We start from the raw sequence: 57671 nt of genomic DNA on the forward strand, positions 1-57671 counted from the left end.
TATTCCAGGAGGAACAAATGGAATAGAGCCAGGGGCAAGTATAATATCTTTAGCAGTAAAGTATTCTTCTCCCTTATCTGTCTTGACCATAACTTTTTGTTGACCTGCCATTTGCCCCCAGCCTTTAATCAAATCTATACCTAGACGTTTCAGACTGTTAGTCATGTCACCTCTAATTTTGTCAACAATGTTACTAGCATGAGAAGCTATAACTTGTCGGTCGTAAGCTACATTATCTAATTGAATACCCAGAGTTTTTAAGTGGTGAGTATCCCGTAACTCTCGAACTTTACCAGATGCTGCCAAAAGCGCCTTGGATGGTATACAACCTCGGTTAACACAAGTCCCACCCATTTCCGCTGCTTCTACAATAGCTGTTTTTAGGCCACAACTTGTGGCGTGTAATGCCGCACCATGTCCACCAACACCTGCACCAATAATTATTAAGTCGTAATCAAATTCTTGAGTCATCTGTTGTTTTTAAAACCTGTTTGTATGTTTGCAAAAACTATAATATTAGAAATTATAGGAATGTAGCTAAATATTTTATTTGGGATTTGTTTGAACTTAATTTGCTCTAGATCCCAGATTAACTTAATTCTTGACCAAAATAAACTGCAATAATTAAGTTGAAAGCACAAGGAGCGAGAAAATTAAGTACATAATCCATATTGGGAAACTATTCATTCGTGTCTGTATGAGCTAGCCTTGCATACAGACATTACTTCACTTAGTCTTTTTTTTTTTGCTGCGACAAACAAAACTTTTATAGCAGGGAACAGGCAACAGTTGGAAAAACATTTTCTAGTCTAAGATTGGTTATTAGTCTACGTCCTAACCAATTCTTTCTTAGCTATATGTTTATGATATAATGAGCCTAAAAAAACAAATCTCATTATTTCAGATAAAATACTGAAATCTATAAGTATTCAGTTTATATTACTATTTAGATAATGATTTCATTTGATTAAAAAGAGTTTATATAAACTTACTTTAGATACATTTTGAATGATAAATGGCTAAAAATAGCTTAAAATATTCATTGATTGTAGAGCAAATTTAAAAGCTCAACAAAGATAGTCAAAATTAATAATCTGATCGCTCTATAAAAAAAATCAAAAGCCCCAAATCATCAAAATATTAGCTATTAATTAATAATATAGAGCAGATTTAACTTTTGCTCCGGAAAGATATCTAGAAATAAAATATCTAGTGCAGGATGGCGGAAATAACTGACAAGTTACAAAATCCTAAAAGCCTTACTAAGCAATACTTTTGACTCTTAACTTTTGACTTTTAACTTCCGCGTAGCGGCACTAGACTCCTGCTGTTTGTATGCCTTTTTTTATATAAAAATAAGTTGAACTGTTAACAAGAAGATAACAAGGACAGAAATTAATATGGATAAAAAAGATATTCGTAGTCAGGCTGCAAAAACATTTGTTGATAGCTTTGAGAAACAATTGGATAACTCTCTTCAGGAACCCAACTATGAAAAGTCTAATTCCGATCTTCAAGATAGTGAAAAGTCCAATCAAAAATTTGGTTTATCAGAGTTAGAGGAAGCGATCGCTGACATAGACCAATATATGGAAACAAATCATCAAAGCCAACCATTATCGGAAGCGGATTCAGAATAATATAATAACCTATCCCACTATTTTTCACAGGCTAATTTGTTCAATTAAAATGTGTCTGAAAAGTTTAATCTTTAGTTTTTAACTATCAAAATATTTAGGGTTTTTAGCAAAAATCTTATTACTGGAATAGGTTCATAATTTACTAATTTGATTGAGATTGACGTTGACGTTGAACTTCATACAAAATTACTGCTGTACAGACAGCAACATTCAAAGATTCCACTTCGTTACCCAAAGGAATCTTGACAGAATAATCAGCCAACTCAAGTAAATCTTGTGAAATACCAGAACCCTCATTTCCTAAGATTATTAGTGTCGGTTTTCGTAAGTCAATCTGCCAATAGTTTATAGTAGAATTTGGTACTGTTGCTACAATTTGCAAACCTTGATTTTGTAACTTTAATACCTCGGCCTTTAAATTTTCAGAAATTGCCATAGGTAACTTAAACCATACCCCTGCTGAAGCTCTAACTACTTTAGGATGATATAAGTCCACACTATCTGCACTTAACCACAAACCATCTACATCTGTTGCCGTAGCTGTCCTGATGATAGTACCAAAATTACCAGGGTCTTGCAATTTGTCCAAAGCAATTCCCAAACTAGCAATTTTGACAGAATTTTTTGACTTTTGTGGTGCTATAGCTATTATTCCATCAGGATTAACTGTAGTAGTAAGAGACTTCAAAACCCTTTCACTTACTAATTCTATCCTTTGAGCTTTTTGAGATAATAATTCCCACAAAAATTGATGTCTTTCTTGCCATTCAGGCGTACAACATACAGTTAAAAGAGGATAACTTTTGTGGCAAGCTTCTTCTAGGATATGAGTTCCTTCTAATAAAAATAACTGCCTCTCCTTTCTTCCTTTGGATTGATGAAGCTTACGGATTTCCTTTACTAAAGGATTTTTTAAACTGGTCAGCACTACTTATATTTTTATCTAGTATTTATTACTGATTTTATTTGAGGAGTGAAACACGAGCAGGATATTGTGATTTTCCTACCCATTAGATTTTGATCGCTAATCAAGAAATACTCCATATACCTAATGCAGGATGGTAGGAATAACTAACCAGTTACAAAATTCTAAAAGCCTTACCAATCAATACTTTTGAATTTTGAATTTTGAATTTTGAATTTTAACTTCCGCGTAGCAGCACTAGATAATGCGGAACCCGGGACTTGAACCCGGAAGTCCTTGCGAACACTAGAACCTGAATCTAGCGCGTCTACCAATTCCGCCAGTTCCGCTAAATCACAATTTTTTATTATTGCCGATCTACTTCAATTTGTCAATCACTTTAAATTAAGTTTTTTTACTACCATATTTTTTATAACTAAAACTAATAAATATTAAAAATTACAAAGATAATTTTTAATCTTTTCAATTGTTACAAAAATTAATTAAATGCTGATTATTGAGAATATTCTCATTTATTTTTACCTATTTACGTTGTTTGGTTGATTTGGTATAATATAAACATTAATCTATAATCTTGCAGAGCATTTTAACTTCACACAAATTAGGGGTTTATAAGTCTTATTCCACCGTGAACTTTAACTGTATAGATGGTTATTTCACCAGCAGTAAATAGCTTTTTTAGTTTATGAAGCTTAACACTTTTTCCTGCTGTATTTGACTAAAGAAATTTTTGATGATAAGCAAAATCAAATTCTATCATAAATGTTGAAAGAGGACTCCCGTTATAACCGCGAGATTTAACGCTCAGAGTGTCAATTTGAATTACGAATATATATAGCTACGGTCTTCAGGAATCAACTTAACAGTTCTAAAAGCCGATTTATTTTCAGAGCTTAGTTTACAACTGATTCCTCAGCCTTAGCATAATTTTGACCATGCAGAGCCAATTTTTTCTAACTTAATGACTCTATCAACTATAAGGATCTGGCGATCGCGATTTGATAGCCATGTCTATTGAGTATAAAAAGAATTATCTTTTACCAGAAAAGAATAGGATGGCGAATAAACTCAGAAAAGTTAGTAGTATCTAAATAATCTTTAATAGTAGACTATTTGATTACCCAAAGAGTATTTTGAAAATATTAACTATTAACTTTAGCACCCAAATATTTAATTTAAGACTTGATAAGCCTGGAAATATAAGGTAATTTTTATTAGCCTGAATGGTGGAAAATTCCTGTTCAAAAAAATAATCTAGTTTTTTTTAGTTATAGGTTTGGTTAGTAGATAGAAATAGCTTTGGAATAAGGATTTATGACAACAACTAAATGTGAAAAACTTATCCCACTTTTCCTGTTCAACTAAATCTTATACTTCTATCTCTAATACCAATTTGAAAAAAGAATACTACAAAAAGGTAGGTATTGCTCAAATATGCTGAAAAATAGCTAGTTCAGTTAATTTTAGATAGTTATTTATATTGTTTTTCCCTTTTTTTCAATATTTATCCCTTCTTCCTTCTTTCCTCTTCCTTCTTTATTACTCCTACCATTTGTAACAAACATTTATCAAATTGGTATGACAACTGTTTACACATCCCAATTTTTTTTTTCATAAATCTGTTGTAACTTATCACCATATTTACTTTCTCCTATAAAAATGTCTTTAGACCTCAAAACGTTCTTCTAGAGATAGTGTTATGCTAGTCACTCCAGTTTTAGGAATATGACCAAAGATAAATTTAGCCTCCTCATAAATAATCACTCTGCTAGTTTTAATCAACTATAAATCTAAATAAGGTTTTAGCCTTTTTAAGTATCAAAAAGTGCAATATTTTAGGTGGTAATGGTTCAAAAATTTAGGATTTTGATCAAGAGTTGGGCAAAAAAATCAAGGGACGATTCTTCCTACTATATCCTCTATAATTCCCCGTTTATCCTGACTTCTACCCTTACCATGCACACTGATTCAGCAAACCCTAATTACTTATCGAACCGATTTACCAAAGAGGATGTCAAATAAAGAGTAGTAGAAATAAAAGAGATAGAATGAAGATAATTTCAAAAAAAACTATCTATGAAAATTGCTGAAAAACTTATCTTATCTTAGATATTGATATAAATCTAATGATTCTATTCTTAATGATGTTCAAGGAGTGTGATTTTTAAACTTAATTATTACTTAGATCGGGAAATACTTCTCGGACAGCAGGATGAACCAAAAAATGGTCTTTAACATTCAAACCCTTAGCCAAAGCCGGATTTTTTTCTAAAGCTTCACTCCCATAATGAGCCAACTGTAATACATAGGGTAAAGTACTATTATTCAGAGCTTGAGTAGCTGTCCAGGGAACTGCTCCAGGCATATTAGGCACTCCATAATGCAAAACTCCCGATTCCACATAGGTAGGATTTGTATGAGAAGTTGGACGTAGAGTTTCCACACAACCACCTTGATCCACAGCCACATCAATAATCACAGAGCCAGGACGCATCTGCCCTACCAAACTTTTAGTTACTAAAACTGGAGAACGACGACCAGGAACTAGAACTGCCCCTATAAGTAAATCGGAATCTACAATAGCTGCTTCAATAGCAGAAGAACTGCTGTATAACAAATCCACTCTAGAACCAAATAGAGTCTCCAGATAAGCTAACCTTTCCAAATTTATATCAAAAATTTGAACCCTTGCCCCCAAACCAACAGCAATTTTAGCTGCTTCTGTACCAACAATCCCACCTCCCAGAATCATCACCTTACCAGCCATAACACCAGGAACTCCGCCTAATAGTAAACCTCTACCACCCTGTTGCCTTTCCAAAAATCTCGCTCCAAACTGCACAGAAAGACGTCCAGCTATTATACTCATGGGAGTTAACAAAGGTAACTTATGGTCAGGTAGTTCTACTGTTTCGTAGGCGATCGCCACCGCCCCACTTTCAATCAACCTTTCAGTTAGCTTTCGGTCAGCAGCCAAATGTAGATAAGTAAACAGAATTTGTCCTGATTTGAGAAATTGGTATTCTGATGATAGAGGTTCTTTTACCTTCACGATCATTTCACAATTCCAAACATCTCCAGCATTTTGTAAAATTTTGGCCTTTGCTTGGATATAATTCTCATCACTAAAACCTGCACCCAACCCTGCTCCTGTTTCGATGAAAACCTGGTGACCAGCTTCAGTACATACCCTGACACTTGCAGGAGTTAGTCCTACACGAAACTCTTGATCCTTAATTTCCTTGGGAATACCTATTTCCATTCACAACCTCTATATTCTGTAGTCGAAAACATCACTGTATTCTGACCAGTTAAAATCTAACTCAAAATTAATTAAGCAGCTATTTATAAATAGATATAGGTCATATTTTCTCACCTATACACCGTATCAATATATTCCGGAGACATCTAATTTTTTTTTGCAACTTATATTAATAAATAGGATTTGTCAACCCCTAGACATCTGCTAACTTTCCAGTACAATCAGAAGCAAAAATGGAAATTAATAATTAGGTCATTGAGGGAGGATAGAGCCATCAATCAACCATCAAATTCAAAAGAGAACCCAAAATCATCTCCTATCAACCAGTCAATACTGAAAATTCATGGTCCATCTGATCTTAAAGGAAACATAAATATTAGTGGTGCCAAAAATTCTGCTCTAGCTACCATGGCAGGAACATTGCTTTGTTCAGGCATTTGTCGGTTACACCAAGTTCCCTCTCTGGCAGATATTAATAGAATGGGACAGGTTTTATCTGCATTGGGAGCAAAGTTAGAACCTGATGGTAATACTTTACATATAGATGCGAGTAACTTAGATACTCCTGAACCTCCTTATGAATTAGTTAGACAGTTACGTGCTAGCTTTTTTGTTATAGGCCCTATTCTGGCCAGACTAGGAGTAGCCCGCGTACCATTACCAGGTGGATGTGCTATTGGTGCTAGACCCGTGGATCTTCATGTTCAAGGTTTACAAGCTTTAGGAGCAGAAGTTCATATTGAGCATGGTATAGTCAACGCCTATATTACTGGTAGTAAAAAAAAGTTACAAGGAGCAAAAATATATCTTGACTATCCTAGTGTTGGAGCTACTGAAACATTAATGATGGCAGCAACCTTGGCTGAAGGAGAAACCATCATTGAAAATGCAGCTCAAGAACCAGAGGTAGTAGACCTAGCTAATTTATGTATAGCTATGGGAGCTAATATTATTGGTGCTGGCACAAAGAGCATAGTTATATCTGGAGTCCCCAAGCTACATTCTGTAGATTACACTATTATACCTGACAGAATAGAAGCTGGGACATTTTTAATCGCTGGTGCAATTACTAATTCAGACATAACTATTTCACCAGTTGTTCCTCAACATTTGAGTGCAGTTATTTCTAAACTCCAGTCAGTAGGAGTAAAAATCATACAAGAAGTACCTGGTAGTTTACACATTCTACCTAGTAAAAACCTGATTGCTACTGATATTGACACTCAGCCATATCCTGGTTTTCCCACAGATATGCAAGCTCCTTTTATGGCCTTGCTCAGTGTGTGTTCTGGTAGTAGTTCTGTTACAGAGACAGTATTTGAGAATCGTATGCGTCATGTTTCAGAGCTAAATAGGATGGGTGCTAATATTAGGGTGAAAGGAAATCATGCCATTGTAGAAGGTGTGTCCAAACTTTCAGCAGCTCCAGTAATTGGTACAGATCTTAGAGCTTCTGCTGCTTTGATATTAGCAGCATTGGCCGCAGAAGGAGAAACGACTTTTCAAGGTCTACAACACTTAGACCGAGGTTACGAAAAACTAGAAGTTAAACTTCAAAAGTTAGGAGCACAGTTGCAAAGAATAGATATACCTACAGAACATGAAATATTGCAGACTTCTGTCTAAGTTGATTTAATTTTTCATAATAAGGAATAGCTTGAAACTAATGGTCTATTTAATTAATTTTGATGGGTTAAGTACATGATCAAATTATGAAAAATAAGTGATTGTGACAATTTAGAATCTTATTGAAACTAACAAAATGGACTATTAGGTAGTTTATTTCTTTTGGTCGTCCTCAAAAAATAAGGGTGTGTTGTAGTTGTCAATGCATTACTAGATAGCTCTAATGTTATTCTCCAATTTTTTAGAGTATAGTCGATTATTTTTCACATATCAATATATTTTTGTATCAAGGTACATATAATAAATAGCTTTATTAAGTCTGGGTCTAACTGCGCGAGATGAAATGCAGTATCATTGCTTCAATAAATAACCAATTTCAACTACTTTATACCAAATTTAAATGAAGCTGCATAGAATAATATTTCAAGCAGAATTGACCGCAGGTAAGCCTAGATAAAGATAGATATATTTAATGAATTTCATCATTCTATGCAACCTCATATAAAACTGGTATTAGGAATACCAATTTTTGTTATAAATGTAGAAATCTGTAGAATTTTTTCAATAGTTACCTAGTGCTGGCAAACTTCAGCACTCAATATCAATACTTCACTTCTGATAACTTAACTTATCTTAGATAGAATGATCTGCTCGAATTTATCTTTTGATAAAGTACATTATAATTACTTTTTTAATAGACATCTCCAATCATAAAAAATAAAATTAATTATCGCACTAGATATATCAATTATCATTTTCTTTGTGGGTTTAATACCCCACCGTCTACACGGTGTTCAAAATTACTTGGGGTGAGAATCCCCATGTAATTTTCCTCCTGTCTCCTGTCTCCTGTCTCCTGTCTCCTTCTTCAATTCCCCCTACTTCCTACTCCCTAATACCTCTATTCTGCAGAGGTCTAATGGTATTGCACAGTGAGGAATAATTTTAGATTTTTGATGAACAAGATTTTGAATTTGAAAATTGCTGTAATGATTAATATTAGTTTTTTTAGTCAAAGTCTAAACTAATTTTTGGCAATATAATTCCATAATTTGCCACCATTTTTTAATGGTATCTAATACTAATTTGAAAAAAGTATTTTAAAAAAAATAAGGGTAGTAAGGACGAATAGCCATTAGTTTTATAGGAGATGTTCCTTTGACTAAAAAGAAGCGTTGCATATTTGTGGGATAATTGTATGCTTGGACAAAAAGGAAGTATGAAGTATTAAGGATGAGATTTACCTGTTCAAAAAAGATTCATCCCTTGATTCAGCAACGCCAAAAAGATAAGTTATGAACTCAAAAATGGAAATGGTATCTAAGCTTTTCATTCTGATTCCTAAAAAATCTCCTAGCTATTTGTAGCAAACATTTATAAAGTTGGTATAACTCTAGAATATCTAGTGATTTGTTTTACCTTTCTGTTGATGAAATTTACTTACTAAAAAAACAAGCGTTTTTAAATGATTTCCCGTCGCAATGAATACATATATTTAATCATGTAGACATTTTTTCTCTAGATTTTAATCATCAAGTTATTAACTTCTATTAACATTAAATTTATCTACTTGATAGTGAAAGTAGTTACTTTTAAATACATACAGAAAATTCAGTGGTATATGAGGTAATAAAGATTAACTATAAAGTACGGGCATATTTCCCGCCACACATGTACCTCATTGATTATGAAATATCCTGTATATATTTAAGCTTTTAAAGTTTTTAATATCCTTTTTGAATAAATGAACTACACCAAACCATTCTAAGTAGAAAATGGTAAATTTTGGGCGCTATGTATCAAATTATAAATTAGCTCAAAAGTTGGTATTCATTGCCTTGAGTATTTTTTTGATTAAAAATGTAACCTCTTTTTTTTAGCTTGCTCTACTTAATATCAAACTTAAACTAAATTTAGTTAATTTTTTTGGGCGACATAACAATAACTAACTAAAAAATAAAACTTTCCTTAACATTGAAACAGAAATTATTTTTCTCAAATTGTGCTAAAATCACAGTAACTATAGTTACTATTAACAAAATATGTCTTTGGCAACAATACCCTTAATTGGCTTGAAAGCAGATAATTTTCGGCATCCATTAGACTTAGAAGCAACTAATACAATCAAACAACTACCAGGCATAGATTTATTAGTTAGGCAATTATTAGGACCATTAGGAGAGCAATTTTTCTACATGGAAAATATTGCATCTAGTGTATTAGTAGGCGAGAATCAATTACCACATTTATACAAAATACTTTTAGATGCTTGCCAAACAGTAGACTTAGAACCACCACAATTATATGTTCGTCAACATCCTGTTCCCAACGCTTATACATTTGCCATGCGAGGTAAGCAACCTTTCATTGTTGTTCATACATCTTTGATAGAATTACTCAGCTTAGAAGAAATTCAAGCAGTATTAGGTCACGAACTAGGACATCTTAAATGCGAACATGGAGTATACCTTACTTTAGGTAATTTAATTGTACTGGCTGCTGGACAAATTTCGACATGGGGTGGTATTATAGCTCAAAGCATACAAAATCAAATACTAGAATGGGTCAGGTGTGCAGAATTTACTTGCGACCGCGCAGCTCTATTAGCAACACAAAACCCAAAAGTAGTTGCATCAGTTCTGATGAAGTTGGCAGGTGGTTCTCCGAGTATATCTGCTCAGCTTAATGTTGATGCTTTTTTAGCTCAGGCAAGAGCTTACAAAGAATTTAGTAATACGGAACTGGGTGAAGTTTTAAGGCAACTTCAAACAGCTCAACTAACCCATCCATTACCTGTATTGCGTGCTAGAGAAATTGACAGATGGTCAAGTAGTCAAAAATATCAGGATATCTTGCAAAATTTGACAAGAAGTGATTATAATAGTCAAAGTAAGGGCGGGTGGCGAAATTGGTAGACGCACCACACTCAAAATGTGGCGACTTCGGTCGTGAGAGTTCGAGTCTCTCTCTGCCCAGTTATACTAAAATGAGTTTATATTTGAAGATATGGCACAAAGGTTGAAAAGATGGGAGTCTCCTCGTTACCAGGGAAGAAATATTAAAGGCAGAGGAGGAAATGTTAGGTTAAGGCAAGTCAAAAAGCAACAACAGCAACTAAGAAAAAATCTCAAAAATCAGGAAAGTGGGAACCAAGGTTCCCATTTTTTATTTTTTTTTATAAAACTTTGATCGAACTTGATACATGATTAGTACTTATAACCCACATTCCGCATGACAAAATGTAGTACATGAACAGGGGAAAACTTGAGTAAGTATTTAGACTCAAGAAAAAAAAACCTCAAACTGTAATTCTAGACAAGAGGTGAAGATCAAAAAAGAGGAGAAAATGTCAATAGAAGTAAGTAACCTAGACCCAGATCGGATTAGTAGCAGGAATTATTGATGAGATTGGCATAGAAAAGAAAATTAATCAACTACGCGGGAGTTCAGTTACCAGAAAAAATAACAGGGGGTCAAGCAGTCAAAGGAATGCTTTTAAATGGGTTAGGATTAGTTGAATCTCCATTATATTTGTTTAGTCAATTTTTTGAGGGGAAAGCTATAGAACATTTAATTGCCCAAGGGGTGAAAGCAGAGTATTTTAACGATGATAGATTAGGAAGGGTATTATATCATGTCCGGTAGCATCGTTTGTGTATAGAATTAGGTTAAAATTGGAAGAAACCCTTCTGCCTTCCTTACCACCAAAGTCTAATTATTCAACCGGACATGATATTAGACCAACTTGATCGCACAGGATTAAATCAGATTTTCATGTCTGTGGTGTTAGAAGCAGTGAAAATTTTCAGAAGCGAAACCAGCACAGTCCACCTAGATTCAAGTTCATTTAGGCCGTCCTACTAATAGACCAACTTTACCCTGGATATTTCAATGTTTTCAGTCGATTTATTTATTGATTAATTCTGGAGTTAAGAGCATATCTAATCTCACTTATGAGCGTTTAGAGTTATTGAAGTTTTTTCCTCCAAGTTGTCAAAGATATAGCAATGAGCGCTCAGGTATTTACAATGTCCAGCTCAAAGTGCACTCTAGAAAAGGTGTACAAAAAATAATGTGTAAATATGCCAGCGCACATTGCTATACTATCTACTCAGTGGATAAACTTGAGATGAAAACAGGTATAAGGCCCAAAAACATCAACAATTGAATAGCAGTGTAAAATTAAGCACTTGGCAATTATTAAAATGCGATCGCTAAGGGTGATAGAAGGACTTTGGCAATTTTTGGAGATGTCTACTGATGAGTTCCGGCAACTGATGTCATTCTCAAAAGCATTCATGGAGTACAGCAGGAATAACAAGCAAGTTAAAACCCCTGACAATCAGCTTTTTAGCCAACATCATTCCAGAAAAAATTAGGGTAGGGATTGATCATTAACCTCTTGATTTGCGTTGGCGGAGCAAGTGCGGCAGCTACATCGCCTCCTACTATTTATGATTAAGTCTAAATACTTACTCAAGTTTTCCCCTCTATGTGTGCTACATTTTGTAGTGCGGAATGTGGGTTATAATCATTCCAGAGACTAAAACTTTTTTCTCAACTTCTAAGTATCCTGACTTCTTCTTGAATTGTAGAAAATGTCTTACCTTATGCTGTGGCTTTAGACTGTCCACATATATTTTTTAGGATTAATGGCTTAATATAAAATCCGGTTATAGAGTATGTGTTTATCATTATATTTACACTTCAATCTTCCCATCTCTAATTAGGGGATAGCCCCAATCAAGAAAGCTACTTTATATTAGGAACTTGACTAATTTTTATCAGAGCTTGGGGGTATGGCTGATTATTTAATTTAAGGAAGATGCTTTTTATTTCTACTTAGAATTGGTAGTTGTGGACGAGAAGAATTAGGAGGCAAATAATATTCTGGAACAGGAGTAGCTCGATCTATCTGAGAACGCTTTAATAACCAGAAACGTAATATAATTGCTAGTCCTACTGTACCTATGCCAAAACTAAATAAAGACCAACTTGTCCCTAAACCACCAATAACAGCATCAACCGATCCTACTGTTACAAAAAAGCTTGCTACAGGATCTTTTCGATAAGCAGTTTTTAAGATTTTTGGCCATAAAGCGTCGATCATAAGCTTAATTTGATACAACTTAAATTTACTCGTAAGTTTCTTGAATTTCAAGGAATTTAGCTAATTATTTAATAAATTCCCTTTATCCTCTTATAGATATGTATAACTAACTATACTGCCGTATTAAACTTTAAATCAGTAAATTAGTTTTGATTTTTTCTTAAATATTCAATATTGAGCAATTAATACAAAATTATAATAACCTGGTATTTCGCCAAAATTACAATTCATATATTGAGATTGCCAAGGTGAATAGTGGATTAATTGCTACATAAAACTAATTCTCACTCTAGGAATAGTCTAGATTAATGCAGTATAATTGCAAACTAGATAGAAATTGTTGGTAAGTTGTTGACAATATTAGGCTTACCAACAACATGACTTTACCATATCTTTATTTTGACACTCTCACCGTTAAATAAGTGCGATTATAACGTGAGATTCTTGTATCTTAGATTCTTAACTAGGTAACAAATCAAATAAACTGAGTTTTACCCCCACTACTACCATCTCCAGAAGCTTTTTTGCTCCGTCTTTACCCTGAGATTACCTGAGCGCAGGCGGTGCGCTTTGATCGAGCTATATGTCCCATGGCTATTGATAGGATTATAACGCCAAAAATGTGCGCGCGTATTGCTCAATTATTTTTCTGGTTGAAATTTATGAGGGGCTGTCTGCGTACGTTTCCCGCGCAGTTTATAGACCCCGTATCACCGTTAAATAACTGCGATTATAACGGCTCGATCTCTTTCAACATTTATTATGATACATAGACTTTTGTATTGGTTTAACCTCTATCCCTATTATATATAGTAGCTCTCTATAATTTAGGTATAGCTAAAACTTTAATTGAGACCTAACCAAGATAGTAAACCTTCTCCAGTCAAGTATTCAATTGCCAGAGTTAATACAAAGCCAATCATAGCTGCTCTACCATTCAGACGTTCTGAATATTGGTTAAAACCGAATTTTGGTTCATCCAGATTCGGTTTCGTAGTAGGTTGTGGTTGTGTCATAATCAGTAGGTCTCAAATTTAATAACGTTTACAAATAGAGTTGTTTGTTTACAATTCTTAAATATATTTTAAAAGGAGTTGACCTAGAGTCAACCATATTGCCAAAATTTGATCGAATATCCACAAAAAGCCCCCGCTGTAATCCTTAATTCAGAATCTTACTGGGAATATCAGTCCAAATCTTTCATGTTGCTCAAATGTCGGCATAAATGCTACAGTCTTAAATATATTTAGGCCACTGGTCTAGATAGTGTCAACGCCAGTCTATCATTGGGGAAACTCTAAGAATGTTTTGGCAAGTCTTTAGGAGCGCACCTTTAGACCAGACAAGATGAATCTGGTCCGGTCGGTGCACGAGAAACAAAAACCACCTATAGCGTTTTCTCTCAAGGGCAACGTCGTGAGTATATCAAAGTATTGACAATACATAAGCATAAATATGTCAAACTTATCAGACCTACCAACTGCTGTTAAACAAGTAGCTAATGCACTCCGGTTCGGCGGATGGACTTGTTTCTGGTCCCAACTTGCATTGGGGGTAATTTCAGGCTTCATGTTTTTATTTGCTGCTTTCATCTTACCCAATCAAATGGATGAAGCAGGTGCGGGAGGTAGCCTCTTTTTTCCAATTTGTGGACTTGTGGTACTAGGATTCAGCATCTTCTTGTCATTTCGTTACACTCGCTTGGCAAGGAAATTACGAGTGCCTACAGATTCTTCAAGGCCAAGCAGGGCAGATACAACTCAACAAGTGAAAAGGACTTTAATTACGAACTTGGTTGGGATTACTCTAACTTTATTAGGAGCAGAAGCAATTGGAGGTATTTTATTAGGCGAATCTTTAGTTATGGGAGCGTCTATGTTTAACTCTACAGAACTAGAAAAATTTACACCGGATATTATTATACTGTTGGGTAATACTCACATTATTGTGGCTCATTTTATCGGAATTGTCGTAGGACTATTTTTACTAGATCGGGTTTATAAGTAGTCAGTAAAATTGCGTTTTTACAGCGCAATTCATTTAAGTAGACTACAAAATTATTTTGGGGCATGGGAGTAGCGATGCGACCCCGCATCGCCGTTAGCTTTAGCTGATCCATAAGAGGCATTTAACACTGGAAGAAGTAGAGGTAAGGGAATGCTTACCAAGAGAGAAACCAGGGAGTAGGCAGTAGGAGAATGCTTTGGCTACTGTAGCCTATCTGTTTGAAAACTCCTATAAACTATATTCAAGAATTATTTGAGAAAAAAAATTGTATATTCAGTTATGGTTTTGTAGAATTGCACTTTCTATTGATACTTTAACTGGATTATTAATTTGTAGGTAATTAATCTATCTATAAAATTTACATAAAATTAATGACCTTATTAAATTTAAATTGCAAAAACTATTTCGCAATAGATAAATTAAAGGTTACTCGTTAGAAAAATTTCCCAGTAAAAAAACTGAAATATTTGGAAACTTGTATAAAAAACAAAAATTAAATCTTGGCACTTTTTATATCCGGAATCAACACAAAATTCCAGAATAAATTACTTAGATTACTCCTATTAATATATAAAACTCAAACCCCAAGATGGAATTAAAACCTACATCTGGCTATAGTTTTTCTGGTCATATTCCTATAGAAATTTGTCAAGATGATTGGCGATCGCTACTGAGTAATATCGAAACTGAAACTTATACTAGCCAAGTATATAGTGTAATGTTGACTGACATAAAAACTTCTCTAGAAGAAGCAGTAGCTCAAAACCAAGCTCAAATCAAAGTGTTAGGACTAGAAGCAATAAAACTCAGCCTAAAAAACTTGACTAGAACATTAATACCAGAAGAAAAAACATCTTCAGCAGACCCAATTGACTCTCATTCTTACCATACGAATGAGCAGAAAAAAAGTATTAATTACCAACAAATGAATCAGGAACAGTTAATCCAAAGTCATCAAAATCAGCCTCAAACACACATGAGTACTAACCTAACTACTACCGTAGAATCAGACATTACAACTGAGTCAACCTTAGTATCCATAGATTCCCACAATATGGAAACTAATCTCTCAGAAAATAACCAAAACTCCTCAGAAGAGTTACCACTAGAAAATAATCGACGAAAACGGAGAAAAAAACTTACAAAAGCAGAAAAAGCAGCCTTATTAGTTCAAGAAAGAAATACATATTTACAGCAACTAGGGGAAAAACTACAAAAAGCACGAAAAATGCGTTGTTTATCTATGAAACAAATTCATAAACAAACCTTTGTACCTCTTCATTATCTAGAAGCTATAGAAAAAGGCCAAACAGATGAACTACCAGAAGATATATATCTTCGAGGATTCATCTTTCGTATAGGTAACGCTTTAGGATTTGATGGAGTAGCTTTAGCAGAAGCTTTACCTATGTCCGATCCACTTCAAAGCTTAATACCATCTTGGTCTAACTCCAATAAGGACATTGGATTAGGTATAGGTCCCATTCATCTATATATAGGTTATACAGCTTTAATGGCCGGCGCAGTAGGTGGACTAAGTTGGATGTCTCAACAACCAAGTCCAGGAGCAAATCTCACTCCAGATAAATTAGACACTCCTGATTCAGTTGCTCACTCAGATAAACATTTAGAAACTACTCAAACACCAGGATTAAAATCTACTAAAGGTAGTGTAGTTGTTGGTTCTGATGTTGCTCCACCAGAAACAATGATTTGAAGAAGGAGTCAGGAGACAGAAGACAGGAGTTCAATAATTAGGGTTTGCTGAAAAAGTCTTTTTTCAGGAGTAGGGGAGTAGGGCAGTAGGGGAGAATTTTTTTGCCCAACTCTCGCCCAAAATACGCTCCTTTTTGAGCATGAAGAGCTGAAAACCAGGTACTTTTTCAAGACCTAAAAAATCTAAAACCTTTACCTGTAAATGCTTTGAGATTTATTCAACCAGCCCTAATTAATAATTATTAATTATTAATTATTATTGAAAACCCATAGGATTGACTCAAAGGAAAATTTTTTCTCTTTTGGTCGATTGGATATGGCGAGGAGATCGCCATCCCACCCTACGGGAAGCTCCGAAGATCGACCGCTTGTTTCTACTTTAAAGGAGAGGATTTTTACCTTAATTATTCGGTTAAGAGGGAGGATGTGGGGAGAAATAATACAAAAAATTCAACACTCCTTCTTCAGATTTTTCCTCAAAATTGATGTGCGAAAATACTTGACTACCATAATTATATAGCTATCAAATGGGTTCTATACCCCATAAGGCTTCCATCCGATGAGCAAAGCCAAAAAATTCTACTGACTCGGTCCTCTTGAGGACTGACTTCCAGTCGTTCGCGCAGCGTCTCCGTCAGGAGAAGGCTGTTAACATTTAATTACAAGGTTATCTCTATGTACTACTGTGTCAGATCCTGTATAGCCCAAAATATCAGGTATATCTTCTGAACGACAACCCAGAATTTGTTGCAATTCAGTACTGCTGTAGTTCACAAGTCCCCTAGCTATTTCCCCACCTTCTTCATTGCACAGTTCTACAGCATCCGATGGATAAAACTCTCCTTCTACTTGAGTAATACCAGCAGCTAGTAGAGATTTACCAGATTCAGAAATTGCTTGAACTGCACCCATGTCCAGATACAGCTTGCCCGAAGGTACTAAAATATTGGCAATCCAATGTTTGCGGGCATTTACTGGTTGTGGTTGAGGTTCAAACTGAGTCCCAATGGATTCTCCATTCAGAATTTTTAGTATATTAGCAGGAATTTGGCCATCAGTAATGACGGTTCGTACTCCTGCTGCTGTGGCAATTTTGGCAGCTTCAATTTTCGTAATCATTCCACCAGTTCCCCGTCCACTAACAGAATCTCCAGTTTGAACTTGAAATTCTTCGAGTTGTTCTATTCGCTCTACTAAGGTAATGGGTAAAGCATCTGGATTATTTCTAGGGTCCGCAGAATATAACTTGTCAACGTCGGTTAATATAAATAACCAATCAGCTTCTACTAGACCAGCAACTAAAGCTGATAGAGTATCGTTGTCCCCGAATTTCAGTTCTTCCACAGCAGTAGTGTCATTTTCATTCACAATTGGGACTACATCCATTCGTAACAATTGTTGAAATGTATTGTAAGCATTGACGTAACTACTACGTCGTGCAAGCTCGCTCCTAGTCAGTAATATTTGAGCCATTGTTTGTCGCAAAGATGTAAACAAGTCTTCGTAAACTCGCATTAGTCTTCCTTGACCCACTGCTGCTACTGCTTGCTTCATGGCAATATTACGAGGTTTTTCAGTTAGTCCTAGGCGATCGCAACCTACACCAACTGCTCCAGAAGAAACCAAAACTACTCGATGTCCCTGAGAACGTAGATTGGTAATAGTCTCGATCAAGCTAGCAATTGTGGACAAGGCCAAATTTCCCGATTCAGAACGAGTCAGACTGGAAGTGCCTATTTTAATTACTATTGTTGTCATCGAAAAATATTGAACTAATTTTTGATTGCTTCGATTCTTAGAAATTACCTCAAAATTAGAAAACACCAAACCCTTAATAAACAAGAGATTGGTGTTTTCAGAATTTTATATTTAAGGCCTTTATATTTGCTGGCCTCAATTTAATATTTATTAGATTCTATTATTTCATACAGCTTTAGTAAATTTGGAAAATCGTAATATTTTCTTTATATTTTGGTATGCTTTTCAAGTACAGTAATAGTCATACTAATAACATACTAATTTTTATACCAATTCCTTGAACAAGGCAGAAGGCAGCGGGAGCTGCGGGAGCTAAGTGCCGCTACGCGCAAGTCAAAAGTCAAAAGTCAAAAGTATTGATTGGTAAGGCTTTTAGGATTTTGTAACTGGTTAGTTATTTCTGCCATCTTGCACTGAGGGGAAAATTGCTGATGGATAGTCAACGACAAGCCACTTCGTGTCTTATAACCCCAAGCAATTTTAAGCACCGCAACTGACGGTGGGGTATTAAACCCGCAAAAGAAAAGATCAAATATTGCTAAAGTCACGATACAGGGAACAGTGGTGCGACCCCGCGGAGTGTTACAGACGCACCTGGTAGCACAGTCCTTTAGAGGATATATCTGCAAGGGAACCCGTGACAAAAACAACTTCTGTGCGGGTGATTTGGTGTTTGTCTTGCTCCTAATTACGCGTTTAGGTTCTACTTTGCATTTGCGAACTGAAAGTATTCCGGAACAGAAACCACCCCTACTGACTTGGTGATTTGGTTCTGCTTTGCATTTGCGGACTGAAAGTATTCCGGAACAGAAACCACCCCTACTGACTTGGTGATTTGGTGTTTGTCTTGCTCCTAATTACACATTTAGGTTCTGCTTTGCATTTGCGGACTGAAAGTATTCCGGAACAGAAACCACCCCTACTGACTTGGTGATTTGGTGTTTGTCTTGCTCCTAATTACACATTTAGGTTCTGCTTTGCATTTGCGGACTGAAAGTATTCCGGAACAGAAACCACCCCTACTGACTTGGTTACTTTGTTAACTACCTCAGAAAATTTACCAACTCAAATAAATGACAAAGCCGTTCCCTTCTGGAATCTGTCCTCTTACCGAATAATTAATAATTAATAATTATTAATTAAATAATTCTGGTTAAAAGCCTCCCCTTTCAAGGGGAAAAAAAGCGGTTGAGGGATGGCGAGGTCCCCTCGCCATATCCAATCAACCAAGACAGCGGTTGATCTTCGGAGCTTCCCGTAGGGTGGGATGGCGAGATCTCGGAGCTGGCCGACCATCGACCAAGAGAAGAAATAATATTTCCTGATATTCAATCAAGGACGGTTTTAACCAGAGGTAATTATCCATTATCCATTATCAATTGATGAACGTCGCCAATAGGACAGATTCCCTACCTACTTTTTCATCACAATAATTTTTAACGCCACCTACTTAGAATGTTATAGCACTAGCCCCAGTCAGCAAATATAAGATAAATTTGCAAAGACTGAACAAAAAACCTATTACCTTACTCTAAATTAGGTGTGGTGGAGGAGAATCTAGGAGTGCTAAATAGAATGTCTAAAGTATATTCATCCGTTTTTACTAAACATAGTCAACCAGAATCTCTTCGTGTAGGAGTTATTGGGGTTGGTAATATGGGACAGCATCATACCCGTGTCCTAAATTTGCTCAAAGATACAGAATTAGTCGGTGTCGCAGATATTAATGTGGAAAGAGGACTCGACACTGCTAGTAAATATCAAGTTCGTTTTTTTGAGGATTATAAAGACCTTTTACCTCATGTTGATGCTGTATGTGTAGCAGTTCCCACTCTTCAGCATTACGCTGTAGGAATGACTTGCTTAGAAGCAGGAGTCCATATCTTAATGGAAAAGCCTATTGCTGCTAGTATCGCCGAGGCCGAATTTTTGGTAAATACTGCTGCTGAAGCTAACCGAATTTTACAAGTGGGTCACATAGAAAGATTTAATCCTGCTTTTCAAGAACTTACTAAAGTCCTAAAAACTGAAGATTTATTGGCCTTAGAAGCTCATCGGATGAGTCCTTATTCTCATCGAGCTAATGATGTGTCTGTAGTTTTGGACTTAATGATCCATGATATTGATTTGTTACTAGATTTAGTTGCTTCTCCAGTTGTCAAACTAACTGCTAGTGGAAGTAGTGTTTCTAGTTCTGGAAATTTAGATTATGTAACAGCTACTCTTGGTTTTGCCAATGGTATTGTAGCGACTTTAACTGCTAGTAAGGTGACACATAAAAAATTACGTTCTATTGTTGCTCACTGTAAAAATTCTTTGACAGAAGCAGATTTTCTGAATAATGAAATTCTGATTCATCGGCAAACAACAGCAGATTATGTGACAGATTATGGTCAGGTTCTTTATCGTCAGGATGGTTTAATTGAAAAGGTTTATACTAGCAATATTGAACCTCTTCATGCAGAGTTAGAGCATTTTATTCATTGTGTGGGTGGAGGAAATCAACCTTCAGTTGGAGGAGAACAAGCTCTTAAAGCATTACGGTTAGCTAGTTTGATTGAGAAAATTGCCTTTGATGGTTTAGCTTGGCATTCAGAAGATTCAGAATGTAATTTATTGAATACTTCCATGTTAAAAGTAAGTTAAAGTATTTCCATAAATTCCTAGAGGAATTATTCAATATAAGTATTATTTCTTGAATTAATTACTCCGCCTTGTTGATTGATTTAGGCGGATTTTTACACTGAAATAAATTCAAGATATAGCTATAAGCATTCAGCTATAAGCATTCAGTTATCATACCAAATCCGGTTATCAAAAGTCCGTTTTTCGCTCTTACTCTCTAACCCTTCTGCATTCTGCCCTCAGCAGAACTGCCTTACCTTCATAATATAGCAATGTGCGCTGGCATATTTACAAATTGCAGGAAGTGTCCAATAGCTAAAATCTTATATTATCAGCTTTTTATTCCCCCAAATGAGTTCCAAATGAGCTGTTACCTGCGCGCAGCGCTATAACGGTTCTTTCTAAACCGGATTTAGTATCAGCTATCAGCTAGAGCAAAAACTTTTAACTGTAATGTTTTGAAGTTTTTTAACTGTCCTAGTCTTAATGGGTAGTGCTATAGATATTTTTTTAATTTTGGCGAAGCTTTACAATCCTATTTAGTCAAAGTAATACTATTTTGTAGTCCTATTGAGTTGATTTCAAAAATCTCTTGACATTAATACCATCGATAAAAAAATAATGTTACGCAGAATTTGAGTTATAGTCATTTCAATTTTAGATTGAGACAAGCGTTTCTTCCATTGAAAGACTTTTAGCTGAAAAAGTATTTCATTCTTATTTGAAATTACTATATTTCTAGACTTTACCCATAATGTCTCTTTGACTAAAAATCAAGTTTCAACTCAATAATATTATGTGCGGTTAAATACTTATAAATAAGGGAGCACCGGAGCAGGGAGTATGGAGAGATTTACCGTTGAAGTCAGAAGATGATGTTTTTGATTACTAAGAAATGCGGACATAATATAAATAAATGCTGAAAAACTATTCCTCCTGACTCCTGACTCCTAGTAATAACTGAAATATTTGTAGTAAAAATTGATCACAAAAGTATAACCGGATTTTTAATATTTTGACAAAGGCAGTTTTAACAATAGTTATTAATAATTTAGAGTGACTAAATTATTAGTTAAAACTACCCTATATAATTCTCTTAAAAAAGGTAGAAAACTCAACCAAATGTGGAACTATTCCAGCCCCACATCGAACCTTTAGCATCAGAAAATTCTATATAAATTCGATTTTTTGGTACGCCTAAAGCCTGATTAATTTGTTGACAAAAATCTTGACTTATCCCTTTTGTTTGCTGAGGATTCATATTACCAATACTCTTAATTTCCATGTAGCAGACAGGTTCATCACTACTACCACCAAAAGTCATGGGAATATCTGATTCAAAAGTAGTCATTACATAAGATTCTGATTTACCAAAATGCTTCGCCATACCAGAGGAAAGGTTTTTTAAGAGGATGTCAATTTTATCTTTTTCTGGTTGAGAAACAGAAGTTTTAACTTTAATTAGTGGCATAAATCAATCAATAATTAGGGTTTGCTGAAAAAGTATTTTAGTAGGGGTAGGATATAGGATACAGAATACAGGAGACAGGAGGATTTAGAGGAGGTAGGAGTAAGAATTGTAAGAATGATTTTTCTGCCCAACTATGCGCCTAAAATATCAAATTTTTGAGCATGAAGAGCTGAAAAATTTGCACTTTTTTCGATACCAAAAAGGCTCTTGTCTTTATATGTCAATGCTTTTAGATTTAATCGGCAAAGCAATAATTAACAATAAAAAAATGGTTATAGCTTAATCTAGTAGATATGAGCTAAAGAGCTATTTATCAAAACTATATCTATATAGCACTCATAAACATCAAAAAGCCGATCGCTGAGTGCCAATTAATATATAGTGTTTCTTAAGCTACTGAGGTAGAGTAGTTTTTGTTATGTTCTTATTCCCTACTCCCTACTCCCTAAAAAAAACAAATTTTGCACCTCACCAACATGGAAATTACTATATATTATTAACCACCATAATTCCAACCTGTACTTTCTAACAATAGAGGGTCTCCCTCACGATGTACACCTGCAGCAATTACTTCTCCTACATATACAGTATGGTCGCCCTCTTCTACAGCACCAACAACTTTACATTCCACATAACCAAGAGTATCTGAAATAATTGGACATCCAGTTTCTCCCAGATAAAATTCTATATCCTCAAATTTATTTCCCACACGACGTTGAGGTTTGAAAAATTGTTGAGCTAAATCTTTTTGTTCTGCGGCTAAAAAGCTCAGAGAAAATACCCCACTAGCCTTAATCATGGCATGGGATATAGAATCTTTGTTTACACAATTAACAACTAAGGGAGGCGCAAAAGATGCTTGCATTACCCAACTGGCCGTAAAACCATTAACTTCCTCACCATCTTTAACACCACAGATGTATAATCCGTGAGGAATCTTACGCAATATTGTTTTCTTCGCCTGTTCGTCTAACAAAGTTTTACCTAATATTATTAATGAAGTTTACATTTGATATTTTAACAAAACTTAACCCATTGTATAACAGGGAACAGGGAACAGTTCATTAATGGATAATGGATAATTACCTCTGGTTAAAACCGTTACGGAATGGAATATCAGGAAATATTATTTCTTCTCTTGGTCGATTGGATATGGCGAGGTCTCCTCGCCATCCCTCGACCGCTTTTTTCCCCTTGAAAGGGGAGACAGAGTAAGCTGAATTATTTAATTAATAATTATTAATTATTAATTTTTCGGTAACAGGCAATAGAAAAGAATTTCTCTGTCTAAGATTCATCATCAACATAAGTCAAATGCCAACTCGTTCCTTGCTATAGTCAAGTCTAAAAGTTTAACTAAAAATCAAAAAATATACAGCACATTTTGTGATGTGATTATAAATTTTGCTCGCTAAATTAAAAGAAAATTAATATTCTAATAATGTTTTCCCTAAACAATTTTTTCAAGAAACTAACTCATCAAAAAATTTGGCGTTTCATAGCAGTAGCATCAATAATTTCCACCTTAGCGATCGCCTGCAACAACACTCAAACCACCAGAAACTCAGAAACACCAACAACCCCCGAACCAGGTACCCTTGTTTGGGCACGCTACAGTGACTCTGACACCCTCGATCCCCACAAATCAACATCACCCTTATCTAGACAAATAATCGATCAAATCTACGAAACACTTTTGGCCTTCGATGACCAAGGTAAAATTCAACCAAACCTAGCCAAAGAATGGTCAGTCAGCAATAATGGCCAAGAATATACCTTTACACTCAACGAAAATATCAAATGCCATGACGGCACAATCTTTGATGCTAAAGCGGTCAAATTTACTATTGACAGAGCGATCAACCCTGAGACAGAAAACTACACCAAAGACAGTTGGGGACCGATAGAAACTGTCGAAGTTGTAGACGACCTCACAGTTACAGTCAAAATGTCTCAAGCTTTTAGCCCCTTTCTCCGCTTTCTCGCCGATCCTTACTCCAGCATGATATGTCCTTCTGCCATTCAAACCTATAACAACAAATTTGGCATAGAAGGAGCAATAGGTACAGGTCCATTCAAATTTACTGAGTGGACTCAAGGGGAACAACTTGTACTAGAGGCCAACCCAGACTACAAAAATTATGGGCGACAAGTAGAAAACTCTGGTACTCCCTACATCAAAAAATTGATAATTAAAACTATGCCAGAAAGGGAAGCACGTTTAGCAGCACTCAAGTCTGGAGAAATTCATTTAACTGAACCCCCACTAGAAGAAATTTCTGCTCTCAAGGAAGACTCAAAATTCAAACTTCATACTGCTGAAAATACTGGTCAAATAGTATTTTTAGAGTTTGTTACTTCCCGACCTCCCTTTGATGATGATAGAGCAAGACAAGCAGTAACTTATGCCATAGATCCCAAAAAAGCAACGGAGGAAGTATTTGCAGGTTTAATTAAACCTTCCGAATGCGCGATCGCAGATGTGATGTTTCCTAGTGATGAAAAACTTTGTTCCGAGTTTAGTATTAAACCAAATCCAGAAGAAGCAAAAATTTTATTAGAGGAACTTGGTTATAGTGAGGATCAACCATTAGAAATAACTCTTTTAACCTGGAAAGGAGGTAACCGTCAAAAAGTAATAGAAAACTTTCAAACTCAACTAGAAGAAGTGGGAATCAAAACTAAGTTAGAAACAATGGATATTGGTACTCTTAATGCCAGAATAAAACAGGAAAATAGTCAAACAGAAGGTAATGGTGTTATTGATATGATGGGGTGGTCTTGGTATGACCCAGATTTTCTTTATACATTGTGGCATTCTCCTGGTTGGATGGGGGGTTATCACAGTGATGAACTGGATACATTACTAACAGAAATGCGAACTACAACTAATTTAGAAGAACGACAAGAAAAAGTTATAGAAGTTCAGAAATATTTGTTGAAAAATGCAGTGATGATGCCACTTTATAGTCCTGGTTGGATGTGGAATTATGTTAGTAGTTCAGATGTTGAAGGTTTTAAGATAGGTGCTTTTAATCGACCTTTATTTAATGATGTAAAATTGTCTAATACTGTAGAAGAAAAAGAAGCAGTTGAGTCTCCTGTAAGTTCGGAAAAAGAAGAATCAGAACAGCCAGTTATGACAGAAGAAAGTCAACAGGATGGAGAGTCTATTTCTTCACCAATAAATGAGCAAGAAGTAGAAGTTTCTCCATCACCTGAGAATGAGTAATTAGGGCTTGCTGATTAAATATCAAAGCATTTATAGATAAAGGTTTTAGCCTTTTTAGCTCTGGAAAAAGTACCTAGTTTTTAGCTCTTTATGCTCAAAAATTCAGCATTTTGGGCAGGATAGTAGCCCAAAAATTACTCCCCTACTCCCCTACTCCCCCGCTCCCCTACTCCTTAAAAAAGACTTTTTCAGCAAACCCTAATTAAGTCTTGAATAAGGAAGAAAAAAGGAAGAAGGAAGAAGGAAGAAGGAAGAAGGAAGAAGAAAAAAGTGGATGGGGATAGTCTTCGACAAGCCACTTCTTGTCTACAAACCTCAACTAATTGTCAACACCGTCTAGACCGGAATTAATATACCATTTATCAAAAATTTTTCTACATTTTATTGAGTAGGGGAGTAGGGGTGAACGGCCGTTCACCCCTACATATCTTTAACACTGAATAGCACCGATGCTATCGGATTTGATATTAAACCCAAAAGAAAAAGTACAAAATAATATCAAATAATTGGATGCCAATTAAGAGGGGAAAATAATACTTAAAATCTGCCCTTTTAGTTGTGCAAATTAATTATCTTGTTTATAAAATGGAGGCAAAATTTTGCTTTATTTGCAATTTAGATGAAGGTATCCAAGAAATAATTAAAAAGTATGCTTCTGCTTTGACTAACATAGGTGTATATTTTTTAAATTCAGAAGTAGAAGAAGCAATTTATTACTGTTCTCAAGATTTGGAAGATGCTTTGAGGACTACGATCTCTTATTGGTATTGGAAACAAAATAATGGAGAATATTTTCATACACCAAATAATTTTTTAATTAAAGCACTTAAAAAGCGTTTCCTGACAGAATGCTGCGCAAACAGCTGATTGGCATTTAGTAGTCAGCTTTTTAGAAGGGACAACCCCTCTGTAAAATTAAACGACTTATAGAAGTCGGGGATTTACAGCACTTTTGAGGATTGTGAGGTACAATTGAAGACTAAATCTATCTTCCCTATTAGACCTCTCCAAAAATACCGATTTTGGAACAGTACTATAAAGGTTTAAGAACCTTTTCTGGAGATTTCTATTTACTAAAGCGATCAAACTTTGTACCTCACTAACTCCAAAGCTGCTGTAAACTCAAGCTTTTAGCGTGCTGAAAGCTTAGTGCTAAAATGCTGATAGCTAGTTAAAGACTATTGGCATCCTTACCAATGGGATGATAAATGGATGGAAAATCAAATATTTAAAAGTGAAAGAATGAAGCTGAAATTCACTGGGGAAAAGATAAACGGAATTATCTAGTGGTTGATATTCAAGAAAAATTATAGGAACAAGAGCGACAATAATTTTTAGGAGTGGAAAAAGTATTGATTTGCGGAAAGTTAGTAGGATGACTAGGGAAGATTTACTAGAATATGCTGAAGGAGACTATAGAAAATTTTGCTAAGTAATGAAAATTTATCTGAATAATTTTACAGTGAAGCTATTTGAGAAGTTTGCTAATTACAAATTACAAATTACCAACCTTCACTTTAAAATTAAATTAAATCAGGAGCTAGAAAACTTCTAACTCCTCAATGATCGGAATTTACAAGTAATTAGACTAATCATCCTTGGGTCCAAAAACCATCTGTACTACCATTTGTTTTCCGTCTGGTTGATGATAGCGATCGGCCCAATGTCTAATGATTTCGTCTAACTCTTCTTTAGCTTGCTCATAGCGGTCTGGAGAAATATCAAACTCCTCCAAAATACGCATTACCTTGTTGTTTTGTTCTGCCCAATCCTTCATCAGACGGAAATAACGAGCTGTCTCTTCGACCATGATATAAGTGCGTTCCTCCTCATCTTCTGGAGAATAAGAACAGCGAGTGAGGGCATAAAAAGGCATTCCCCAAGGAGAATCTATCTTAGTTACCGTACCAGAATAAATCAAGCGACGTTTAATATGTTCTGCTAAAGCTTCACTTAGAGGCATTCGGCGTTCTGGTGGTAAATCTTCCTGAGACCGCCTGTGTAAAAACTCAATTAACTCCATAAACTGAAAAGAATTAATCAATTTGGCATCAGGCATATTTGGGGGGAGTTTAGTTTCAGTATATCGCTTTTCCTCAGTAGTAAGATTTTTACCAGGAACCCTTGATTGCCCAGGATTCCAAGGATATTGTTCGAGCCACACATAGGGAAACTGAATCAAATAGCGAGGTTCTTGAGAACCCAACATTTTTAGTAGTTTACCTTTAGTGAGCGCTTCTTCTACTTCTTGCACAATTACTTTAACCCGTTTAGGTTCTATGTGATGCAGATGTCCTGTCATGCGCAGATTTTTACCTTGTTCAATATAGGTCATATAAATCGCACATTTAGCCGCAGTTGCAGCTGCATCCAAGAAAGCTCCATGACGATGCCCACTCGTCCTCATGGCACTAAATGCTAAATATAACATAATCTGATCCATAGCACTGGGGCTAAGGCTATTAATCAGATCGGTATCATTTTTCATGACAATCCCCAAAATAACAAAAACTTAAGAGGCATAGTATCATCCTCTATTAAAAATATGCTGACTATGATGATAATTCAATAATAGAAATTCAGCCAAATATAACTCTTGCACCAAGCAAGTATATTTCTTTGAGACTTTTTGCATTTGGCGTAAGAGCAGGCACGCAAATTAAGTGTGCGAATAGATTGTTATCTTAGTAGATTTTTACACCCTGTGTACTTTTGACTGACATGCATATTTATATCAATATAACATACAAAAGTACTATAGATAACACTTAAATAGCAGTAGTATCAATGGTTACTAAGGTTAATAATGCATTGAGATTTGATGTTCTCTGTTAACACTTAAAGGTCTGAAGTTATATAGTTTAAATACCCCATAGCTTACTACGATATTAAACAATAAAATTCTCTCGTTAATTAACAAGAGAATTTTTGACAAATTTTTAGAGAGTTAAGATCGTAAAACCAAAGCCTTAAGTAACTTTAACAAAGATGTAATTAAGAATTAAAACTTAATACAGAAAGAGACATTTTGATAAGCTTCAGCGTCCACTACCACGATGAGGACATTTGTCATTTTCAACCTCACAATCAAAATCAGAAGTACTAATTGTGTTTACAAAAGCTCGTATATTTCCCTTTTTGGCATTATCTTGATGAGTTTTAGTTCTAGCAGATCCTCTGAAAAATATAGAAGAAAATGCCACTTCATTTTCAATGACTAAAGCTTTGCTACTAGGAGTATTACCTAGTAATAATAAAAAAGAAAGAATAATCGCTGTATAACTTTGCATAGGTCAAATCCGTGTGATAGTGTCTATTATCTGATACGAATATTAAAGATACAATCAGGATATTTAACTAATAATTTATGAATTTAATTTTCTTTTATACCGATTTTTCACACTAAAAAAATGCCAATAATTGTGGAGAGTAAGTAATACTAAAATTCCCAAAAGGGGTTGAGTAAAAAGCTATTAAAGTGGGTTTACGAAGAGAAGGGAATGTAAAGTTAAGACCTAAATTAATTCTATAGATTATGAAAGAACAAAAACTATGTTTCAACTACCTACCCATGATTATCCGGTTTAGATAGCCCTCATTCAGTAAATAAAATTATTAACAGGTTGGTGGCCTAAAATTTTATTTGTGTTTGTCAAAAAATTTAGTTACATTGGGTATTGCTTAACTACTAATTCACAAATTCCGGTAAAATGTAAAATTAGTCAAAACTCACAAAAATTAAGTTAAAATGGAAAAAGGGTTTATTCTTTGGTTTACAGGCTTAAGTGGAGCTGGGAAAACAACTATCAGTAAGGTTGTGGCAGAAAAATTAAGAGAAAGAGGTCGTAAAGTAGAGATATTAGATGGAGATATAGTTCGAGAAAATCTATCAAAAGGGTTAACTTTTAGCAAAGAAGACCGAGATATAAATGTCCGGAGAATTGGATTTGTAGCTCATCTCCTCAGTCGTAACGGAGTAGTAGCAATTACCGCAGCAATTAGTCCCTACAGAGAAATACGCAATCAAATTAGGGAAATGGATGAAAATTTTATAGAAGTTTATATAAACGCACCTTTAGCAGTATGTGAAACACGGGATGTAAAAGGATTATATGCCAAAGCTAGGGCAGGAGAAATTAAAAATTTTACTGGTATTGACGACCCTTACGAGGCACCAGAAAATCCAGAAATTACTTGCCACACAGATAAAGAAACATTAGAAGAAAGTGTGGCTCATATAATTAATAGTTTAGAAAAATCAGGTCATTTAGCGTAATCTAAAGAATAGGGAGGGATTCAGCAATGAGGCAAAATAAATCTAGATACTGGGAAGATGACATTTTGCTAATCATATCTTTGTCCAAAAATCTAAGTTATGGAATAATAGTTTTATTATCCAGTTGCTGGGGATTGGCATATTCTGCACAAGCTCAACCCCTCTCTCAAAAATTTCAGAAAGCACCAGCAAACTCAACTTTACCAAAACTCACAGAATCTTGGCCTGAAGGTACGGAAGCAAAACCACCACTGCTTCCTCCAGCACCAGAACCAATATCTATTCCTGAACCAGAAACTCCTTTACCAGACTCAACAGCATATACACTGGGCGGCGGCGATCGCATTCAAATAGATATCTTTAATATACCAGAATATAGTGGGAAAAATGGCCAACATCAAGTGCAAATTGATGGGACTCTTAACTTGCCATTGGTAGGTAATGTATTGGTTGAGGGAAAGACTTTAGATGAAGCAAAAGAATTAATTCAAGAAAAATACAGCGAATATCTACAAATATCTATAGTTAATCTCAATCTCCTAGCAGCACGTCCATTGAAAATAGCGATCGCTGGAGAAGTCCAACATCCAGGTTCATATACTATTTCTCCCATTGTCGATGGAGGGGAGGATACTCAAAGTGGAACTCAATTACCTACAGTGACTAAAGCATTACAGGTAGCAGGTGGAGTGACAACTTCAGCAGATGTCAGGCAAATCAAAATTCGTCGCACCCAACTCAATGCTCCAGAGCAAGTCATCAGTATTAACTTATGGGAACTACTGCAAGATGGTAACTTGCGTCAAGATATTCCTCTGCGGGATGGGGATACTTTATTTGTCCCTAGTATTACTGAAGTTAATCCAGTAGAGTCTTCTCAATTAGTAAATGCTAACTTTGCTGGTACTAATACTCAACCTCTCAATATTGCAGTGGTGGGAGAGGTGGCACGGCCTGGTCCATATATATTAGAAACAGGTATTGACCAAAGTCAACTTTCAGCTACAGAAGAAAACTCAGATTCTACCGAAGCAGATAACAATATTTCATCTTCTCAAAATACTAATTTGCATACTGTCACTAAAGCGATTAAAATGGCAGGAGGTATTACTCCATCTGCAGATATTCGGCAAATAATGGTACGCCGACTAACTCGTGCTGGTACAGAACAAGTTATAAAAGTAGACCTTTGGCAACTTCTGCAAAATGGAGATTTAAACCAAGACCTAGTTTTAGAGTCAGGAGATACAATTTATGTGCCAGTAGCAGATGAAGTTAACTTGGATGAATTAGCTGAAGTTACCGCATCAAGTTTTTCTCCTGGCAATCTAAAAATTAATCTTATTGGAGAAGTTGTTAATCCTGGGATAATTTCTATGGTTCCTAATAGTACGCTTAATCAAGCTTTATTAGCGGCAGGGGGTTTTAACCAGGGAAGAGCTGAAACTGAAGAAGTGGAGCTTATTCGCCTCAACCCGAATGGTACGGTTACTCGTCGTCAGGTACAGGTAGATTTTTCTGCAAAAGTTAATGAAGAAACTAACCCTACTTTACTTAATAATGATGTAATTTTAGTTGGTCGTTCTGGTAGGGCAGCTTTGACTGATAATGTTAGAGGTGTTTTAGCTCCTTTCAGTCCTATTAATAGAATTTTAGGGATATTTTTAGATATTTTTAATTAAGTTTGTAGGAAAAAAAAGAAGGAAGAAGCAATAAAAAAGAAGCAATAAAAAAGAAGCAATAAAAAAGAAGGAAAAATTTTGTGTTGTCTAAGCTTTTGATATGTTCGTGCCCTTTCCTTCCACTAACATATCAGTAGCTCCATATATAGCAGGCAACAGGCAACTAGCAACAGTGGGAAAAACTTTTCCTCATATTTAACTGATTATCATTCTATGTCCTAACCAAGTCAATATTTTCTATATATATTGATAGGGATCTGTACATTAGAGCTGATTTATAAAGTGAATATAAAGAGGCTGGATTCCTTGCAATACAAGGGTTTTGAGAGTTAGACCCCAATAAGACCTAAATCCCTGAGAGTTGGATTAAATAAGGGTTTTAGCTAATTTTACAAATCATCTCTTAGCAACAAAAAAAATTTGCTTGAGATTGTTTTATTATCCCTAAGTAATGATAAAAATACATTATTTTGCTTAAGCTCTATTGATTAGATAGACATTTCTGAAAAAGAATGTAGGGATGTTCTATTAAATGGTTATACAGGGGTTTGCTCAAAGCTTTATGTAATTTTAGAAATGTCTATTAAGCTGTTGAAAATTTGTTAAACATTTAGGCAATATATCCCAATTTGGGGAAAGGCAAGAGGTAATATCATGTCCGGTTGAATAGTTATAAATAAATGACAGAGGAGTCAGGAGTCAACCCACCCCTCGCCCCTCCCCCTCCCAGGAGGGGAACTCAGGAGTCAGGAGGGAAGAAAGAAGGAAGAAGCAAGAAAAAAGAGAAAATTTTTTTATCACTAATTATCCGGACATAATATAACAAATAGTATCAACTGAAAATACGTCCTAGCTGATAATTAAAATTATTGAATAAAGATATATAGTAGTTGCAAGTCCGCAATCATATATTCTTAAATATATCTTGCTTGAATTACAGTAATAACTCTATTTTTAACTTTTAATTCTATAGATATGGAACCCGAAAAAAAAAATCTCTAACAGAAAATATATAGCAGTTTAAGGAAAGGATGTGGACATATTAAAAGCTTAGAGAAAACAAGATTTTTCCTTCTGCTCTAAAATTAAAATTCTTCAATGAAGATATATAGTAATTGCAGGTCCGCAATCATATATTCTTAAATATATCTTGCTTCATTCACAGTAATAACTTGATTTTTAACTTTTAACTTGATAGATATGGAACCCGAACAAAATTATCAATTATCTTTATATAATAATCGCGGTCAACTCCTAAATCAGAGGAAAAATTTGACTCAGAATCAATATATCTATGAAGCTGAATTTCATCAACTAGAGGAAAAACTATCTCAAAAAGAAAATAAGATTTGGAACTTAGTATGTCATCGTTTTTTCTTGATTTTTAGTGTAGCAACTGCCACAACAACAGGAGCATATTTCTGGACTTTAAATCAGATTCCTATATATCAGGGAAAATTTCAAATATTAGTTGAACCAGTTAAAGTTACTAATTCAGTTAATTATCAATTAGGCACAGAATCACAAAAATTAACTACAAATTCTCAAGAAAGTTGGGAACAACAAGCAGCAAATATTATTTATGGCACGGGAAAAGAGAGAATCACTTCATATCCAAACCAAAATATTCAAAACAATCAAGAATCAGATAACTATAGCTTAGATTATCAATCTCAAATTCAAGTCTTAAAAAGTCCGCAGTTTATGCTGCCAATCATTGCAGATATACAAAAAGAATATCCAGAAATTAATTATAATTCTTTGTTTAAAAAACCAGAGAGGCAACTTTTTAGTCAAGAGAAACTAAAAATTCAAAGACTAGACAATACAAAAATTATAGAAGTTAGCTATCGAGATTCGGACTCAAAAAAAATTAAATTTGTCTTAGATAAATTAGCAGCAGCTTACACTGAATATGGTCAAAATGACCAGAAAACTAATACTGATGAAGGATTGGATTTTATTGAGGAACAAATTTCAAAAAATCAACAAAAAATCAAAGAATTACGGAAGGAGTCACAGCAACTACAACAAGAATATCTGTTTATTAACCCAGAACTCAAAAGTCAAGAAATAGCAGCAGAAAGTAATCAAATTCAATCACAAAAACTAGAGAATAAAATATTACTAGACCAACAGCGATCGCTCCATGCTATATTACAGAGTCAGTTGGGAATTAATCCAGAAGAAGCTTTGATAGCTTCAGCTTTAAGTCAAGCAGCAAGATATCAATCATTACTAAATCAATTACAGGAAGTAGAAACAACAATTGCTCTAGAATCAGCTCGTTTTAAAGAAAAAGCACCTCAAATTCAAGCTTTATATCAACAACGAAAAAAATTACTACCTTTATTAAATCAAGAAGCAGAAAAAGTTATTGGCAGAGATATAGAAGAGGTAAGTAAAAAGGCTTTAGCTTTTCAAGACTCAGTTCGCTTAGAGTTAATTCATAAAATGATTTTAGCTGCGAATCAAATTGAAGTTCTCGAAGTCCGGAGTAAAGTATTAGATGAAGCTGAGGCAAAATTAAATGAATATATTGAAAAAATGCCAGAAGTAGTAGGGCGTTATCAAGAAATTAAACAAGAATTAGAAAACTCAAATAATATACTCAAAGATTTATTAGAAAAACAACAGCAATTACAGATAGAAGTAGTATTTGAAAAAGTACAACCTTGGGAATTAATAGCACCACCAGAATTGCTGAAAACTCAAAATGGTCAGTTAGTAACAATATCTCCAAATATGATATTAAATCTTGCCCTGGGAGGAGTAACAGGATTAGTATTAGGAATATTATTAGCTAAATTGGGAGAAGGATTTCAACAAGACGTTTTTCAAACACCAAAAGAAGTCAAAAAATCTATCGGGTTGCCATTGTTAGGCATAATTCCTATACATGAACAAAGAAATTGGATGAACGATGAACTAAAAGAAAATAACAGTTCATCCTTAGTATTATATCCCTCAGCTTTTCAAGAAGCCTTCCGTACTTTAAATGCTAATATTCGTCTCCTAAATATAGAAAATCCCATTCATTCTTTTGTCATTAGTTCCGCAACACCAGGGGATGGTAAATCCACAGTAGCAGGTCATTTGGCCAGGGCAGCCGCCGCTATGGGTCAACGAGTCCTATTAATAGATGCCGACCTACGTTGTCCACAGATTCATAATATGATGGGACTTTCTAACCAACAGGGTTTGAGTAGCATAATTGCCGATGGTGTGCCAATAGAAACAGCAATTCAGCGATCGCCCGTGGATGAAAATCTATTTGTTTTAACATCTGGCCCTGTTCCGCCAGACCCAACGAAAATTTTGTCCTCACCACAGATGCACCAATTAATTCAAGATGCAGCTACAACTTTTGATTTAGTTATTTGCGATACAGCGCCATTATTGGGTCGAGCAGATGCTAGTTTATTATCAGCTTGTACTAATGGATTAATGTTAGTAGTGGGATTAGGTAAGACAGAGCGAGAAGCTTTAAGTTTAGCTCTAGATGACTTGAGTATGGCAGGTGTACCGATGTTGGGAATAGTTGGTAATGGCGATCGAGCTGATTCTTATTATCAGAGATATTATGATTATGAGTATATTCAGCCACGTTAAGAAGAAATGAAGTAGTTTTACTTGTGGAGAAAATTATCTTGTATCTTGATATTCTATAGAAGATGACGATTGATAAGGAATAGATTTATAGATCGGGACTTACGCAAATCAACCTTTTAAACACCATCTGTAGGGGCGAATGGCATTCGCCCTCACTATATTTAGGGTTTGCTGAAAAAGTCTGATGGTGATGATAGGCAACAGGTAAAAGTTTAGACTATCTGCTACGGCCAAATTTTCTGATAGTCAGGGGAAAAATATTAGCATTTTGATGCAAATTGAGCCAAAAACCTTGTACTTTTTCAGCAATATTTAGGGTTTGCGTATGGAAAGTCTTTTTGCTGGGGTAGGAGACAACCCACCCCTCGCCCCTCCCCCTCCGGTGGAGGGGAATACTGGAGACAGGAGACAACCCACCCCTCGCCCCTCCCCCTCCGGTGGAGGAGAGAAATAGGAATGAGCGAGGAAGTTAGGAGTAAGAATTTTCCCTGAATTTTTCTGCCCAACTATGCGCCTAAAATACGCTCCTTTTTGAGCGTTTTAGACTGAAACAGGCGCACTTTTTAAAAGCCCCAAAAAGGCTAAAATCTTTATATGTCAATGCTTTTAGGTTAGATCGGTAAGCCCTATTTAACCCTGGAAGCATTTGCAGGTATTGATTACAATGCTATTCAGCAAACCCTACATATAGCAAAGGCGAATGGTATTCGCCCCTACAGATGGTGGGTTAAAAGTCAATTTGCGTAAGTCCTGAGTTTATTTGTAGAGAAAATTATCTTGATATTCTTTAGAAGATAACGATTGATAAGGAACAGTTTTTTCCACTCCCCATCTCCCCATCTCCCCATCTCCCCATCACCTAAGTGGACTTAAACTAAAGCGATATACTTTGCAAATGACTACGAGGGTTAAAAGTGCGATTAGCTTTAATTTTTTCGTAGCACTCTTTTTCTATAGCACTAATATCTTTGGGGACAGTAATAGTAACCCGTACTAACTGGTCAGTACGTCCCCCTGACTTAGGTTTTTGCCATCCCTTACCTCGTAACCGTAAAGACTGACCGGAACGAATACCCGCAGGAATATTAACATTAACCATACCATCAGGAGTTGGTACTTCAATAGATGTACCCAATACAGCTTCATCTGGAGTTATTGGTACTTCACAAAGTAAGTTCTCTCCATCAAACTGGAAAAAAGAATGAGACTGAATTTCTACCTTTAGATACAAATCTCCTCTTTTCTTAGTGTATGGATCTAATTGACCTCTACCTTTAACTCGAATTTTACTTCCTGGTTTAACCCCTGGAGGAATGGAAACTTCTCCAGTACCTACACGTTTTTGTGTTCCTCGGAAAGCTTCTGCAAAAGTAAGAGTAATCTCAGCTTCTAAATTCAAAGAAGCTGCTGACTGACGATTTTCAAAATTAGAAAAACCATCAAATCCATTATTAAATCCCCCTGGCCAACCTGTATTAGTCTTGTAGGTATAAGTTTGTCGTCCACCAACATTACCACTACCTGGAGTTCCACCACGCCCTAATAAGGTATTGATAAAATCTTCAAAACTGGCATACTGACTAAAATCGAAACCTCCAAAATCTACGGTAGTACCACCAGTACCTCCAGGCCATCCGCCACTTGTGGAACCGACTTGATTCCAGTATTGACCAAATTGGTCATACTTTTTACGTTTTTCTGGATCTGATAAAACTTCATAAGCTTCATTAACTTCTTTAAAACGAGCTTCTGCTTTCTTGTCACCTGGGTTCATATCTGGGTGGTACTTCCTTGCTAATTTACGATAAGCTTTTTTTATTTCTTCGGCAGTAGCGCTTTTAGTTAAACCTAAGATTGAATAATAGTCTTTAAAATCAGTTGTAGCCATTTATCTATCTCCTCATTTTAATATTTTTCAGATTACAGTGCTTTTCAAATTGATGAACCACATCTTTACAAGCAAAACCTTGTAAGGACGTTCAATGGAACGTCCCTTTTTAACCGAGAGAGAAGTCAATTAGTAGTTAATTATAAGAAAACCATCAATAACAAATGTCAAGTATTAAAAGTCAAAAGTAATATACATTATAGATATAGCAGATTTCATCAGGCGTGAGGTACATCCATAGCGGGCAAGATGCCCACACTGTAGAAATTCCCTAGTTAACATCTGTATTTCAGGTACTTGGAATCTGCTGTATATCTGGTTTCAAGTGTTTTTTTGATTTTTAAGATGCAATATTCATAAATTCAGATAAGGTCGTTATGTTTTCTCCAGTAGAAATTAGTTTCAACCCATCTCCTAGTTGGCAACATTTTTTATAAAAAAACTACTGCCAGATATTAGTAACTAATCAATCGGGCTGAATTTTAATTTTTGACTTTACTTCTTTCAAGTTATCAAGGTTTAATATTTATTTAAGTTCGGTTTTTCCTGAAAGAGTAATAGCAATTGCCGTACTCTATATTTCTCTATATTTATTTATACTTTATCTATAGGCACTCAGCTATCATCTATCAGCTTGAGTTCAAACTATTACCTACAAAGTATTGAATTTTTATGGCTGTACTAAAAAATTTTAGTTCTATAACTCCACATTAAAAGTTAATTATGAATTATGAAAAATGTCAGAATTAAAGCTATTTTTTTTAGTTGTAATATGGGGATAAATTTAATGAATATTTTATGTAGAGAAAATCTCATTTTAGTAATTAATAACTAACAACTCCCTTTCCTTAAAATTAGAGGATTGACTAAAAGATTTTTTTTCTTGTTTTGATGCGCAGAGACTTTAAATCTTAATTATTCAGTAAAATGCAAAAAAACCTCTTCTATTCTGTTTTCTGCTTTGCGATAACAATAATTTTCAACGTCCACATATTAGGGCTTGCTGATTAAATATCGAAGCATTGACTGATATTGATTTTAGCCTTTTTAGGGTCGAATTGCAGTGTGCCTGTTTCAGTCTAAAATGCTCAAAAAGTTAGTATTTTAGGCAAGAGTTGAGCAGAAAAATCAAGGGACAATTCTTACTCCTACTTCCTCGCTCATTCCCTTGTCTCCTGTCTCCTGTCTCCTGTCTCCTATCTCCTATCTCCTATCTCCTATCTTCTGTCTTCTGTCTCCTGTCTCCTGTCTCCTGTCTCCTACCCCAGCAAAAAGACTTTTTCAGCAAACCCTATTTAGTAATTCGTTTGAGTATATCTAATCCTTCTTCACAACTTGGAGGAGCATCTGTTAACTGTCGATACATTTTCATTATTACTTCTTCAGGAACTTGACGCTGTCGTTGTTGATTTCTTGTTAAGCATGATTCTAATGATTTGTCAAGCCATAAACCAGTTAGATGGGTAAATCCACTTTCCTTTGCCAGGTCAATTACTTGTCGTCGTTGCCGACGTTGGACATTAGTAGCGTCATATATGGCCAGAGATTTCTGGCGTACAGCTTGGTAAAATTGTTGTTGTACTTGCTGCCATACTCGGAGCCAAGGTCCTTGAATTGCTTCATCACCAAATAACTCAGCACGGATAGCATCAGTAGAAATTAATTGACACTGATGATATCTAGTAACTATTTTCCTTGCTAGAGTGGATTTACCACTAGCTGGAAGTCCAATAAGAATAATTAGTTTGCTCATAAACTAGCAATTAGCATTTAGTGGTTAGCGGTATTTACTACCAACTAACCACTAAAACTCAAACACTGACTAGATCACTGTGCCATCTGGGATAACGGCATTCTTCAAGACAACAACAATACCGCTACGAATGATAAATCCTTCATCCTCACGTTGAGCTTCCTCTATACGATCTTTATTAATAATCTGGACATTGCGACCAATGCGGGCATTCTTATCAATGATTGCCCCACGAACAGTAGTTTCAGCACCGATTCCCAATGGAACAATACCCTTTTGTCGCCCAGATTTACGCTCTGCAAAGGGTTCATAGTAATCTGCCCCCATCAGCAGAGAGTCCTCAATTACACAACCAGCTTCAACTCGTGATCGCACTCCTAAGACACAATGGTCAATGCGGCATTGTTTGAGAATACAACCTTCTCCGACAATTGATTCTGTAATTTGACAATCCAAAAGTTTACTTGGTGGTAAGTAACGAGAACGAGTATAGATAGGAGCTTTTTCATCATAAAAGCTAAAAGGTGGTTGAGGTTGTTGGGTCAAAGCCAAATTAGCTTCATAGAATGACCTAATAGTCCCGATATCTTCCCAATAACCTTCAAATGGGTAAGCTTGAACATTATAATCTTTAGCCGAATTAGGTAGAATTTGCTTACCAAAATCTGGAGCTTCGGATTCTTCCAATAGTTTGACCATGACATCTTTATTAAAGACATAAATCCCCATAGAAGCAATGTATGGTTGTTCTTTAGCGACTTCTGGACTAACTCCTAAAACAGTGGTATCCACTGCCATAATTTTTAGATCGTCCCCTTTAGGTTTTTCGCTAAATTCAATAATCCGACCAGAGTCATCAATTTTCATTAAACCAAAATCAGATGCTCGTGCTTCATCAATGGGCAAGACAGAAAGGGTAATATCTGCCTTTGTTTCAATATGACGTTGGACAAACTCCCGATAGTCCATGCGGTAGAGATGGTCTCCGGAGAGAATTAGGTAATAGTCAATATCCCACTCTTTAAATAACCAGATATATTTGCGGACAGCATCGGCGGTTCCTTGGAACCACTCTGGATTATCTTTAGTTTGTTGAGCTGCGAGAACTTCTACAAAACCTTCACTGAAGCCTGGGAAGTTGTAGGCGCGAGTAATATGACGGTTTAGAGAAGCTGAGTTGAATTGGGTCAGAACATAGATTTTCTCGATGTCTGAGTTGATGCAGTTACTGATAGGAATATCTATCAACCGATATTTCCCGGCTAGGGGTACTGCTGGTTTGGCCCGCAGTTTTGTTAATGGATAGAGGCGGGTACCTGCGCCACCGCCTAGAATTATACTTAGTACGTTTTTCACGGTTGAACCTCACTGCCAACAACATTGTCATTCTAAGTGTCCAATGGTTAGGGATCGTTGGCAAGGGGGTAGATTTTATGAAGTCAGAAGTCAGAAGTTAGAAGTTAGAAGTTAGAAGTAATCCCTGAGTGAGTTTGAGCATTTATAAATGTTCGCGCCCTATTTTTGTGGTGTTATATGTAGATATGGTTAGGTTAAATTTTGGTTATGGGTGGGCGATCGCTAATTATCTTTTCCCTTGTAGGTTTAATTAGGTAAAAGGAAGAAAACAACAAATATTTGGTAGTATAGTCAAGGGTTATTACTGAGAAGGAGCTGATTGCTAGTATCAATATCTATGGCAATTTCCGGCAAGAACTGAAAAAAAAGGGGATTTTTTTGACTTAGCCACAAAAAATATTTGAAAATGTGGTTGGAGGTGATTTGATTGTACGCCAAAAAACTTGAATTAAAACTCAGTAACCAGGAGCGCTCATTTATGGCGAAATGTGCTGGTTATGCTCGTTTTGTTTACAACTATGGCCTCAGTATGGTTAATGGAACTTCTGCCATGACCAAAGTTAACAAACGTGGTCAGGAAGTTAGCTTGAGTTACGCATTACGTATTTTAGAAGCTAAAAAAGTCTTTACTAACTATGTAAAAAAGCAGCCAGAATATGCCTGGATCAACAATTATTCGTCTCGCATTTATCAAAGTGCTTTTCAACATCTAGGTGAAGCATTTAAACGGTATAAAGAAGGAACCAGTAAGTATCCTAAGTTGAAAAGGAAAAAAGACAGACAATCTTTTACTGTTTATGACGGTAATGGAAAAGTTACAATTAACCCTGGTAAAAAAATTAAAATACCAACACTAGGGACTTTTCGATTATGGGAATCAATACCTTACACCACAGCAAGTCAGACTTTTACTATTAGTAGAACAGGGGAAAAATGGTTTGTTAGTTTTAGTATTGAAGCTGAGAAGTTGCCAGTTCATCCCCTATTAGATAAGCGACAATACGAAACTTTTGGTATAGATGTTGGAGTCAAACAATTTGCAAGTATAGCAAACCAAAAAAAGAGAGAAAATGAAGTTGTAAGTCTCCCAGACTCTATTAAACTAGAGCAATTAAACCTGGCTAAGTTTCAATGGCGCAATCGCAATAAACAAGTAGGAGGTAAAGGTAAACCACCTTCAAAAAATGCGATTAAATATTACAAAAAACTCGCGAAGTACCATTGTCGTATTGCTAACGTGCGTAGAGATTTCATAGAGAAAACTACTACAAAATTAGTGACTCAAGTCAAGCACGTCTGCTTAGAGAGTTTAAATGTGAAAGGAATGATGCAAAATGGTAAATTAGCAGCATCAATAGCTAGGCAAGGATTTTATCAGTTTCGGCAACGATTGACAACCAAAATCGTAAGCTCCGGTGGGACAGTAGTGCTAGCTGACCAGTGGTTTCCATCTTCTAAAACTTGTCATAGTTGTGGTCATATTCATCAAGAATTAAAGCTAAAAGACCGCACCTTTGATTGCCCTAACTTTGGAATGATAATAGACCGGGACTTGAATGCAGCACTGGTGTTATCTCAGTATGGGGAAATTAATCAAAAAAATAGGGTAGGCTGTACCCGAATTTACGCTTGTGAACTGGAAGAGGGCGGCCTCCCAGGTTGAAGCAAGAAGCAAACATCTTGACTGGCATTACTCAGGTTTTACCAAGTTTTGCCGGAATTGTATAGGTATTGTACAGCAGCTAAGTTTATATTTCTTCAAGTCATCAAATGAGGCCCCGAATCTGAAAATTGTTTGGGCAGATCAAGGTTATAGAATAAAACTAGAGAAGCCAGTGGCAATGAGCAAGTGGATGGAAATTAACTATTCAGAACTGAAAAAGGATTTAAAGTTTTGCCCAGACGTTGGGTGGTATAAAGGACTTTTGCTTGGTTAGGCTGTAATCCTAGACTTTCTCAAGATGATGAAGAATATCCTCACTAGCGAAACAGTGTAGTTGAAATTTTATAGTAGGTAAATAAAGTATAAAATCAACTGTTTTTAGGAATATTTTAGAAGGTGAAAAACTGGAAGCGAGCAAACTAGATACTTTAGCGATCGCCTATAGCAATCCTAAATTAGGTTGTAATATTTGATTGATAGTGGCGGTTTTGTTTCCAAACCCAATCTTTAATCTTAGGTGTGAATATCAAACCTCTACAGTTTTTTCTCACAAATCATTTGGGATTAGTAGTCCAAAAACATTTTGTATGTCAATACAAAAACTGATAGCTGATAACTTATAGTTACTATCATCAATGAATGTTAAGTAACCCTGAATCCTTACGTTAACTATTATTTGATCGAGGAGTAGATTTTGAACTATAAACCAGATCCAATAGATACTTCCAAGGTAAATCTGACAACAGAACATTTAAAAATCACTGAATTACTGGCTAAAAATACCCATGAAATTTGGGCAAAACAGCGATTTTCTGAAGGTTGGAAATATGGAAAAAATCGAGATGATGCCCAAAAATTACATCCTGGTTTAGTGCCTTATGAAGAATTGCCAGAGTCAGAAAAAGAATATGACCGCGTTGTTTCTATGGGAGTAATTAAAACTCTTTTAGCCATAGGTTATCGAATAGAAGGAAGCGAAACTACTACTGAAAAAACTGCTACAGTTGATGATAATAATTTATCGTTAATTTTAGAAAGTTTAAAAAAATCATCCCAACTAAATTTAAAAAGTTTACAAACAATTCGTCGAGAAACTATTAATCTCCATTTGCGTTACCCAGAAATTTTTCGGATTTTGGGTGAATATATCCTGAAACTTGGGGAGCCATTAATGGCTTATGATATTTTATCGGAAGGGTTAAAAGAATGGCCGAATGATATCCGTTTACAACAACTTTTAGTTTTGAGTTTAGCTCGAAGTGGAGCAACTCAACGGGCTAATAATTTATTATTAGAGTTAGTAAACTCTGGCAAAAATGACGAGGAAACTATTTGTTTGTTAGCCAGAACTCATAAAGATTTGTGGCAGCAAGCAAGCTCTCCAGAGGAAAGTACCCAACAAATAGCATTGGCAGCTCAACGATATCAACAAGCTTATCAAATGAGTGGGGATTATTATCCGGGGATAAATGCCGCGACAATGACAATGTTGATGGGAGATGCTGAAACAGCAAAGGCGATCGCTGCTGAAGTACAGGAAAAATGTCTGGCTAAACTCCCAGCAGTTTCCCATAGGAGTGAGAATGACTACTGGTTACTGGCAACTTTGGGAGAAGTAGCTTTGATTTTAGGGGAAAATTTAGAGGCAGAAAATTGGTATAATCAAGCGGTGGAATTAGCTAGGGGGAAATTGGGGGATTTAAGATCGACTCGTCGTAATGCTACTTTGATTGTACAATATCGCCAGGGGGATATGGAATTGATTAAGCACTGTTTTCAAATTCCTAGAGTGGTAGTATTTAGCGGTCACATGATTGATGAACCAGATCGCACACCACCGAGGTTTCCTCCAGAAATAGAGTTACAGGTTTATCAAGGGATTCGCGATCGCCTGATTCAGTTAGATGCTCGATTGGGTTATGCTGCTGCAGCTTGTGGTAGTGATATTTTATTTTTGGAAGCATTATATGAACTTGAAGGACAGGCTCATATTGTCTTGCCCTATGAGCGAGAACAATTTATCAAAAATTCTATTGATATTATCCCTAATAGTAATTGGCGAGAACGATTTTATCAAGTCTTAGAAAGAGCGACAGAAGTGATTATTCCAACTCATTATAATCTTGAAAACAGCAATATTAGCTATGAATATACTAATAGTATTCTCTACGGAATGGCAAAAATGCGGGCTGAACAGTTGGATACAGAACTTATACCAATGGCTGTTTGGAATCAACAAATTGGTGGGATAGGTGGTACAGCAAGGGCTGTAGAATTTTGGCGACAATGGAACGATAATGTGGAAATAATTGATATTCAGCAGATTTTACAATCTGTGATGACAAAGAAAGTAGAGATTTTGAATACACTATCTACACCCTCAACTCCCCTACAACCAACTTCTGCGCCAGAGGACGAAAATCGGTTAATTATGGCGTTGTTATTTGCAGATGTCAAGAGTTATTCTAAGTTGAAGGAAAACCAGATTAGTATATTTGTAGAACATTTTTTCGGTGCGGTGGCAAAGTTTGAGGTTCAATCTTCTTATAAACCAGTGATGAAAAATACTTGGGGAGATGCTTTATATTATGTCTTCTCTAATGTAAGGGATGCAGGTTTATTTGCCTTAGAAGTATGTGATCTTGTTCAGAGTACAGATTGGGAAAAAGTAGGGTTGCCTGCAAGTTTGAATTTACGGGTAGCGTTACATACAGGGGTGGTTTATAAATATACTAATCCCATCACTGGGGATACAACCTACAGTGGTACTCATGTAAATTATGCTGCCAGAATTGAACCTATTACTCCACCAGGGAAAGTTTATTCGAGTCAGGAGTTTGCTGCAATGGTAGCTTCAGAGGGGGTAAAGGAATTTACTTGCGATTATGTGGGAAAAACTCCTTTAGCCAAGAGTTATGGTACATTTCCTACTTATCATGTACGACGTTGTGGGGGTGGTTTGTAATAATTAATAATTAACAATTAATAATTAACTATTAATTATTACCGAAATATTGTGGTTTAAAACCTCCCCTTTTCAGGGGATAATAAATAAAATTTTTCATGATTAGTCAATCCTCTTCTTTTCAAGGAGAGGTAATTCTAAATTCTTAATTCTAAATTCTTAATTCTAAATTCTTAATTCTAAATTCTTAATTCTTGAACTCTTCTTAAAACAGATAGGATTGGTTAAAAGGAAAATTTTTTCTTCTCTTGGTCGATTGGATATGGCGTTTTGCGTTCCGCACAACTTCGTTAACGGCTGTCGCCGACATGAAAAGCGGGGCGACTCTGTTAAGAGCGGGAAACCTTCCCTCCGGGACGCTACGGAACGCCATCCCATCCTAAGGTCATGCTTTCCTTACGGAATGCTATCGCAAACGCAAACGACCGCTTTTTTCTCCTTGAAAGGAGAGGTTTTCAGCCTTTATTTTTCAGTAAATACTTTTTAAATTGTTCATTTAGATTTAATTAAATAGAAAAATATACAAACCCAAAATGTTAAACTAGAGAAGAACAAAGGCAATAAAATTGCACCAGTAATATACATTTGTAGACTAGCTAAGCCATAAATTATATTTAGTAAAAATAGCAATAATAAAATATTTTTTTGTTGGCGTAATGGGGAATTATTTTCTAAGATTAATACTGTTCCTTTTCCTAAGAAAATAGCTACTACAATTAGCCATAAATCAGGAATAGGTATAACTAATATTTGGTTCAGGAAATGATGAATCATATAAGCATGAATTTCTGCTCCTATCAATACATTACGACTTTTTTTTTCAGTGGCTTGGGCCAATTATAGATATTATGTATCCTTTACAAATCTAACCTTTTTCTACATTAGATTATCTAGTAATTGTGACAAATTTTAATATTACTTGAATTTGTTAGACTTTAAGACAAATTTGCTGTAAAAATAATATCGATTTCCTAATGGGTTTTGCTCTCTAACTTCCGTTTTTGGTAACAAATTAATATTATGATCAAGCTCGATAAACGCCCTCAATAACTTCTCCGCTTCTTTTACTTTATTCTCCTGTGTTAACTCTTTTACTATTGCGGGATTAAAAGGGAAATTAGAGCCAAGTTTTACAGCCTTTTGGAAAGCAGAAATAGCCGACTCAACTTTTCCCTCTGCTGCCAACTTCTCACCCTGCAAAAACAAAGCGCTTGCGGAAAGTTATCCTCCACATAAACCCCGCTTCTCTTCCGTGACATTGGGGTTATTTTTCAGGTAGTCACTCACCCGCGTACAAAGGGAGTCTATTAGCTCATCTAGGTTAAAATTCCACAGTTTCACCATCTTATCCTCACTCCCCGAAGCAATCAAATTGCCATCGGGGCTAAATGCTACAGCAAAGACACGAGCTTTGTGCCCCGATAAAGTCTTAACGAAATTGCCATCAGTGTTCCACAACTTCACAGTATTATCCCCACTCCCTGAAGCAATCAAATTGCCATCGGGTCTAAATGCTACAGCAGTGACAGCATGATCGTGCCCCGATAAAGTCTGAACTAAATTGCCATCAGTGTTCCACAGTTTCACCGTATTATCCCCACTCCCCGAAGCAATCAAATTGCCATCGGGGCTAAATGCTACAACCCTGACAACAGCTTTGTGCNTCTTACAGACCCGCTCCGAAGATCGCCATCCCACCCTACGGGAAGCTCCGAAGATCGACCGCTTTGTCAAAGGACATATCCTGCATTTGTCTTTTTATTCCTCTTACTATTCGTAACATTCTTTTTTGACCCTTGGTATTATATATAATCCAGCTAATTACAGCACTTTTGAGGAGAGTGAGGTACAGTTTAATACTCATCTCTAATCTCTAATATCATGTCCAGTTGAATACTTATAAATAAACTATGGAGGAGTAAGGAGTCAGGAGGTAAGAAAGAATAACAAAGAAGAAGGAAAAAGCAATAAGCAATAAGAGCTGATTTATAAAGTAAATATTAAAAGGATAAATACTTTACAGTGTAAGGGTTTGACACTATCTAAACCCCAAGGTCATAACTTTTGAAAAACCCATGCTAGAAAGGGATTTTAGCTCAGTTTACAAATCAGCTCTAAGGAAGAGGAGGAAAAGGAGAAAGTTTTTTTTATCGTTAATTATCCGGACATGATATAGTCTCTATTCCCTAAACTCGTAAAACTTTTTTTCTCATCAACTCCAAAACTGCTGTAGTTATCGTATAGTAAAATAAAAGATTATTTTGGTTTAGGGATGGGGGAGTAGTAGAATGCTTCGGCCACTGTAGTCTATCTATTTGAAAACTACTCTAGCAGTCCAAGCAAAGAGCCCGGACATATTAAAAGCTTAAAATTCAGAGAACGCAAGATGTTTTCAACTTTAGCCCATTCTTCTTCCTTCTCCTATATTTAAAGCGATCGCTCTTTTTCTCCCCTGGCCTATTCTGCTGAAAGTCGATCAGGGCAAAAAAATGTTACTTATACCCACATCATTTCTTAACATAAAGCTTGACTTTAGAGACGAGTTATGAGTGAGTCTTGGCTCGGCTTTTTCGGGAGAAAAAATGTATTTTTCCATACTTTTTTTTGACAACTTCAGTAGTTTTACTTAGCTAAATTGATTTTTTCTCCTTTCTACCCTGCTCCCTGCTCCCCTGCTACCCATAAGGGTTTCAAGACTTATGGGTAAGGGATAGGTTTCTCAGGGGGGTTAAAGAGATAAAAATATAAAAATTTATTCTGGTTGTTCAACTGGAAATAATACAACATCTTTTTCTAACTTCTATTTATAAATCAGTAACCAATTTTACAAAAATTAAATTTTATTCAGAGTAGTTGCAAAAATATTGCAACAGAAGTATACTTTGAATTAGTAACTAACTACTTATCTACTTACCTAGTTATCCAGCAAAAAAAAATTTGACAGAGAGAATGGGTGTATCTCTCTGCCAGTAATATTCTTGTATTTTATATCTGAGTGAAAGTTTTGTAGGCAATTAAAGTTTGAGAAGTTGAATTTCTGAAGCTTTGCTTGCAAATACCTACTAAAATAGAGTTTTTTGCTAGTGTATAAAGAATCTTTGACAACAAAAGTTTAGGTGTTGCATCTACCAGCTTCTTTTGTATAGTTCATTTTCTAGGAAATTCTTGAATTGCTACCTAATAAGTATGTGAACCTAGTTCAAGACTACTAATGTGTCTGGAGCTAGGAAGTGGTCTAAGTGATATGCGCGCTCTTCAGTTTTGAGTAGAATTTGCTCATAGAGGTAGCGAGTAGCGCGATCGCCTAAACTTTCAGCTTGTGCAGCAAGACGACGCAGAAGTTTAATAACTTCTTGTTCTGCTCCTAGATCGTGTTCGACCATAGCTCTAGAGTTAAAACTTCCATCTTCTTCAGGAGTAAAGCAGCACATTTCAGCCAACTTAGCAAAGCTAGCAACTGGAACGCCACCTAGACCATTTAAACGTTCAGCCAAGTCATGGACATGACCTCTTACATCATCATAACTTTCTTGAAAGAACTCATGGAGTTGATAGAACTCTGCTCCTTCGACAACAAAATGATGTTTCTCATATTGGAGATATAAAGCTTGGAAACTGGCCAAAGCTATATTCATACCCTCACATATGGGTTCAGTAACACTTTTTTCTAATCCAATTGGGTTATCGGCAATCTGACCAAATACTTGTACTGGAGTTGCTGTAGCCATCTTATGTATTCTCCTTTCAATTAACCTAATTTATTGCTAGTTATCTAGCTTTGTTTATTGCTAACAGTTTTAAGTCTACCACAGTTAAAAGGAGAGTCAACCTGAGCCAAGACAGCAGATAGAAGATATTCTAAGTTAGCAAATTTTTTCGATCAAACTATTGAGAAAATTTAGCAGCTATTGTATAGTCAAAAATATAGGTACTCTGGTAGAGACACATCAGGACTACTAGAATCCTTAAGAGTAAATTTAGTGCTAATATATTGCAATTGTAAAAAAATGAGTACATTCAACCAGAGGCCAGACACTAGAGAGATTTTACAAATAAGCTCAATAGACCGATGGGAAGTCTATAAACGCTTACAAGAGTTAGATATTCATTGTTGGTGTGAAACAGAAAAGCCATTGCGGGTACAGCTCAAAAACACAAATGAAGCTACCCAATTAGAGAGTGTACTAAAACAATTCACTGCTAATCGTTGCGAATTGGTGCAATTGTTACAACGCTGTTTGCAGGTTAGCTAATATGCTGATTAATACCATAAGTTAGAGAGGGGCAAAAGTAATGTATTTATCACTAGAGATACAAAACTTTTAGTAATACCATTTCACTTAAAAAATGTCACAAATAGTTGGTCATTTCAGTTATCAGTTATCAGTACCTCTAGCTGTTTGCGCAGCATGACCTAGGAAAGCATTGGGATTGAAATATAGAATATCCTCTTTCTCTTGGTCTCATGGATACTAAGAGACCTCGCCATCCCACCCTACGGGAAGCTACGAAGATCGACCGCTTTTTATCCCCTTAAAAGGGGAGGCGCATACCCAGAATTTTTCGGTAACTGATGAAGTCAAATAATAAACTGAAATTACTGTAGAGTAGAGGTTTTAAGTATTTAAAATATAACTTTTGACTTCTTACTTTTGACTTTTGACTTTAGTGAAACGGTATAAGTATTTAAACCGACCCCTAGCCGCATAAATGACCATGACCTAGCAAAAATAACCAACAATGTCTAAATCCAAGAAGCAAATGACAAAATTTATCTTAGAAGGACAAATACAAGAAGTTACCGTTAAAGACGGCTACAAACTGAAATATATTCATGTAGAGACGCCAGCAGGTAGTAATTATACCATCAAACTTGCCAAGCCTTTAAGGAAGATTTTTGCCTCAGTATTAATACCAGGTTTAGGAGTAAAAGTAACTGGAGAAAGAACAGTTTATCGGAAAACTGGTGAAGAAGAATTGAAGGCTTTAAAAATTATACCAGATTTTAGCAATAACGCAATAACACCATGTAAAAATCATAATGTGGGATTAGTTGAAACTTTATCTAGCCAAGTAAAAGAGCAGAAGTTATCTGAAACTGAACATACTTGTAGTAAATCTCCACAAAAAATCACTGGAACTAATTCTAAATGTGCAGCGAAGAAAGCTCAGATTTTAGTGTGCCAAAAATCAGATTGCCAAAAACGGGGTGCAGGCAAAGTTTGTAAAGCATTATCAGAAGTATTAAGCGATCGCGGCTTACAAGACCATGTGACAATTAAGAAGACTGGATGTCTGAAAAAGTGTAAAGCAGGACCTAATCTAGTAATTATGCCTAACAAAGCCCGTTATAGCCGGATTAGTTCATCAGAAATTCCTGATGTTATTGAAAAACATTTTAGTTTAGAAGCATAACACAAAAGATTGCTAATTTGTAGTAAGTTTCTCTGGTTCCAATCTCTTGTTGGGGATTGGAAATATTTTACTGTTTATTTGTAATATTAAGGATTAAAATAGTGTAGGGTAAAGACAAAAAAGTTATTTTATGCCTACCGAATATTAATTTCAGGGAAGCTACTAAATAAATTAATAGCAATTAAGGAAGACTAAAAAAGTGTCACAAACTAAGCCAACTATTTTAGTGACTGGGGGAGCAGGATATATTGGCTCTCATGCAGTGCAGGCCCTACAAACTGCAGGTTATGAAGTCGTAATTCTGGATAATCTTGTCTATGGACATCGGGACATAGTAGAAAATGTCCTGAAAGTAGAGATGATTGTGGGAGATACAAGCGATCGCTCTCTATTAGACAAAATTTTTGCCACTCACAATATAGCAGCAGTAATGCATTTTGCTGCATATATTTTTGTAGGAGAGTCGGTTAAAGACCCCCAAAAATATTATCACAATAATGTAGTAGGTACACTAACATTATTAGAAGCAATGTTGGCAGCATCTGTGAAAAAATTTGTATTTTCTTCTACTGCTGCTATTTATGGGGAACCACAGACTAGTCCTATTCCTGAAGACCACCCCAAAAATCCGATTAACCCTTATGGGGCGAGTAAATTGATGGTAGAGCAAATACTTTCGGACTTTGAGGTTGCTTATGATTTTAAGTCTGTTTGTTTTCGCTATTTTAACGCAGCAGGGGCGCATCCTAATGGTTTAACTGGAGAAGATCATAATCCGGAAACTCATCTAATTCCACTGGTATTATTAGCAGCATTAGGTAAGCGAGATGCTATCTCAATTTTTGGCACAGATTATTCTACCCATGATGGTACTTGTATTCGGGATTATATTCATGTATGTGATTTAGCGGATGCTCATGTGTTGGGGTTAGAGTATTTATTGAATGATGGTAAAAGTGAAGTATTTAATCTGGGTAATGGTAATGGGTTTTCTGTCAGAGAAGTGATAGAAACAGTTAAGAAAGTAACTGGGAAAGATTTTAAAGTAATAGAATGCGATCGCCGACCAGGAGATGCACCAGTTTTGGTAGGAAGTAGTGACAAAGTAAGGAAAGTGTTAGGTTGGTCTCCTAAATATCCAGAGGTGCAAAATATTGTTACCCATGCTTGGCAATGGCATCAAAAAAGACACGGGAATTGAAAGTTAAAAGTCAAAAGTCAAAAGGCAAAAGTAAGAATAATGGTGTAGTCGTGGTTACAACTAATCTTTATGATGGAGATTATTTGTCTGTCTTTAGATATAGCTTTGTATCAGAAAGCTGATTTTTTACCCAAATAAAATCAGAAATACTTCCTTATTTATATTGGATCATATGTAATTCGGGCTTGCTGATTAAATCTAAAAGCATTGACATATAAAGACAAGTGCCTTTTTGGGGTCGAAAAAAGTACCTGTTTTTAAGCTCTTGATGCTCAAAAAGGAGCGTATTTTAGGCAATAGTTGGGCAGAAAAATCATTCTTACAATTCTTACTCCTACCTACTCGCTCATTCCCCTAACTCCTGTCTCCTGTCTCCTGTCTCCTGTCTCCTACCCCACCAAAAAGACTTTCCATATGCAAACCCTAATTATCCAAATCCCCAATCAGAAGAAATAAAAGCATTGAAAGAAATAATCGGGGAAGAGGAAATAAAAACAACATTTCAGATGAAAAAACTAATTTTTTTTAATTTCTAATCCTAAACTTTTAAATCCCATGAAACAAGAGCTTACTAAGTTAATGGTTAATGACTCTAGACTTTCAAAATCATAAGTAATATTTAAAACTTTTTCCACATAATTAATATAGTTTAACTATTAGACATCTCCAATAATCAAAAATAAAATCAATTATCATACATAAATCATCAATTATTTCCCCCTAATTCCTACTCCCTACTTCCTACTGCCTCTTTTGGAGGAGATGTCTGTTGAAAACTATACTTATAAATAGTTATTTTGCTTCTTTTTCTGTGCGTTATAATTTTCCTAACCTAATATCTATGACAGAAGAACGACTGACACAAATACAATTTACTCAACTGGTGGCAGAAGTTGAGCAATTATCTAGACAGCGCGACGAAGAAATTGACCGAGAGCAGATGCAGCAGATTTTACAAGAGCTAAATCTCCCGACTGACTTGGTAGATGAGGCAATGATGCAGTTGCGAAGGCGAGAAGCGTTGGCAGTAGAGCAGAAGCGGAATAAATTGATTACTGTGGGGGTGCTTTCTGGGTTGGTAGTAGTTATAGTTGCTAGTTTCTTATGGTTTCAAACTCAAAAACAAGTATTAAATAATGTCTATGCTAATTCAGAACAAAGTCAGTTGACATTAGAAACAAATAGTGGTATAAAAAATTTAACTATAGTAAATAGTCAACAAAATCCAGAAGTATTTTATCGGGTAACTCTACAAGATGCACCAGTAGGAAAAAAACTTTATTTAGGGTGCAACTGGATTGATTCTAATGGTGAAATTAGTCATCAAAATAGTTACCAAACTAAGCAAATTAATAAAGTAGTTTGGCCGACTTATTGTAAGCATAAATTTCATACTGGTTCACCTGTGGGAAATTGGCAGGTGGAGATGTATTTAGGCGATCGCTTTCTCAGTCAAACTGAGTTTACAGTTAAGTAAAATTTTGTGATTAAGTGCAATATCAATTTATTGGTTATTGGGGATATGGTTTCCCACTAGAATTAAATACTATTCTCACCAAGCTAACTGAGGAAAAAAAGACAAAAGTGTTTAATTTTAATCAGGGAATAACTGTTGGTGGAATTAGTTATATTGGTGGGGAAGAAATGAAATTAGCTAGGGGTGAGACTTTGATTGCTTCTCTATCTGCCTCTGGTTTATCTGATAGTATTGATGCTTGGGTAAAGTTAGAAAATAACCAATTAATTTTAGGTAGGGAACCTTTTGGAAGAGTGCCTTTATATTGGGCAAAAATAGAAAAAGTTATTTGGTTTGCCTCTCAATTAAAGTTATTATTACCTATTATTTATGAGCCATCTATTAGTATTCCTGGATTTTATGGTTATACTTGTTTTTCTTATGTACCAACTCCACTCACTCCAGTAGAGAATATTTTTGCAGTACCAGCAGGAACAGAACAAATTTTTTTGGAGCCAGAAATACAAATTCAACGTCATTATGACTGGCGAGAAAATTCCGTACAAATTGAAGATAAAAATGACGCAATTACACAGTTAAAAACCCTACTTAAAAATGCGATTAATCGGCAAATTATTGACTTAAATTATGAACCTGTGGGAGTTTTTCTTTCAGGAGGTTTAGATTCTTCAATAGTTGCAGCTTTATTAGTAAAAGCGGGAATAAAAGTGCGTGCATATACTCTAGATTTTGGGAAAAATAGTTTTTCAGAATGGGAATATGCAGAAAAAGTTGCTCAACATTTAGATATACCTTTAATGAAAGTATCTGTAACTCCAAAGCTAATTAAAAGTGCTTTATTAGATACAGTTAAGGCTTTAGATTTACCTTTTGGTGATGGGGTGACAGTACCTTTATATTTATTATGTCAAACTGCAGCTCAAGAAGTCTCTGTAATTTTCAATGGGGAAGGAGGAGATCAATTATTTGCTGGGTGGACTAATAAACCAATTATTGCTGCTGCTGTTTACAATAGACAAGGAAATTTTATTCAACAATATTTGCAGACTTTCCATAAATTATGGGGTTATGAACAGAAAATTTTTCAACCAAAAATTTATGAAAAAATAAAAAATATCTCAGCAGAAAAGTGGGTAGAATTTGCTTTAGATGAAGGTTTTTGTACTGGATTAATCCATAAGTTACGTCGTGCTAGTTTGATTTTGAAAGGGGCACAAAATATTCATCCCAGGGCAACAAATTTGGCATTTAGTAATGGATTAGTTGTACGATCGCCTTTTTGTGATTTAGAGCTAACTGAATGGACTTTTCAAATACCAGGAGAATTTAATTTAAAAGGTTCAAATGAAAAATATATATTGAAAAAAGCGGTAGAGTCTTGGTTACCACCGGAAGTTGTTTGGCGAGAAAAAAGAGGGATGGGAGTACCTTTAAGTTATTGGTGTTTAAATGAATTATGGTCAGAAATTAGGCAATGGTTAAACCCAGAAGTTTTACAAGCAGAAGGTAGATTTATTTCGGATATAGCTATTACGATAATTCAAGGAAAATTAGGGGGGCAAATTAGGAATAGACGCGTGGGTGAAATTCTCTGGTTATTAATGATTTGGGAAATTTGGCGAGTAACAATTTTAGGAGAATCTACTATTAGTAATTATGGGTATAATCCTTTATTATTACCGCCTTGGTGGTGGAGGTGGGTTGAGCAGGTTAAAAGTTAAATTTGATCTGATAAAAACTTTAAGTGCTTAGGGAAAATTAATTACTTAATTTTATTCTCTGTAATTTTTACAACATAAACTTTAGAGCTTGAGAGTATGTGTAATTATAGCAGTCGCCATTACTGTATTTGACATATCAAAAACTTAGATATCAGACAACGAAAATTTTTCTTTCTTCCTTTTTCCTTAAATGAATTATGATTAAAAACGAAATTGATATTATAGAAGAATATTTCTACAACCATGATTTACTTGAGAATGAGTACATGAAACAACAGAAATAAGAATATTTAGACCAAATTCAAAAAAGGCAGTTACATCTTAATTTGTGATTTATTCCTAAAAGAAAAAATTAGAAATTCCATAAATTATAAAATTTCCACTTTTTTTCCTCTTTAATATTTATGTTTTTCTTTCCCTGTTCCCTGTTCCCTGTTCCCTGTTCCCTGTGTCGTCACTGTAGCAATATTTTATGAAATTGGTATTAGACCACAGGAATAATGATTTCCCAATTAACCCATATCGAAACTATTTAAAAATTCTTAAATACTTCAAATAAATTAACCAATATAATCCCAGCTATGCAGCTTATTTTACAAAGAGAATAAAAGCTCAAAAGAAGGAATGGAAAGATTGCGAAGCTGTCAGATCTGAAATGATTGTTTACCACAACTATATTCCACTAATTAGAGAAAGATTGGTCAAATCTTTATCATTGGAAACTGATGAATGTGATGTTATAGTTGAGCGTTGTGACAGCTCTAAATATTACCTCGAAGTTTTTTGTATAATGCCAAATTTTCAAGAAGATGAGGATGGAGTAATAAATATTCAGACTCATACACAAAAAGCATTGTCATCGGTCAGACAAAAACTCTTGAATAAGGCTAATAAACAAAGACAATTTTCAACAGAAAGAGAGAATTTTGCAGTTATAGAATTAAACGACAGACGTATAGCTCGTGATTTTACAATTCTGTGTTCTTTACCTGATGGCTACAAAATAAAAATTGATATAGACAAAATGACAAATTTTGATGAAGGTTATGACTGGGAAACTTCAGTCTTTAAATCCCCATAAACTCGTTTTATTAAGGGAGTAATATGGTTTCATTTGGGAAATTACCAGGATAAAAAAATATTGATAAATCCTTTCTATAAATAATCATAAAAAGAGGAGTAATAAATCTCTTTATATAAACTAGACTTGGTATAACGAACTATCACTGCTTGACATACGGATAAATTATAAGCTACTTCTTCAAACCAGATTTAGTATGATTAGTTGATAGTCATATATTAGCCAATGGCATACTCTCTACTGATAACATAGATTATGATCTAGACTGTTACTTGTTCAGTTAACTATGGTAGAAAATATGCCAAATTTTGTGACTCCTTTTTCTCTGAAATTTGCCCACGAATTACTAGAAAATTATGGTTCTCCTCTGTATGTTTATGATGGCGATATTCTGATAAAAACGATAAATCATATTACTGAATCTATTCCCTATCCCCACACAGAATTTCATTTTGCCAGTGTAACTAATGGTAATGTATCTTTATTAAAAATTTTTCAAAGGTATAAATGGGGTCTTCATGCTAATACACCAGGGGATGTTTTTCTGGGATTAAAGGCAGGTTTTTCCCCTGAAAAAATTGTCTATAGTGGCAGTAACTTAAACGCTCAAGAATTTTCACAACTATTAAACTGGAGGGTAACTACTTTTAATTTAGATAGTGTGAGTCAACTACAGTTATTTTGTGACGTATATATAGATAAGTTTGCCAGAGAAATTACGCCAAAATTAGGTTTGAGACTGAATTTACCAGAACTAACGGGAGAAAGTCGAATTGGTGTTCGACCAGAGGAATTTTCCCAGGCAATTCAAATTACAAAGTCAGTGGGTTTAAAGTTGAGTGGTTTACATTTTTATCGAGGTACTGGCACAAATGCTACGAAAGCTTTTACTCAAGTAATTGAACCAATATTAGCAATTGGTAAATTTTTACCAGACTGGGAATATTTAGATTTTGGTGGTGGTTTTGGTTATCCTTATCATCACAATGGGATAGCTTTTAACTGGCAAACTTTTGGTGCGGAGTTAACAGCAGCGATAGAAAAAGTAGGCAGAAAAATTAAATTAATTATTGAACCTGGTCGCGCAGCTATTGCTCGTTCAGGCACAGTATTAACTAAAGTTATTTCTGTCAAATGGCAGGGAGATAAACAAATAGTTGGAGTTGACACAACTGTGGCTAATTTATCTGTGCCATCTGTACATGGAGGTTATCGAGAAATTGTTAGTTTTCGGGAAATAAATAAGTCAGATTTATATTTAACAGATGTTTGTGGCAATACAACCTATTCCCGTGATTATTTGGGTAAAAATTGTCAGTTACCTGCTTTAGAAAAAGGAGATATTTTAGCTATTTTAGATACGGGTGCTTATGGTTATGCAATGTCTTCTCATTTTTTACATAGACCCCGCCCTGCTGAAGTTTTGTTAGAAGAAAGTCAGCATAGATTAATTCGTCAGCGAGAAGATTATAATATTTTATTGAATGGTCAAATTTTTAGTTAAGGAGTAAATAGATGAAATGTGTAAGATGTGGAATGGATAGTAATTTAAAAGAAAGAACAGAAACTGGGGGTAGATGTAAAAATTGTAATCATCCTTTTGTTTTTGACCCACAAGCAGGAAGTAAATTTACAGATATATTTTTCAAGAATTCTATTCAAACTATTTCCTCTGAAAAAACCTTATTTTTTACTACTAAGCAGTTTTGGTATTTCTTAGAGAAACGTTTGACAAAAAAAGGAAATGTTGGTTCAGTTGGATGCTTATTTGTGTTATTTTTTTTATTACCATTTATAAATACTGCTATTTCAGCAATGGAGTTCTATCCTTTAGCACCTATTATAATATTTGTACCCTTAATTTTATACTTTATTTGGGCAAGTCAATCGAAACTATATAGCTCTAAAGAGAGAAGAAGTTTTGCCAGAGCTATACAAATTATTGGAGGATTAATTCTAGTTGCTGTTTTAGTTTGGTTTTTTAAATTCTCCAAAGTAAAAAATATAGATTTTTTATTATTTTTGTTAGGCACTGGATTAGGAATATTCTTAATTTATTTGGGTACGCGACAACTAACTATTCAACATAAAATACCCCAAGCATTTCAGTTTCATCAAAGTCAAATTATACAATGGTTGATACGTTGGCAAGAAATTAATGGTAAGGTGAGAATTTTTTTACGAACTTCCAGAAAAATGAGTGAACCTA

At 35.3% G+C, this 57671-nt stretch carries 41 protein-coding genes and 2 tRNA genes (1 of these 43 running past the window's edge); 25 read left to right on the forward strand and 18 right to left on the reverse strand.

What is annotated here, in order from left to right; genetic code table 11:
- A partial coding sequence (locus F6K06_RS10480; protein ID WP_287323231.1) for an FAD-dependent oxidoreductase occupies positions 1-471 on the reverse strand: 471 nt, incomplete at its 3' end.
- Between the two features lie 929 nt (positions 472-1400).
- Here F6K06_RS10480 and F6K06_RS10485 point away from each other — a divergent pair.
- A complete protein-coding gene (locus tag F6K06_RS10485; protein WP_124146151.1) occupies positions 1401-1640 on the forward strand; it encodes a hypothetical protein in 240 nt (79 codons plus the stop codon).
- Between the two features lie 142 nt (positions 1641-1782).
- On the opposite strand, the gene F6K06_RS10490 is transcribed toward F6K06_RS10485, so the two are convergent.
- From F6K06_RS10490 to ald, 3 genes are all read right to left on the reverse strand, one after another.
- Positions 1783-2568 carry an RNA methyltransferase gene (locus F6K06_RS10490; protein WP_124146152.1) on the reverse strand — a complete coding sequence of 262 codons (786 nt, stop codon included), beginning with the start codon at positions 2566-2568 and terminating at the stop codon, positions 1783-1785.
- A 242-nt stretch (positions 2569-2810) separates the two neighbouring features.
- A tRNA-Leu gene (locus F6K06_RS10495) sits at positions 2811-2894 on the reverse strand.
- A gap of 1841 nt (positions 2895-4735) precedes the next feature.
- A complete protein-coding gene (ald, locus tag F6K06_RS10500; RefSeq protein WP_287240726.1) occupies positions 4736-5827 on the reverse strand; it encodes an alanine dehydrogenase in 1092 nt (363 codons plus the stop codon).
- 255 nt (positions 5828-6082) lie between these two features.
- Between ald and murA the strand changes: the two genes are divergently transcribed.
- The 4 genes from murA (at position 6083) to F6K06_RS10525 (ending at position 11098) form a co-directional block, all read left to right on the forward strand.
- The gene (gene murA, locus F6K06_RS10505) at positions 6083-7453 is read left to right on the forward strand and encodes a UDP-N-acetylglucosamine 1-carboxyvinyltransferase (RefSeq protein ID WP_375340271.1); all 1371 of its coding nucleotides are present in this window, start codon (positions 6083-6085) and stop codon (positions 7451-7453) included.
- 2042 nt (positions 7454-9495) lie between these two features.
- The gene (locus tag F6K06_RS10510; protein WP_124146155.1) at positions 9496-10368 is read left to right on the forward strand and encodes a M48 family metallopeptidase; all 873 of its coding nucleotides are present in this window, start codon (positions 9496-9498) and stop codon (positions 10366-10368) included.
- Positions 10347-10428: transfer RNA gene (locus F6K06_RS10515), tRNA-Leu, on the forward strand. Before F6K06_RS10510 ends, F6K06_RS10515 begins: the two co-directional genes overlap by 22 nt.
- Before the next feature lie 487 nt (positions 10429-10915).
- Positions 10916-11098 carry a DUF4277 domain-containing protein gene (locus F6K06_RS10525; protein WP_275670410.1) on the forward strand — a complete coding sequence of 61 codons (183 nt, stop codon included), beginning with the start codon at positions 10916-10918 and terminating at the stop codon, positions 11096-11098.
- A gap of 1171 nt (positions 11099-12269) precedes the next feature.
- Here the strand turns inward: F6K06_RS10525 and F6K06_RS10530 are convergent.
- Both F6K06_RS10530 and F6K06_RS10535 read right to left on the reverse strand, forming a co-directional pair.
- Complete coding sequence (locus F6K06_RS10530; protein ID WP_375339391.1) at positions 12270-12563, reverse strand: hypothetical protein; 294 nt, start codon at positions 12561-12563, stop codon at positions 12270-12272.
- An 845-nt stretch (positions 12564-13408) separates the two neighbouring features.
- The gene (locus F6K06_RS10535; protein ID WP_124145945.1) at positions 13409-13579 is read right to left on the reverse strand and encodes a hypothetical protein; all 171 of its coding nucleotides are present in this window, start codon (positions 13577-13579) and stop codon (positions 13409-13411) included.
- Positions 13580-14018: 439 nt separating this feature from the next.
- Between F6K06_RS10535 and F6K06_RS10540 the strand changes: the two genes are divergently transcribed.
- Positions 14019-14570, forward strand: a complete 552-nt coding sequence (locus F6K06_RS10540) for a DUF3611 family protein (RefSeq protein WP_124145944.1) — start codon at positions 14019-14021, stop codon at positions 14568-14570.
- Positions 14571-15159: 589 nt separating this feature from the next.
- Positions 15160-16287 carry a helix-turn-helix transcriptional regulator gene (locus tag F6K06_RS10545; RefSeq protein WP_124145943.1) on the forward strand — a complete coding sequence of 376 codons (1128 nt, stop codon included), beginning with the start codon at positions 15160-15162 and terminating at the stop codon, positions 16285-16287.
- 647 nt (positions 16288-16934) lie between these two features.
- On the opposite strand, the gene proB is transcribed toward F6K06_RS10545, so the two are convergent.
- Entirely contained in the window at positions 16935-18044 is a 1110-nt protein-coding gene (proB, locus tag F6K06_RS10550) for a glutamate 5-kinase (protein ID WP_124145942.1), read from the reverse strand.
- 1575 nt (positions 18045-19619) lie between these two features.
- On the opposite strand from proB, the gene F6K06_RS10555 reads away from it, so the two are divergent.
- Entirely contained in the window at positions 19620-20690 is a 1071-nt protein-coding gene (locus tag F6K06_RS10555) for a Gfo/Idh/MocA family protein (RefSeq protein ID WP_124145941.1), read from the forward strand.
- A gap of 1093 nt (positions 20691-21783) precedes the next feature.
- Here the strand turns inward: F6K06_RS10555 and F6K06_RS10560 are convergent.
- A complete protein-coding gene (locus F6K06_RS10560; protein ID WP_124155059.1) occupies positions 21784-22140 on the reverse strand; it encodes a phenylpyruvate tautomerase MIF-related protein in 357 nt (118 codons plus the stop codon).
- Positions 22141-22636: 496 nt separating this feature from the next.
- Positions 22637-23116 carry a flavin reductase family protein gene (locus F6K06_RS10565; protein WP_124145939.1) on the reverse strand — a complete coding sequence of 160 codons (480 nt, stop codon included), beginning with the start codon at positions 23114-23116 and terminating at the stop codon, positions 22637-22639.
- A 465-nt stretch (positions 23117-23581) separates the two neighbouring features.
- Between F6K06_RS10565 and F6K06_RS10570 the strand changes: the two genes are divergently transcribed.
- Entirely contained in the window at positions 23582-25372 is a 1791-nt protein-coding gene (locus tag F6K06_RS10570) for an ABC transporter substrate-binding protein (protein ID WP_124145938.1), read from the forward strand.
- 585 nt (positions 25373-25957) lie between these two features.
- Positions 25958-26239: a hypothetical protein gene (locus F6K06_RS10575; RefSeq protein WP_153183491.1), complete on the forward strand. Its 282-nt coding sequence runs from the start codon at positions 25958-25960 to the stop codon at positions 26237-26239.
- Between the two features lie 721 nt (positions 26240-26960).
- Here F6K06_RS10575 and hetR read toward each other — a convergent pair.
- Entirely contained in the window at positions 26961-27860 is a 900-nt protein-coding gene (gene hetR, locus F6K06_RS10580) for a heterocyst differentiation master regulator HetR (protein WP_124145936.1), read from the reverse strand.
- A gap of 550 nt (positions 27861-28410) precedes the next feature.
- Entirely contained in the window at positions 28411-28662 is a 252-nt protein-coding gene (locus F6K06_RS10585) for a hypothetical protein (RefSeq protein WP_124145935.1), read from the reverse strand.
- Positions 28663-29120: 458 nt separating this feature from the next.
- On the opposite strand from F6K06_RS10585, the gene cysC reads away from it, so the two are divergent.
- The 5 genes from cysC to F6K06_RS10610 all read left to right on the forward strand — a co-directional run bounded on the left by cysC (position 29121) and on the right by F6K06_RS10610 (position 35396).
- Positions 29121-29648 (forward strand): adenylyl-sulfate kinase, encoded by a 528-nt coding sequence (gene cysC, locus F6K06_RS10590; protein WP_124145934.1) that lies wholly within the window; start codon positions 29121-29123, stop codon positions 29646-29648.
- A gap of 26 nt (positions 29649-29674) precedes the next feature.
- Positions 29675-31330: a polysaccharide biosynthesis/export family protein gene (locus F6K06_RS10595; protein WP_287308927.1), complete on the forward strand. Its 1656-nt coding sequence runs from the start codon at positions 29675-29677 to the stop codon at positions 31328-31330.
- A 680-nt stretch (positions 31331-32010) separates the two neighbouring features.
- Positions 32011-32148 (forward strand): hypothetical protein, encoded by a 138-nt coding sequence (locus F6K06_RS10600; RefSeq protein WP_287240717.1) that lies wholly within the window; start codon positions 32011-32013, stop codon positions 32146-32148.
- Positions 32149-32530: 382 nt separating this feature from the next.
- A complete protein-coding gene (locus F6K06_RS10605) occupies positions 32531-34942 on the forward strand; it encodes a polysaccharide biosynthesis tyrosine autokinase (protein WP_287240716.1) in 2412 nt (803 codons plus the stop codon).
- Positions 34943-35267: 325 nt separating this feature from the next.
- Positions 35268-35396 (forward strand): hypothetical protein, encoded by a 129-nt coding sequence (locus F6K06_RS10610; protein WP_275670405.1) that lies wholly within the window; start codon positions 35268-35270, stop codon positions 35394-35396.
- 420 nt (positions 35397-35816) lie between these two features.
- Here the strand turns inward: F6K06_RS10610 and F6K06_RS10615 are convergent, their stop codons facing one another.
- From F6K06_RS10615 to F6K06_RS10625, 3 genes are all read right to left on the reverse strand, one after another.
- Positions 35817-36830, reverse strand: coding sequence for a DnaJ C-terminal domain-containing protein (locus F6K06_RS10615; RefSeq protein ID WP_287240714.1), 1014 nt, complete (start codon positions 36828-36830; stop codon positions 35817-35819).
- A gap of 1291 nt (positions 36831-38121) precedes the next feature.
- A complete protein-coding gene (locus tag F6K06_RS10620; RefSeq protein ID WP_287240712.1) occupies positions 38122-38583 on the reverse strand; it encodes an AAA family ATPase in 462 nt (153 codons plus the stop codon).
- Positions 38584-38652: 69 nt separating this feature from the next.
- Positions 38653-39939: a glucose-1-phosphate adenylyltransferase gene (locus tag F6K06_RS10625; protein ID WP_124154568.1), complete on the reverse strand. Its 1287-nt coding sequence runs from the start codon at positions 39937-39939 to the stop codon at positions 38653-38655.
- 478 nt (positions 39940-40417) lie between these two features.
- Here F6K06_RS10625 and F6K06_RS10630 point away from each other — a divergent pair, with 478 nt between their 5' ends.
- Both F6K06_RS10630 and F6K06_RS10635 read left to right on the forward strand, forming a co-directional pair.
- Positions 40418-41602: an RNA-guided endonuclease TnpB family protein gene (locus tag F6K06_RS10630; protein WP_192901152.1), complete on the forward strand. Its 1185-nt coding sequence runs from the start codon at positions 40418-40420 to the stop codon at positions 41600-41602.
- 694 nt (positions 41603-42296) lie between these two features.
- The gene (locus tag F6K06_RS10635) at positions 42297-44567 is read left to right on the forward strand and encodes a TRAFs-binding domain-containing protein (RefSeq protein WP_287240711.1); all 2271 of its coding nucleotides are present in this window, start codon (positions 42297-42299) and stop codon (positions 44565-44567) included.
- A 492-nt stretch (positions 44568-45059) separates the two neighbouring features.
- On the opposite strand, the gene F6K06_RS10640 is transcribed toward F6K06_RS10635, so the two are convergent.
- The 4 genes from F6K06_RS10640 to F6K06_RS10655 all read right to left on the reverse strand — a co-directional run bounded on the left by F6K06_RS10640 (position 45060) and on the right by F6K06_RS10655 (position 48295).
- The gene (locus tag F6K06_RS10640) at positions 45060-45404 is read right to left on the reverse strand and encodes a hypothetical protein (RefSeq protein ID WP_287240709.1); all 345 of its coding nucleotides are present in this window, start codon (positions 45402-45404) and stop codon (positions 45060-45062) included.
- 78 nt (positions 45405-45482) lie between these two features.
- On the reverse strand, positions 45483-45752 hold the full coding sequence (locus tag F6K06_RS10645) for a hypothetical protein (RefSeq protein WP_287240707.1): 270 nt from the start codon (positions 45750-45752) through the stop codon (positions 45483-45485).
- Positions 45753-45788: 36 nt separating this feature from the next.
- The gene (locus tag F6K06_RS10650) at positions 45789-46301 is read right to left on the reverse strand and encodes a WD40 repeat domain-containing protein (RefSeq protein ID WP_287323233.1); all 513 of its coding nucleotides are present in this window, start codon (positions 46299-46301) and stop codon (positions 45789-45791) included.
- A gap of 1460 nt (positions 46302-47761) precedes the next feature.
- Positions 47762-48295 (reverse strand): Dps family protein, encoded by a 534-nt coding sequence (locus F6K06_RS10655; RefSeq protein WP_287240888.1) that lies wholly within the window; start codon positions 48293-48295, stop codon positions 47762-47764.
- Between the two features lie 279 nt (positions 48296-48574).
- Between F6K06_RS10655 and F6K06_RS10660 the strand changes: the two genes are divergently transcribed.
- From F6K06_RS10660 to F6K06_RS10695, 8 genes are all read left to right on the forward strand, one after another.
- Positions 48575-48820 carry an Asr1405/Asl0597 family protein gene (locus F6K06_RS10660; RefSeq protein ID WP_124142802.1) on the forward strand — a complete coding sequence of 82 codons (246 nt, stop codon included), beginning with the start codon at positions 48575-48577 and terminating at the stop codon, positions 48818-48820.
- A 487-nt stretch (positions 48821-49307) separates the two neighbouring features.
- A complete protein-coding gene (locus F6K06_RS10665) occupies positions 49308-49982 on the forward strand; it encodes a (2Fe-2S) ferredoxin domain-containing protein (RefSeq protein ID WP_240038741.1) in 675 nt (224 codons plus the stop codon).
- A 199-nt stretch (positions 49983-50181) separates the two neighbouring features.
- On the forward strand, positions 50182-51183 hold the full coding sequence (gene galE / locus F6K06_RS10670; protein WP_287240891.1) for a UDP-glucose 4-epimerase GalE: 1002 nt from the start codon (positions 50182-50184) through the stop codon (positions 51181-51183).
- A 769-nt stretch (positions 51184-51952) separates the two neighbouring features.
- Positions 51953-52660, forward strand: coding sequence for a hypothetical protein (locus F6K06_RS10675; protein WP_287240893.1), 708 nt, complete (start codon positions 51953-51955; stop codon positions 52658-52660).
- A gap of 14 nt (positions 52661-52674) precedes the next feature.
- Positions 52675-54381, forward strand: coding sequence for an asparagine synthetase B (locus F6K06_RS10680; RefSeq protein WP_287240895.1), 1707 nt, complete (start codon positions 52675-52677; stop codon positions 54379-54381).
- Positions 54382-55036: 655 nt separating this feature from the next.
- On the forward strand, positions 55037-55462 hold the full coding sequence (locus F6K06_RS10685) for a hypothetical protein (protein WP_124154717.1): 426 nt from the start codon (positions 55037-55039) through the stop codon (positions 55460-55462).
- A 286-nt stretch (positions 55463-55748) separates the two neighbouring features.
- A complete protein-coding gene (locus F6K06_RS10690) occupies positions 55749-56966 on the forward strand; it encodes a decarboxylase (protein ID WP_124142805.1) in 1218 nt (405 codons plus the stop codon).
- An 11-nt stretch (positions 56967-56977) separates the two neighbouring features.
- Positions 56978-57671, forward strand: the 5' portion of a protein-coding gene (locus tag F6K06_RS10695; RefSeq protein WP_124142806.1) for a hypothetical protein. It continues 653 nt past the right edge of the window; the window shows 694 of its 1347 coding nt (coding positions 1-694); it begins with the start codon at positions 56978-56980; its stop codon lies off the right edge, out of view.

The organism is Okeania sp. SIO1H4, assembly GCF_010672695.1.
Classification (GTDB): Bacteria; Cyanobacteriota; Cyanobacteriia; order Cyanobacteriales; family Microcoleaceae; genus Okeania; species Okeania hirsuta.

Bases quoted from the DNA above. Each gene is read 5' to 3' on its own strand.
- F6K06_RS10485 (WP_124146151.1), top strand. From the start codon at position 1,401: ATGGATAAAAAAGATATTCGTAGTCAGGCTGCAAAAACATTTGTTGAT.
- ald (WP_287240726.1), bottom strand. From the start codon at position 5,827: ATGGAAATAGGTATTCCCAAGGAAATTAAGGATCAAGAGTTTCGTGTA.
- F6K06_RS10510 (WP_124146155.1), top strand. From the start codon at position 9,496: ATGTCTTTGGCAACAATACCCTTAATTGGCTTGAAAGCAGATAATTTT.
- F6K06_RS10530 (WP_375339391.1), bottom strand. From the start codon at position 12,563: ATGATCGACGCTTTATGGCCAAAAATCTTAAAAACTGCTTATCGAAAA.
- F6K06_RS10535 (WP_124145945.1), bottom strand. From the start codon at position 13,579: ATGACACAACCACAACCTACTACGAAACCGAATCTGGATGAACCAAAA.
- F6K06_RS10540 (WP_124145944.1), top strand. From the start codon at position 14,019: ATGTCAAACTTATCAGACCTACCAACTGCTGTTAAACAAGTAGCTAAT.
- F6K06_RS10545 (WP_124145943.1), top strand. From the start codon at position 15,160: ATGGAATTAAAACCTACATCTGGCTATAGTTTTTCTGGTCATATTCCT.
- proB (WP_124145942.1), bottom strand. From the start codon at position 18,044: ATGACAACAATAGTAATTAAAATAGGCACTTCCAGTCTGACTCGTTCT.
- F6K06_RS10555 (WP_124145941.1), top strand. From the start codon at position 19,620: ATGTCTAAAGTATATTCATCCGTTTTTACTAAACATAGTCAACCAGAA.
- F6K06_RS10560 (WP_124155059.1), bottom strand. From the start codon at position 22,140: ATGCCACTAATTAAAGTTAAAACTTCTGTTTCTCAACCAGAAAAAGAT.
- F6K06_RS10570 (WP_124145938.1), top strand. From the start codon at position 23,582: ATGTTTTCCCTAAACAATTTTTTCAAGAAACTAACTCATCAAAAAATT.
- F6K06_RS10575 (WP_153183491.1), top strand. From the start codon at position 25,958: ATGGAGGCAAAATTTTGCTTTATTTGCAATTTAGATGAAGGTATCCAA.
- hetR (WP_124145936.1), bottom strand. From the start codon at position 27,860: ATGAAAAATGATACCGATCTGATTAATAGCCTTAGCCCCAGTGCTATG.
- F6K06_RS10585 (WP_124145935.1), bottom strand. From the start codon at position 28,662: ATGCAAAGTTATACAGCGATTATTCTTTCTTTTTTATTATTACTAGGT.
- cysC (WP_124145934.1), top strand. From the start codon at position 29,121: ATGGAAAAAGGGTTTATTCTTTGGTTTACAGGCTTAAGTGGAGCTGGG.
- F6K06_RS10595 (WP_287308927.1), top strand. From the start codon at position 29,675: ATGAGGCAAAATAAATCTAGATACTGGGAAGATGACATTTTGCTAATC.
- F6K06_RS10600 (WP_287240717.1), top strand. From the start codon at position 32,011: ATGACAGAGGAGTCAGGAGTCAACCCACCCCTCGCCCCTCCCCCTCCC.
- F6K06_RS10605 (WP_287240716.1), top strand. From the start codon at position 32,531: ATGGAACCCGAACAAAATTATCAATTATCTTTATATAATAATCGCGGT.
- F6K06_RS10610 (WP_275670405.1), top strand. From the start codon at position 35,268: ATGGAAAGTCTTTTTGCTGGGGTAGGAGACAACCCACCCCTCGCCCCT.
- F6K06_RS10615 (WP_287240714.1), bottom strand. From the start codon at position 36,830: ATGGCTACAACTGATTTTAAAGACTATTATTCAATCTTAGGTTTAACT.
- F6K06_RS10620 (WP_287240712.1), bottom strand. From the start codon at position 38,583: ATGAGCAAACTAATTATTCTTATTGGACTTCCAGCTAGTGGTAAATCC.
- F6K06_RS10630 (WP_192901152.1), top strand. From the start codon at position 40,418: ATGGCGAAATGTGCTGGTTATGCTCGTTTTGTTTACAACTATGGCCTC.
- F6K06_RS10655 (WP_287240888.1), bottom strand. From the start codon at position 48,295: ATGGCTACAGCAACTCCAGTACAAGTATTTGGTCAGATTGCCGATAAC.
- F6K06_RS10660 (WP_124142802.1), top strand. From the start codon at position 48,575: ATGAGTACATTCAACCAGAGGCCAGACACTAGAGAGATTTTACAAATA.
- F6K06_RS10665 (WP_240038741.1), top strand. From the start codon at position 49,308: ATGTCTAAATCCAAGAAGCAAATGACAAAATTTATCTTAGAAGGACAA.
- F6K06_RS10685 (WP_124154717.1), top strand. From the start codon at position 55,037: ATGATTGTTTACCACAACTATATTCCACTAATTAGAGAAAGATTGGTC.
- F6K06_RS10690 (WP_124142805.1), top strand. From the start codon at position 55,749: ATGGTAGAAAATATGCCAAATTTTGTGACTCCTTTTTCTCTGAAATTT.